Annotated in this window: 40 protein-coding genes (1 of these 40 running past the window's edge); 26 read left to right on the forward strand and 14 right to left on the reverse strand. The window is 48.4% G+C overall.

Annotation, left to right across the window (positions count from 1 at the left end):
• Positions 1 to 1,631, reverse strand: the 5' portion of a protein-coding gene (locus tag ACYVGO_RS30040; protein ID WP_460972474.1) for a TonB-dependent receptor domain-containing protein. It extends 757 nt beyond the left edge of the window; only the first 1,631 of its 2,388 coding nucleotides appear in the window; its start codon is at positions 1,629 to 1,631; its stop codon lies beyond the left edge, outside the window.
• A 108-nt stretch (positions 1,632 to 1,739) separates the two neighbouring features.
• A complete protein-coding gene (locus ACYVGO_RS30045) occupies positions 1,740 to 2,375 on the reverse strand; it encodes a dioxygenase family protein (protein WP_460972475.1) in 636 nt (211 codons plus the stop codon).
• Between the two features lie 282 nt (positions 2,376 to 2,657).
• Here ACYVGO_RS30045 and ACYVGO_RS30050 point away from each other — a divergent pair, with 282 nt between their 5' ends.
• Both ACYVGO_RS30050 and ACYVGO_RS30055 read left to right on the forward strand, forming a co-directional pair.
• On the forward strand, positions 2,658 to 3,734 hold the full coding sequence (locus ACYVGO_RS30050) for a sensor histidine kinase (protein WP_460972476.1): 1,077 nt from the start codon (positions 2,658 to 2,660) through the stop codon (positions 3,732 to 3,734).
• A gap of 65 nt (positions 3,735 to 3,799) precedes the next feature.
• Positions 3,800 to 4,534, forward strand: coding sequence for a LytR/AlgR family response regulator transcription factor (locus ACYVGO_RS30055; RefSeq protein WP_460972477.1), 735 nt, complete (start codon positions 3,800 to 3,802; stop codon positions 4,532 to 4,534).
• A gap of 22 nt (positions 4,535 to 4,556) precedes the next feature.
• Here ACYVGO_RS30055 and ACYVGO_RS30060 read toward each other — a convergent pair whose 3' ends face one another.
• A complete protein-coding gene (locus ACYVGO_RS30060; RefSeq protein ID WP_460972478.1) occupies positions 4,557 to 8,246 on the reverse strand; it encodes a sialate O-acetylesterase in 3,690 nt (1,229 codons plus the stop codon).
• 677 nt (positions 8,247 to 8,923) lie between these two features.
• Here ACYVGO_RS30060 and ACYVGO_RS30065 point away from each other — a divergent pair.
• Positions 8,924 to 9,964, forward strand: coding sequence for a sialidase family protein (locus tag ACYVGO_RS30065; protein ID WP_460972479.1), 1,041 nt, complete (start codon positions 8,924 to 8,926; stop codon positions 9,962 to 9,964).
• A 95-nt stretch (positions 9,965 to 10,059) separates the two neighbouring features.
• Here the strand turns inward: ACYVGO_RS30065 and ACYVGO_RS30070 are convergent, their stop codons facing one another.
• Entirely contained in the window at positions 10,060 to 12,927 is a 2,868-nt protein-coding gene (locus ACYVGO_RS30070) for an NHL repeat-containing protein (RefSeq protein ID WP_460972480.1), read from the reverse strand.
• A 286-nt stretch (positions 12,928 to 13,213) separates the two neighbouring features.
• Here ACYVGO_RS30070 and ACYVGO_RS30075 point away from each other — a divergent pair, with 286 nt between their 5' ends.
• Both ACYVGO_RS30075 and ACYVGO_RS30080 read left to right on the forward strand, forming a co-directional pair.
• Positions 13,214 to 14,422, forward strand: a complete 1,209-nt coding sequence (locus tag ACYVGO_RS30075; RefSeq protein ID WP_460972481.1) for a DUF6371 domain-containing protein — start codon at positions 13,214 to 13,216, stop codon at positions 14,420 to 14,422.
• Positions 14,423 to 14,473: 51 nt separating this feature from the next.
• A complete protein-coding gene (locus tag ACYVGO_RS30080; protein WP_142774772.1) occupies positions 14,474 to 14,740 on the forward strand; it encodes a (2Fe-2S) ferredoxin domain-containing protein in 267 nt (88 codons plus the stop codon).
• A 61-nt stretch (positions 14,741 to 14,801) separates the two neighbouring features.
• Here the strand turns inward: ACYVGO_RS30080 and ACYVGO_RS30085 are convergent, their stop codons facing one another.
• Both ACYVGO_RS30085 and ACYVGO_RS30090 read right to left on the reverse strand, forming a co-directional pair.
• Positions 14,802 to 15,323 (reverse strand): ferritin, encoded by a 522-nt coding sequence (locus ACYVGO_RS30085; protein ID WP_142774771.1) that lies wholly within the window; start codon positions 15,321 to 15,323, stop codon positions 14,802 to 14,804.
• A 116-nt stretch (positions 15,324 to 15,439) separates the two neighbouring features.
• Positions 15,440 to 15,787, reverse strand: coding sequence for a hypothetical protein (locus ACYVGO_RS30090; RefSeq protein WP_142774770.1), 348 nt, complete (start codon positions 15,785 to 15,787; stop codon positions 15,440 to 15,442).
• A gap of 262 nt (positions 15,788 to 16,049) precedes the next feature.
• On the opposite strand from ACYVGO_RS30090, the gene ACYVGO_RS30095 reads away from it, so the two are divergent.
• The 5 genes from ACYVGO_RS30095 to ACYVGO_RS30115 all read left to right on the forward strand — a co-directional run bounded on the left by ACYVGO_RS30095 (position 16,050) and on the right by ACYVGO_RS30115 (position 24,846).
• Complete coding sequence (locus tag ACYVGO_RS30095) at positions 16,050 to 17,717, forward strand: tannase/feruloyl esterase family alpha/beta hydrolase (RefSeq protein WP_460972482.1); 1,668 nt, start codon at positions 16,050 to 16,052, stop codon at positions 17,715 to 17,717.
• 344 nt (positions 17,718 to 18,061) lie between these two features.
• Positions 18,062 to 18,664 (forward strand): 3-keto-disaccharide hydrolase, encoded by a 603-nt coding sequence (locus ACYVGO_RS30100; RefSeq protein ID WP_460972483.1) that lies wholly within the window; start codon positions 18,062 to 18,064, stop codon positions 18,662 to 18,664.
• A 95-nt stretch (positions 18,665 to 18,759) separates the two neighbouring features.
• Positions 18,760 to 21,624 carry a PVC-type heme-binding CxxCH protein gene (locus ACYVGO_RS30105; protein WP_460972484.1) on the forward strand — a complete coding sequence of 955 codons (2,865 nt, stop codon included), beginning with the start codon at positions 18,760 to 18,762 and terminating at the stop codon, positions 21,622 to 21,624.
• A gap of 96 nt (positions 21,625 to 21,720) precedes the next feature.
• Entirely contained in the window at positions 21,721 to 22,965 is a 1,245-nt protein-coding gene (locus ACYVGO_RS30110; protein WP_460972485.1) for an FG-GAP repeat domain-containing protein, read from the forward strand.
• Between the two features lie 42 nt (positions 22,966 to 23,007).
• Positions 23,008 to 24,846 (forward strand): hypothetical protein, encoded by a 1,839-nt coding sequence (locus ACYVGO_RS30115; protein ID WP_460972486.1) that lies wholly within the window; start codon positions 23,008 to 23,010, stop codon positions 24,844 to 24,846.
• A 5-nt stretch (positions 24,847 to 24,851) separates the two neighbouring features.
• On the opposite strand, the gene ACYVGO_RS30120 is transcribed toward ACYVGO_RS30115, so the two are convergent.
• Genes ACYVGO_RS30120 through ACYVGO_RS30130 form a run of 3 tightly spaced genes read right to left on the reverse strand, consistent with a single transcriptional unit; the run spans position 24,852 to position 26,417 of the window.
• Positions 24,852 to 25,355: a hypothetical protein gene (locus ACYVGO_RS30120; protein ID WP_460972488.1), complete on the reverse strand. Its 504-nt coding sequence runs from the start codon at positions 25,353 to 25,355 to the stop codon at positions 24,852 to 24,854.
• Between the two features lie 2 nt (positions 25,356 to 25,357).
• Positions 25,358 to 25,840 (reverse strand): hypothetical protein, encoded by a 483-nt coding sequence (locus ACYVGO_RS30125; protein WP_460972489.1) that lies wholly within the window; start codon positions 25,838 to 25,840, stop codon positions 25,358 to 25,360.
• 25 nt (positions 25,841 to 25,865) lie between these two features.
• Complete coding sequence (locus tag ACYVGO_RS30130; RefSeq protein WP_460972490.1) at positions 25,866 to 26,417, reverse strand: DUF4468 domain-containing protein; 552 nt, start codon at positions 26,415 to 26,417, stop codon at positions 25,866 to 25,868.
• A gap of 300 nt (positions 26,418 to 26,717) precedes the next feature.
• Between ACYVGO_RS30130 and ACYVGO_RS30135 the strand changes: the two genes are divergently transcribed.
• The 5 genes from ACYVGO_RS30135 to ACYVGO_RS30155 all read left to right on the forward strand — a co-directional run bounded on the left by ACYVGO_RS30135 (position 26,718) and on the right by ACYVGO_RS30155 (position 31,266).
• Positions 26,718 to 27,368, forward strand: coding sequence for a hypothetical protein (locus ACYVGO_RS30135; protein WP_460972491.1), 651 nt, complete (start codon positions 26,718 to 26,720; stop codon positions 27,366 to 27,368).
• A 222-nt stretch (positions 27,369 to 27,590) separates the two neighbouring features.
• A complete protein-coding gene (locus tag ACYVGO_RS30140) occupies positions 27,591 to 28,496 on the forward strand; it encodes an alpha/beta hydrolase (RefSeq protein WP_460972492.1) in 906 nt (301 codons plus the stop codon).
• A 98-nt stretch (positions 28,497 to 28,594) separates the two neighbouring features.
• Positions 28,595 to 29,194 carry a Crp/Fnr family transcriptional regulator gene (locus ACYVGO_RS30145; protein ID WP_460972493.1) on the forward strand — a complete coding sequence of 200 codons (600 nt, stop codon included), beginning with the start codon at positions 28,595 to 28,597 and terminating at the stop codon, positions 29,192 to 29,194.
• A 159-nt stretch (positions 29,195 to 29,353) separates the two neighbouring features.
• On the forward strand, positions 29,354 to 30,142 hold the full coding sequence (locus tag ACYVGO_RS30150) for an alpha/beta hydrolase (RefSeq protein ID WP_460972494.1): 789 nt from the start codon (positions 29,354 to 29,356) through the stop codon (positions 30,140 to 30,142).
• Positions 30,143 to 30,318: 176 nt separating this feature from the next.
• The gene (locus ACYVGO_RS30155) at positions 30,319 to 31,266 is read left to right on the forward strand and encodes an SMP-30/gluconolactonase/LRE family protein (protein WP_460972495.1); all 948 of its coding nucleotides are present in this window, start codon (positions 30,319 to 30,321) and stop codon (positions 31,264 to 31,266) included.
• Positions 31,267 to 31,412: 146 nt separating this feature from the next.
• Here ACYVGO_RS30155 and ACYVGO_RS30160 read toward each other — a convergent pair whose 3' ends face one another.
• Complete coding sequence (locus ACYVGO_RS30160) at positions 31,413 to 32,180, reverse strand: cupin domain-containing protein (protein WP_460972496.1); 768 nt, start codon at positions 32,178 to 32,180, stop codon at positions 31,413 to 31,415.
• Between the two features lie 178 nt (positions 32,181 to 32,358).
• On the opposite strand from ACYVGO_RS30160, the gene ACYVGO_RS30165 reads away from it, so the two are divergent.
• The 8 genes from ACYVGO_RS30165 (at position 32,359) to ACYVGO_RS30200 (ending at position 42,561) form a co-directional block, all read left to right on the forward strand.
• Positions 32,359 to 33,435 (forward strand): winged helix DNA-binding domain-containing protein, encoded by a 1,077-nt coding sequence (locus ACYVGO_RS30165; RefSeq protein WP_460972497.1) that lies wholly within the window; start codon positions 32,359 to 32,361, stop codon positions 33,433 to 33,435.
• Positions 33,436 to 33,865: 430 nt separating this feature from the next.
• Positions 33,866 to 35,458 (forward strand): hybrid sensor histidine kinase/response regulator, encoded by a 1,593-nt coding sequence (locus ACYVGO_RS30170; protein WP_460972498.1) that lies wholly within the window; start codon positions 33,866 to 33,868, stop codon positions 35,456 to 35,458.
• Positions 35,459 to 35,478: 20 nt separating this feature from the next.
• On the forward strand, positions 35,479 to 39,093 hold the full coding sequence (locus ACYVGO_RS30175; RefSeq protein WP_460972499.1) for a response regulator: 3,615 nt from the start codon (positions 35,479 to 35,481) through the stop codon (positions 39,091 to 39,093).
• A gap of 88 nt (positions 39,094 to 39,181) precedes the next feature.
• Positions 39,182 to 39,547 (forward strand): response regulator, encoded by a 366-nt coding sequence (locus ACYVGO_RS30180; RefSeq protein WP_460972500.1) that lies wholly within the window; start codon positions 39,182 to 39,184, stop codon positions 39,545 to 39,547.
• Positions 39,548 to 39,656: 109 nt separating this feature from the next.
• Positions 39,657 to 40,466 (forward strand): CheR family methyltransferase, encoded by an 810-nt coding sequence (locus ACYVGO_RS30185; protein ID WP_460972501.1) that lies wholly within the window; start codon positions 39,657 to 39,659, stop codon positions 40,464 to 40,466.
• A complete protein-coding gene (locus ACYVGO_RS30190; RefSeq protein ID WP_460972502.1) occupies positions 40,448 to 41,044 on the forward strand; it encodes a chemotaxis protein CheB in 597 nt (198 codons plus the stop codon). The genes ACYVGO_RS30185 and ACYVGO_RS30190 overlap by 19 nt, the downstream gene beginning before the upstream one ends.
• A gap of 84 nt (positions 41,045 to 41,128) precedes the next feature.
• Positions 41,129 to 42,160 carry an SDR family NAD(P)-dependent oxidoreductase gene (locus tag ACYVGO_RS30195; protein WP_460972503.1) on the forward strand — a complete coding sequence of 344 codons (1,032 nt, stop codon included), beginning with the start codon at positions 41,129 to 41,131 and terminating at the stop codon, positions 42,158 to 42,160.
• A 116-nt stretch (positions 42,161 to 42,276) separates the two neighbouring features.
• Entirely contained in the window at positions 42,277 to 42,561 is a 285-nt protein-coding gene (locus ACYVGO_RS30200; protein ID WP_142774750.1) for a hypothetical protein, read from the forward strand.
• A 132-nt stretch (positions 42,562 to 42,693) separates the two neighbouring features.
• On the opposite strand, the gene ACYVGO_RS30205 is transcribed toward ACYVGO_RS30200, so the two are convergent.
• Both ACYVGO_RS30205 and ACYVGO_RS30210 read right to left on the reverse strand, forming a co-directional pair.
• Positions 42,694 to 42,762, reverse strand: a complete 69-nt coding sequence (locus tag ACYVGO_RS30205) for a hypothetical protein (RefSeq protein WP_371732054.1) — start codon at positions 42,760 to 42,762, stop codon at positions 42,694 to 42,696.
• A 37-nt stretch (positions 42,763 to 42,799) separates the two neighbouring features.
• Positions 42,800 to 42,982 (reverse strand): DUF6582 domain-containing protein, encoded by a 183-nt coding sequence (locus ACYVGO_RS30210; RefSeq protein WP_246859240.1) that lies wholly within the window; start codon positions 42,980 to 42,982, stop codon positions 42,800 to 42,802.
• 173 nt (positions 42,983 to 43,155) lie between these two features.
• Between ACYVGO_RS30210 and namA the strand changes: the two genes are divergently transcribed.
• The 3 genes from namA (at position 43,156) to ACYVGO_RS30225 (ending at position 45,986) form a co-directional block, all read left to right on the forward strand.
• Positions 43,156 to 44,226: an NADPH dehydrogenase NamA gene (gene namA / locus ACYVGO_RS30215; RefSeq protein WP_460972504.1), complete on the forward strand. Its 1,071-nt coding sequence runs from the start codon at positions 43,156 to 43,158 to the stop codon at positions 44,224 to 44,226.
• A 104-nt stretch (positions 44,227 to 44,330) separates the two neighbouring features.
• The gene (ypfJ, locus tag ACYVGO_RS30220; protein ID WP_142774748.1) at positions 44,331 to 45,188 is read left to right on the forward strand and encodes a KPN_02809 family neutral zinc metallopeptidase; all 858 of its coding nucleotides are present in this window, start codon (positions 44,331 to 44,333) and stop codon (positions 45,186 to 45,188) included.
• 237 nt (positions 45,189 to 45,425) lie between these two features.
• Positions 45,426 to 45,986: a collagen-like protein gene (locus ACYVGO_RS30225; RefSeq protein WP_460972505.1), complete on the forward strand. Its 561-nt coding sequence runs from the start codon at positions 45,426 to 45,428 to the stop codon at positions 45,984 to 45,986.
• Positions 45,987 to 46,077: 91 nt separating this feature from the next.
• Here the strand turns inward: ACYVGO_RS30225 and ACYVGO_RS30230 are convergent, their stop codons facing one another.
• Positions 46,078 to 48,168 (reverse strand): reprolysin-like metallopeptidase, encoded by a 2,091-nt coding sequence (locus tag ACYVGO_RS30230; protein ID WP_460972506.1) that lies wholly within the window; start codon positions 48,166 to 48,168, stop codon positions 46,078 to 46,080.
• A 582-nt stretch (positions 48,169 to 48,750) separates the two neighbouring features.
• A partial coding sequence (locus ACYVGO_RS30235; protein ID WP_460972507.1) for a PAS domain S-box protein occupies positions 48,751 to 52,429 on the reverse strand: 3,679 nt, incomplete at its 5' end.

Genomic DNA, 52,429 nt, shown 5'->3' on the forward strand with positions numbered 1-52,429 from the left:
GTACTTTTCTGGTTCAGATTTCTACTAATCAGCAAGTTGGGGGCAAGGTTCTGAAAAGAAGGCAGCTCTAGTAGATTGTCTTTAAAGGAGGCCGCCAAGTTTGTTTTTTCATAACGTAGTCCGGCCATCAATTGCCAGGTTTTTAGCTGGAAACTCAAATTGGCATACAGCGCATAAATCGAGCTCTGGTACGAAAACCCGTTTGACCGGATCACGTCGTTCGCGAAGTCCTGATTGGCAAAATCATAAATCCCAAACCGACTGTCGCTTTTCAGGTTTTTACGTGTGAGTTTACCGCCGGTTTCCCATTTTAATTTATCCGTAAATAATTGAGTATAATCTGCCTGAATAAGCAGGTCGTGGTTCAGGGTTTTCCCATAGAAGTTTTCTTTATAAGGAGTCTGGGCTACCTGCTCCATATCGTAGCGATTGGTACCATTGAACAGATAATACATTCCCAATAGCGAGAATTCGCGTTTCGGTGATCCGTTTTGCTTATCTGCTGAATTTCTGGTGTAGCCTGCCGAAAACGTGCTGCCGTTGTTGCTAAAGGGGCTTTCGATTCTTCGTTGAAACGTAGGCGTAATCTGCTCATTAGCTATTGTGTAATTAGCTGAAAGCAGGTGCGTCTGATAAGGCGACCTGCGCAGTCGATAGCCCATAGTAAGCGTGTTTAACGTATCGAGGCTATATAACAGACTGGCTCCACCATAGACGTAGTTGCCGGATTGCCGGGATTCGTTTTTCTGGATGATGCGGAACGGGCCTGTTTCGCGTTCCAGCACGGAGCCATTACGGTTCCAGTAGGGTTGGTAGTATCCATCCAGTTTCGCCAGCCATTTTCCGTACTTACTTTGTATGTTCCCCATCAGGATTTCGCTTCGGTTCCCCAAAACAGCACTTATAGTGCCATTTGTGGCATTATCACGGTTTTTTCGGGTGATGATGTTTACCACGCCATCCGTACCTTCTGTATCGTATCGGGCAGACGGGTGCGTGATGAGTTCAACCTTGACAATACTTTCACCGGAGATCGACTTTAACGCATCGGCCACCGACGAAGCATACAGGTCGGACGGTTTGCCATCAATGAAGACTCGAATATTGGAACTCCCTCGCATGGAAAGTCCACCGGTTGCATCGACCGAAAGCAGCGGCACCTTGCGCAACACATCCGATGCATCGCTTCCCGCAATAGAAGGCAGACTCTCCGCATTGAATGTAATGCCGTCGACCTGCTGTTCAATCAGCGGTTTTTGCCCTCTAACCGTTATTGCCTGTAGGTTTGTTACATCCTGATGGACGGCAATAATACCTAAATTCTGGGTAGGGTGTTGAGTCTGTATCGTCCATACATTCGTTTGGGTTGGCCGATACCCTACAGCACTAAACGCAAGAGAATACGTGCCCAATGGAAGGTTGTTAAATACAAAATGGCCCAGGCTGTCGGTTAGCGTACCATCGACCAATTTAGTTTGCTGAAACAGCGAAATGGTTGCCAACGGAATGGCCTTTCTTGTGATAGAATCAGCAAAAGTACCTGTTACAGATCCCAGACTATCAACGAATTGCGCCTTCAACGCTTGCGTACCAGATGAGTATAGAAGTAGAATGAAAACGATGCGCTTCATAAGTAGGTAGTTTATTAGGAATCACGCAACGGTATTATAATCAGGGCAATAGTTGGCCAGCCCTATCTACTGAAAGGGGGCCAAGGCGACTAAATCAGGTCCTATGATTTACTGATTCGCTGGGTAGTTCGGGATATTCCTGCCGAGGTAGATATGCCGTTCGGCTTTATACATGTTGCCTACATCCTTGAGTTTCAGTATGCCACTTCCACCCCGATTCTCCAGTTTCTGCCGGGCCGAAGTCGTTAGCAGCGGGTCATCATCGAACAAGTATTCATCAATGTAATATTCGTTGAGCCCCGGCTCTTTCACCGTGATGTGAATATGGGCTGGATCGGTACGGCCAGGGTAGGACGCTGGCCGAAGTGTAACAAATTTGTATTCTCCTTTTTCGTTAGTACGCATCCAGCCACGGATGTACCCATGCCGCTTTGCCCAGCCTTTTTCATCACCTTTTTTTGGATAATGGCCCGTTTCATCGGTATGGTAGATGTATAGCATAACGCCCGACGCGGGTGTTTTTCCATCGGCCTTATAAACGATTCCATTTATCCCAAGAGGCTTCTTCCCATCCCATGATGCATCCGGCATTTTTAGGAAGCTATCCAGTTTGTCGAAGGGAACCGGACTCTCCAGAATGGCTTCACACCCTTCGCAGGGGCCGCCAACTTTATTATCCTGTCCTAGTACGTTCAGCGTAATAGATAGCATGGCGAGAAGCAGAATTAACCAGTGATTTTTCATTGTATGAGCTGTTGAAATGGTTCAGGTTATCAGCACGTTGGCCGATACGCCAGTAAAGCAACGGCAAGCGTTCTTCATCCCAAAAAATAATAGACCAACGATCAGAAAAATAGACGAGTTGCGGACGTCAATTCCCTTTCTCTACTTTTTTGGTCGTTGGTCGATATAATTTTCAGGGTGTTTTTCTTTTGCGTTCATTTACAGTGTAGTAGCCTGGACGGCCACATCCGGGTTTGACATACATAGTATTCTCCCGGACGTGGCCGTCCAGGCTAGCAGTTTATGGACTTTCTGGACAGACGAGTGAAAATTCCACTCTCAAACCGAACCATCCCGGTTAAATATGCGCTGGTGCATACGGCCTATTGGGTATTGATTACGGGCTTTTTTCTGTACGAGAAACGATACCTGATTTACAAGGCCGGGTTGCCTTATTTTGCGGCTTGTGTACTTGTTCGGGTTGGGTTGCTAATTGGGATTGCGTACCTTAATCTGCATTATTTTTTACCCCGTTATCTATTGACAGGGCGTTATCTTCGCTATTTCTCACTCGTACTTTTGTCTATACTCTGCTATCTGTTAGTACAGAGTTTTTACGATTTTATCATTTACGGATTCGTTATTGCCCCAACCCGTAACCGCGACTGGATCGAAACACTATCCTATAATTTCTTTAGCACCCTTTGGTATCTGGGGCTGATGGTCCCGCTGAAACTAAGTATCGACTGGTACGAGCAGCAGCGTATAATTCAGAAGATTACGGTTGAGAAACTGCAGGCCGAACTGAATTTCCTTCGGTCGCAGGTGAACCCTCATTTTTTGTTCAATATCCTGAATAATCTCTATGCGCTGACGCTCAAAAAATCTGATCTGGCCCCGGATATGGTCCTGAAGTTATCCGAAATGATGGAGTATATGCTCTATGATAGCGATGATGTTCGGGTACCCCTCGAAAAGGAGATTGGCTATTTGCAGAATTACATCGAGCTGGAAAAAATCCGTTGTGGAGACCATTCAGACATTGCGCTCACTATCACCGGAAACCCAAACGGGCGTGAAATTGCGCCACTTTTACTGCTGCCTTTAGTTGAAAATGCGTTTAAGCACGGAGTTGGTAAACAGGTAGGGAAATCTTGGCTACATGGCACACTGACGCTCAAACCAACGGCAATGGAAATAACGATAGAAAACAACAAGCCAGCTGTCGGCCCAAACGGAAAGAAAGGGGGAATTGGTCTTGTCAATCTTCGGAAACGCCTGGAATTACTCTATCCCGGACGCTATACACTTCAAACAGAAGATGGGTTTGATACGTACAAGGCCGCTTTATGTATCTCATTTGCTGACAATAAACTTTAAAAATATAAACGCAAAGTGCACGCAAATTACTTCTCTGCGCTCTTTGCGTTTACTCCTTTTTTACCATGTTAAACTGCATACTCATTGATGATGAGGCACTGGCTCGTGACGTGCTGGAAGGCTATCTCAGCCGATTGGATTTTATTGGGCCTGTGCACCAGTTCGGCAATGCGTACGATGCGCTTTTGTATCTGGAAAATCACGAAGCTGATATACTATTTCTGGACATTGAGATGCCCGGCATGAACGGCCTTGATTTTCTGAAAATACTGCCTCATCCGCCCATTACAGTTTTTACAACAGCTTACCGCGATTACGCATTTGAAGGGTTTGAGTTAGGCGTTATCGACTTTTTACTAAAACCCATTTCGTATCCACGGTTTGTCCAGACCATCCATAAAATTCGTGATTTTTTATCCCTGAAAGAACAAAACGCCCGACTGGAAGACAACCCTGCCAGTGATTTGTCGACGTCCATATTTGTGAAAAGTGGTGTGCAACGGATCAAATTGACTGTTGATGACGTGGTGTATATTCAGGGGCTGAAAGATTATGCTATTATCTATACAACAACCGGCAAAATTGTTCTAAAAGGCTCCATTAAAGCCATGCATGACATTTTTCCCCGGGAACAGTTTATTCGCGTCCACAAATCCTTCATAGTAGCAGTTGCGCGAATCACCCGGATCGAACGCAACCGATTGGTGTTGACCGGTTCGTCGAAAGATAGCAGTCCAATTCCGATTGGCCGGAATTATAAGGAAGACGTTGAAAAAGCATTGACCAACCCCCGATCGTAAATGGATCACGCCCTAAACAAGTTTAGGGTGTGATCCCACCCACTCGGATGGTTAGTGTGGCCATATCATCTTCGCCATTTGTAAACCCGTTATTGGGTGTAGAGTCTGGGTCCAGCGGAGTAGCCGCTTCGATTTGAGCCTGAAGGACTTTGTTCCCGGCTGCTGTAGACGTAATGGTAAAGGTGAGTACGGATACCCCGCCCGCAGGAATACTGGCTATCGTACCGCGAACCGTGTTGCTAACCAAACTCATGTTCGGGCTGCTGACAAATGATATACCAGCTGGTAAGAGGCAGCCAATCTGTACGTTTTGCGCTGTCAGAGCTCCCGTATTCTTTACAATCAGGCTTATGGAAACAGGTACATTCGACAGGCTTGCCAGACTGTTTGTCATTAATCGTAAACTCAGGTCAGCTTTGTTAGGATCAGCAAAGGGTTGTGCACTGACAACCGCAGGTAACACCGGCGCATTTGGGGAGGTGGCAACCGTAAATACTGATGCTGTACTTTCGGGTGTACGGAAGTCTACCCAGGCTGCATCGTCTTCGCCATCACTAATACTGGTATTTGGTCGCGAGTCCTGATCCAACTGATCAGCCCGAACGATTTCGCTGGCTACCTGATAAGAGCCGGGCAACTGGGGCCGGGCTGTAAAAGATAACGTAGTTCGTTGACCAGTAGCCAGACTAGGAATGGAGGCCAGTAGGCTACCCTGAACGAGAGACATTGATGAACTCCCCGTAAATTGAAGATGATCAGGTAAAAAGCTACGTACCTTTACATTTGTGGCAGTTGCTTTACCTTCATTCACAACGGTTACTGTAAAAGGAATATCCTGGTTTACTGCGTTTACCCGAGTAGCTGCCTGAGCTATCAGACTAAGATCACTTACGGTTGGTGGCTGGGCTGCCAGGCTTGTCATTGCCCAGACTGCACTTGTCAGGGCTGTATCCCAGGCCTTGGATAGGCGGGTAAGACCAGCTCCCTGAAAATAAGTGCCGCCGGGCCTGGGTATCTGGATTGTATCGGTAATGGGGCCCGCCAGCACTTGTGCCGTTGTTTGTATAACCTCATTTTGACGGTTTGTGACGGGTTCGTAACTTCCGGATGGGTATAAAAGGCTTGTCGTATTATCAACCGAAGCTCGGGCAACTATCCATGGAAGTTGGGCAAAACCGGCATCAGACCGACTTCGATTGATCATAGCTTTTAAATCGGTTGCATAATTTGTTGCCTGTGGGTTGCTTGAGTAGTATTCGCTTTCACCCTGTTGCCATAATATGGCTCGTAAACCTGTCAGGGGAATATAATCCTTCAGGACTCGTTTAAGATTACTATAGGGCATACCTGCTGGCATGGGGGTTCCATCAAGGCTATTCGTATTCCCCTGTTCCATGCTTTCCCGCCAGTTACGAACGGTTGTGCCTGCCCAGGCTGTGTTGTAAAACAGAACGGGCACATTTAGCCGAGTGGTCAATAAATCCCCTAATTCACTCCAGCACCAGGCTGTATTACCGTGTGGACCAATCGGTTTATCGGCGGCCAGCGTGCTGAACAGGGGAGGTAGCGGAAGCCGGGTTGTGTCGGTATAATTGACATGAGGAACACAACTTACGCGGTCGTCGGTCGTGGATACAACGGACCGGATCGGATTAATCCCCTGTGCATTAGCCTCCCCTGCAATAACAAACACTTCCCCTACGCCAACAGGGGTTACCCGGATGTGGCTGATCACCTTATTTTGGACAATGGCCTGTATGTCCAGATTATACCAGCCACCAGTTGCCGTAACAGAGCCAGAGAACGTACCATTAGCAGGTTGATTGTCCAATACGACAAATGCATCGCTGTTTTGTCCATAACCCGATACTACTGGCGAAACCCTGATCTCAACACGTTCGGTTTGGGCTGGACATAATCCCTTTATATTGATTTGGCCGGTGTTGGCATTGTTTCTCTGAAATACAGCCCGAGGACTTGGGAAAACGACTTTGAGCGACGTCCCCGATGTGGTCACTGGCGTTGTAGATGGATAGAGCCGATCTTTTGGAATATAAACCGCCTGTGTGGTACCTGGTACAATCCATTGCAATCGGAGCTGGGCATTGTACCAGTACTGTAACAAATCAACCCGAATGTCGTACCGCTGATTTGCCTGCAAGCTGATTTGCCCTTTTATGTAGAAAGGCCATGCGTGAGCCGCTATATCGTCAATTACGAGCTGCCCATTTATCCAGACACGGATGGCGTCGTCGTAGCTGGTTTTAATCGTATACGTACCCGTAACCGGAGCTTCTACCTGACCGGTCCAGCTGGTGATCCAGTCACGGATTGGCATATAGGGGGTAGGGCCTGTATCAAACCACGTCATATCCAGCGGCCCATCCACTTGCGTAAATAAGGCCGTGCCATTGGGATCTGAACCACTCATATAGCGCCCGGTTAGCCCTGTGCCCGTTTTTTTGGGATAAGTTGGTGCAAAAACTGTAATCGGTGGGCTAAGTGTAGACGATGTTGCCGATGACACAATCCGGGTTTGGTAGGTTCCTGCCGTCAGATTATCCGGGAGCGTAACACGTAAAGGCTGGGTATTTCCCACGCCCAGATTGGTGACAAACTGACCACTCGAAGAAACTAACTGAGCTGTATAGGTAACCCCTGATTCGGGGCCATCCGGCGCTTCGTCAAGAAAAGGTATAACCAAATGGCCACCCTGATATTGGTAGGCTGGCTGGGGCAGGCCAACCGTGATCCGGGGCGCATCCTGAGGTAATGTGTAAGGGGGAGACTGCTGGAAGAAACTGGTGGTGAGAGCCTGATTCCAGAGTTCGGCCAGTTGCGGATAAAAGGAAGTCAGGAAGTGAGTACCTTCCTGCCGGTAGCTGTTATCATACAGATCCGTATTAGGCCCTGCATAGCAATACGGAACCTGAGAAATCAGTTGATTCTGTGCCTGAACTATAGCAGGGTCAGGGCTACCGTCAATCCAGGAAGCCCGCGCAATGACCCAGGGCACCGTTGAAACGCCTATGTCCTGACGACTGACCTCGATGAGTTTTTGGATGTTGCTGATATAATCTGAAGCGGGCTTGCCTTTGTCGGATTCTCCCTGATGCCAAAGAATAGCCCGAAGGCCCGTTCTGCGCACGTAATGATTCAAGGTTGCCTTAATTGCCCGATAAGGTCGTAAATCTTCAGCTCCGTCCCACTGGTTACTCTCTGGAATAATAAGTCCCTCTGCCGATTGTCGCCATTGAAGGGAGGAAGTACCTGCCAAAGCGGCTCCATACAGTAAAACAGGCACGCCTAGTTTCTGCACAAGTTTATCCCCCAGCATGCCATAGAAATAAAGAGAATTAGTTGGACCTGGACGAGTGAAGCTGGATAATTGGCTAAACGCTAGCGGAAAACGATATTCGGTAATCTGACCATCATAATAATTAAGACAGGAAACCCGATCATCAGAAGCACCAACTGTATAGGGTCCCCCTTGTGCATTTGATTGGCCCGAGGCAAGTAGAACTTCGCCTACACCTACCCGTTGAATTCGTTTGATACCAAGGCTTGTTGTGCCGTTAAATGCTTCGGCTTCCAGGTCATACCAGCCTCCCTGAACCGAAAGAATTTTACCTGAAATGGCCCCATTTGCAGGCGTAAAGGTCGACCATCCCGTAGTTGTTCCACCCTGGCGTACAATTAATCGTACTTTCATCTGAGTGACAGATGAAGTTACAACCGCATGAAATGGAACCGCTGCCTGATTCGAATTGTCTCGCTGGAAAACGATTCTGGATACCGGGAAATTAAGCTGGAATTGGCCAGAAACAAGGGTGGGAATGAGCAAGAAAAGCCATAGAAATAAGCGTACTCCAGAGGCCTTATTTACGTCTTTGTAATTGTTAATCATATGAGTCTATTTTAGTGTGGAAAGCAATTTTTAGATTCACTGAAAACGGTGAAAAATGGGCTAATGTCGGTTTTCCCTTCTAGGGGTTTAATGGATTTGGCATGATATTTGGCAACATGCTTATGTCAGCTTACACTGTTTTTTTTCTTTGTCAGCTGAGGATTAGTCAGAAATTCCAGCTGATTTGACTATGGACAATGGTTAAATAAATAGTAATAGCTAGATTTTTGTATAAATTAATTGTATTCACTATACTCTTATGGGTATATTTAATGGGTATTATTCTTGTGGTATAAGCCTGTTAGTTTTGAAGGGTTAGTTGGCTCATATCTATAGTATTACAAGAAATGTGCCGATGGCAATGAATGCATTGGATGACAATTGTCATCCATTATTCCTACCAACTCCATTTGCTGCACTCATCTGCAATGAAGTTTGTAAAGCGACTAGCTAATTTGTTTAGCTTATCGTATTGTTGGGGTATGAAAACCTTATCCTTCTCTCTTATTATTCCCTTTTTCCTGATTGCACACCATGTTTTAGCGCAATCGGGCAACCCGGCGATTCTTCGCAGCGAATTGATCTATGAACAGGCTCCTTTCCCAGAATGTCATGCCTCCACCCTGGCGGAAACGCCTAAAGGCCTGGTAGCGGCCTGGTTTGGGGGCACACACGAACGCCATCCTGATGTGGGTATTTGGGTGAGTAGCCAAACGGGAACGAACTGGACAACACCCATTGAGGTAGCAACGGGTGTTCAACCCGACGGCAAGCGTTTGCCTTGCTGGAATCCGGTTTTGTTTCAGGTACCGGGTGCCGAATTAATTTTATTCTACAAAGTTGGTCCCAGTCCCTCAACCTGGTGGGGCTTGCTGAAACGGTCAACAGATGGAGGGAAAACGTGGTCGGCTGCGGAGCGGTTGCCCGATGGTATTTTAGGCCCCATTAAAAACAAGCCGGTTTTACTGGCTTCGGGCGCTTTACTCTGTCCAACAAGCTCGGAAGATCATAATTGGCGGGTGCATTTCGAGCGAACCAGCGATTGGGGAAAAACCTGGCAGAAAACAGCCCCGATCAACGATGGGGTAGACGATGGGGCAATTCAGCCAAGTATTCTGTTTCACCCCAATGGGCAATTACAGGCTCTTTGCCGTAGCCAGAGAAGTGGATTTATTTTGGAAACCTGGTCGAAGGACGATGGTAAAACCTGGTCTCCTTTGCAGAAAACGACCCTTCCTAACCCTAACTCAGGTACGGATGCTGTGACCCTGAAAGATGGTAGGCAGGTATTGGTTTATAACCCAACATCGCCTGTTATGGGTAAGAGCGGGCCACGTACACCCCTCGATATAGCCATTTCCAACGATGGTAAAACCTGGAAAACCCTGGCTGTTCTCGAAAACGAACCGGGTGAATATTCGTATCCAGCCGTGATTCAAACCGCCGATGGTCTTGTTCACGTAACCTATACCTGGAAACGCCAGCGCATTAAACACGTTGTGCTGGACCCGAAAAAAGGATAGTAAGTGATGTTTACGAGCGTTCGTAAAAGAGGATACAATCAGTGGGGGTCAGCCTCCGTAATCAAGTTCGATTACGGAGGCTGACACCCACTGATTTACAGGGCGTTAATTACTCGGGAGTAGGTATTATTTAACAAGTTGCCATCATAGGTTAGTGAAGCATCATCATTAACATTCACCTGGATATTGCATAAGCTGCCCGAATTCGCCGTTGTACGAGTCATACTGAAACCTAATACGGCCTTACCACCCGCCGAAATAAATCCACCATTGGCCATGGTTAGTGTGAGTTGGCGGTCAGACACGGTATTTGTTACGGACCAGTTTGGGTTATCTACAGGTACAGGGTTTTCACTACCTCCCGATACATCGATACTCGTGAGTCCATTGGTAAATGAGACGGTATACCCTGGAGGGGCCGTCACTGTAATCGTCACATTGTTCATGGAGGTAGGTAGCCCATTTACTTCAAAAATATTCACCAGGAAGTTGCCTACGCTACCCGTTGTGGGGAAATTAGCCTGGGGTAAAATCAGGATAGGCGTTAAATCTGTACCTGTAAGCGAAACACTAGCGATATTGGTGCAACCAGCACTATTAGTAACGGTTACCGAGTAGATTCCTGACGCATTGACCAGTGCTGTGCCGGATACGCTGTTCTGACTTACCAGGCCTGGTCCACCAAACGTGTAAGAACTGCCTCCGCTCGCCGTTAGTGTCGCGCTGGTCATGCTAGCATTCAGGGGGCCACTGCTTGTCAAGCTGGCCACAGGTAAGGCATTGACCAATAGTGTGACACTCGCTGCTGCAGTCTGCGTACCATCGGTGGCGGTAACTGTTAGTGTATAAGTCGTTGGGTTGGCCACAGAAGGGGCTGTAAACGTGGGCGTTGCTCCACTGGCCGTTAGTCCGCTGGGTTGGCTGCTCCAGGAATACGAAGCGGGAGTGAAGCCAAGTGCAGTGGCCGTAAGGCTGAAATTGCTGCCAGCGCAAACGGCTGTTGGATTGGCTGGGCTTACACTCACGCTGGCTGGCGCACTAACCTTACGGATACGATTATTCGCCTGATCGGCAATGAACAGATTGCCAGTGCCATCGACCGCTACGCCAAATGGAGCATTTAGCTGGGCACTGGTGGCCGCACCGTTATCTCCACTAAACCCTTGAGAGCCAGTGCCAGCTATGGTAGTAATGGTGCCATCGGGGGTTACCTTACGAATGCGGTGGTTAAATGTATCATCAATGAATAAATTGCCATTGCCATCTATCGCTACTCCTGAAGGTGTATTTAGTTGAGCGCTGGTGGCCGGGCCATTATCTCCATCAAATCCGTTGGTGCCTGTACCGGCAACCGTAGTAATGGTGCCACCGGTAGTTACTTTACGAATGCGGTGGTTAGTCTGATCGGCAATGAACAGAGTTCCCATTCCGTCCACCGCCACGCCCGTTGGGTTAGTCAAGGCCGCATCGGTGGCTGAACCATTATCCCCACTAAAGCCATTGGTGCCGTTTCCGGCTACGGTAGTAATGGTTCCATTGGTAGCTACCTTGCGGATACGGTGATTGCCCGCATCAGCAATGAATAGATTGCCACTGCCGTCCACCGCCACACCCGTTGGATTCGCCAAATCTGCGCTGATTGCTGCCGCATTATCCCCGCTAAAACCATAGGTGCCTGTACCCGCCACGGTAGTGATGGTGCCATTGGTAGCTACCTTGCGGATTCGATTGTTTGTGCGGTCGGCAATGAACAGATTCCCTGTGCCATCTATAGCTACACCAGATGGGCTATTCAGGGCTGCATCGATAGCTGGTCCGTTATCCCCACTAAAGTCGGTTGTGCCATTGCCCGCCACCGTGGTAAGGGTACCGTCGGTGGCTACCTTACGGATTCGGTTATTTGTCTGATCGGCAAAAAAAAGGATTCCTGTGCCATCCACTGCTATACCAGATGGACTGCTCAGATTGGCGCTGGTAGCGGGACCATTATCTCCACTAAACCCCTGAGTACCGTTTCCGGCTACGGTGGTGATGGTGCCATCGGTCGCTACTTTACGAATGCGATTATTTGACTGGTCGGCAATAAACAGATTCCCCCCGTTGAGAACCACGCCCGTGGGGCCGGCCAATTCTGCACTGGTAGCTGGGCCATTATCCCCACTAAAATTAAAACTGCCAGTTCCTGCCACGGTGGTAATAGTCTCATCGGTGGCTACTTTACGGATACGATTATTTCCCAGGTCGGCAATAAACAGATTCCCAGCACCATCTACTACCACACTCGCAGGAGTACTCAGATTGGCACTGACAGCTGGGCCGGTATCGCCACTATAGCCTTGGGTGCCCGTTCCGGCTACAGTGGTGATGGTGCCGTCGGTAGCTACTTTACGGATGCGGTGGTTTGCCTGATCGGCAATAAACAGATTGCCGCTACCATCCACCGCAATCCCATAGGGACTATTCAGATTGGCACTGGTAGCTGGGCCATTATCTCCGCTAAACCCCTGAGTACCGTTTCCGGCTACGGTGGTGATGGTGCCATCGGTGGCTACTTTGCGAACGGTATGGGTACTCTGATCGGCGATAAACAGATTGCCCGTTCCATCCACCGCTACCCCCGAAGGATTACCCAGGTTGGCATTAATTGCGGGGCCGTTATCGCCACTGTAGCCATAGGAGCCTGTACCGGCTACGGTAGTAATGGTACCGTCGGTGGCTACTTTACGGATGCGGTGATTCGTTTGATCAGCAATAAACAGATTCCCACTGCCATCGACGGCTACACCTGCAGGATTATTCAGGGCTGCACTGGTGGCCGGACCACCGTCTCCTTTCAGTATAGAGCCAGCTACCGTAGTGATAGTTTGAGCGGATAGTCGTAGGGTTACTAAAACAAGGAGGGTACTTAGAGTGGCCTGTATAGCCAATCTGACTGAGTTGTAGACTAGGAGATGTTTTCTCATGGGTTAGGAGGTAACAGTAAATAAACAGATGAAAATTAAATGGATATTCAGAATAATCAATGATAAACGTAGGGAGAACGCTTAATTGCTGCTCTAAAATCGTATTTAAATCGCTCATTGTTAATATATTGACTGAATTAATTTTTAGGGATTCCTAAGCCTGACGCTGAACTGTCGATTAACTAAAGATTATGAATAACTGCAATATGCTGGTATAATGGTACTGTTTGTTGCGTAAATTCGGTTATTCCATAACTTGAATGCTTCTTATTTCAGACAGTGTCTCATGCCTGAAACTACATTTCGATATCAGTTACCAAAAAAAGCAATCAAAACGGACTGTCCGAATTGTGGGCCTAAACATCGCAGGACATTAAGCCGCTATGTAGATACGCAAACCGGTGAACCGTTACCTGATCAGTATGGCCGGTGTGATCGGGAAAGTAATTGTGGCTATCACCTCAATCCGTATCAGAAAGGTCCATCTGGCCTGTCGTATGCTGATGAAGTGAAAGCGCGTTACACAAGCAAACCTATACCTCGGGCCTGGTTTTCCAGCGCGGCTAAGCAGAAACATAAAGGGGTATCGAAACAAAGCATCATTACGAATCTGATTCACACGGAGAGCGCCACCCTCGAACAAGCCGAACGGGTTGCTGCTTTTTTGTTTGACCAGCCCGAAGCCCGCCCTGGTGGAAACGGGCTGCCTGTTGAACAGAGCCCGGTTTTTGCAATTCCTGAAGATGTTTTTAACCAGTCGCTGGGCCACTATCACCTCAATCAGTTTGCTTTCCTGTTGCGTCGCCATTTCGGGGTGCCGGTTGCCGATACGCTACTGAAGCGATTTGCTATTGGTACGTCGGGCCGTTGGCCGGGGGCTTGTGTTTTCTGGTACATCGACGAACTGGAGCGCATACGGGGAGGCCAGATCAAACTATTTGACGATACATTCCATACGGTCAAATACGTAGTAAAGGATGGTGAACGGAGAAGTAGAACCTCCTGGGTGCATTCAGCCTATGCCCGGCGGTGCGATGCGTTGAACCAGCCTTACCCAGCCTGGCTGGCGGCTTACCTCGATGAGCGTAATGATGTTCAAAAGTCGCCTTGTTTATTTGGGTTGCCACAGTTGCTGACCGCCCCGGCCGATCAGCCGGTGGCTATTGTCGAAGCACCCAAAACGGCGGTTATCAGCACTCCTTATTTCCCTGGTTTTATCTGGCTGGCTGTTGGGGCCTTATCTTACTTAAACGCAGAGCGACTGGCTCCGTTACGCGGGCGAAAAATAGAACTCTTTCCAGACCTCTCGAAAGATGGGAGTGCCTTTGATCGCTGGAACCGGGTGGCTGGGGATCTACTCGCGCAGGGGTTTCAGATTACGGTATCGACCTATCTGGAAGATAATGCCACCCAAGAGGAAAAAGACGCTGGATTAGACCTGGCGGATTTTTTACTGGACCAGTGGATTGAGTACTCACCCGAATGGGACAGCTAAATTCACCCTATATTTGTAGGGTAATCACTGGGTGTAGAGCAGGTATAGAACGTGAGTCATAAACTAAATTTTCCCGAAAAATCCATTTTTGTGTGCGATGGCAGCAAATGCGGCAAACACAAAGAAGTGCGTAAACAACTGAAAGAGTCGATTCGAGATCATGGCTTAAAAGATACCGTCGAGCTGATTAAAATAGACTGCACAGACCGATGTAAGGAAGCCCCTATTGTTTGTTTCCAGCCCCAAAATCGTTGGTTCAGCAACGTCTCGGTATGGCAGGTGCAGTCGCTTTTCAACGAGTTGATTCTCGAAAAGTAAAAAATCCAGCACCTCAGTCAGGTGCTGGATTTTTTACTAAGATAGGTTTGACGAACCTTTATTACTCACCACCGATTTTAGCGATCTCTTTATCAAGGACAAACTTACCGGTTCCTGTTTCTTCAATGAGTTCAATTAATTCGAGGGCACGCCGGGCGTTGCGTTCTTCTTCACGCTGCTCCTTCACAAACCACATCATAAACTCTTCTGTGGCGTAGTCTTCTGCCTGACGACATTTGCTCACGATCCGATTAATAGCATAGGTAACGGCTATTTCGCTCTGTAAAGCTAGTTCGAAAACACTTCTGAAGGTGGCGTATTCCTGTTGCACTTCGCCAACCGTAGGGGTTATGGCGATGCCACCTACTTCTGTAATATAACGGAATATTTTCAGGCAATGCCCACGCTCTTCGTCCGACTGTTTGTAGAAATAATTAGCCGACTTTTCGTAGCCATTTTGCTCTAACCAGGCGGCCATAGCCAGGTATTTCTGAGAAGCTTCAGCTTCCATTTTTACCTGAGCGTTCAGCGCAATCTCAATTTCCTCTTTCAACGAGGTGCGCATACGGAGCAAATCCTTCATAGCTATATAGTTTTAGGCGGTTCTTAATTTATAAGACGCAAAATAGACCTTTGTTGTTTGAACAAGAAGAATTTGCCGAAAATTTAGAATCAGTCTAACAAAAAAACTACTGATACTTAAGCTACCAGTTCGCCCAATGTTTCCTGAAGCATTGATCTGAGATCCAGAGCGAACTTTGTGCCGTTGAGCAGGTCACGAAGTTGAATGATCTCACAAAGCGTAAGGCGATGTGCCAGTTGGTTGGCTGGCGATTCCAGGACTTTAAAATCGCCCGCATCCGACAGATCGAACAACATTGCCTTGATATCTATGGTATTGACTTTCCGCCGAAACGCAGCAAAATCCTGCACTCTAAACTGAATCTCAAGATCGATAAACTCAACAATGACCCGATTCGTAAGATCACACTGATAAGTTGCCCCTTTCTCGTTACGATATAATTCAGCCGTGTACTTTACTTGCATAGTTTTGAGTATTCCACTTCTAGTTGACACAAATATACAAGCAGATAGTCTATCAAAGTACATCTATTTGAAATCTTTCTAAATTAATTGAGAATGAAGTCGGTCAAGCCTCCTGGTCACCTCTTTCCTGTTTAGCTTCTTTAGGGGCAGGACGTAAGTAAGGACTAAGGTTATTCGGGTTTAGAAGAGAGGACGTATTGGGTACGAATACACCCTAAACGCTACAGTACTCAATTCCTGAACCGATTCACTGGTAATCAACATGGTTTATAAAAACTATCTGTTCGCCGTTGCGCTTCTTTTTCTGCTGAATACGCCTGGCCTGCATGCCCAGACCCAACGTACACCGAATACGACGGGTAGTTCATCAACTACGGCTGAGTGCGCCTGCCAACGACTTGCGGCTATGACATTTCCGGGAGCTACCATTACCACGGCTGACTGTGTACCGGCGGGGTCGTTCACACCACCGGGTAGTAGTCAGGCCATTGCTGATCTACCTGCTTTTTGCCGGGTGGCGGCTACGCTAAAGCCCACGCCGGAATCAACCATTCGGATTGAAGTGTGGCTTCCGCAGACCAATTGGAATGAGCGATTTCTGGGTACGGGTACCGGCGGAGGGGCGGGGGGTATTTCGTATTCAGCACTGGCTAATGGGTTAAAACGTGGCTTTGCAACGACCAATACCGATATGGGAACGTCGCCCAACGCCAACGAAGCCGTTGGCCACCCTGAACGATGGGTGGATTTTGGGTACCGAGCTACGCACGAAATGACCATGACTGCCAAGGCCGTTACCCAGGCGTATTACAAAAAGCCATTCCACCATGCCTATTTCGCAGGTTGCTCAACGGGTGGGCAACAAGCGTTAATGGAAGCACAGCGGTATCCCGATGATTACAACGGAATTCTGGCTGGAGCCCCCGCCAATAACCGGACTCACTTACATACGGGTTTTGTCTGGAATTATAAGGTGACGAATCAGGTACCGGGCAGCGCGCTTCTGCCAAAGGAAAAGATAGCCCTACTCACCAGTGCTGTAATCAACGCCTGTGCCGGTAAAGATGGGGGCGCGCCCGGCGATAACTTCCTGACCGATCCCCGTGCCTGCCAGTTCGATCCGGAAACGCTTCCCAAATGCCCCAATGGTACCGACGATGGTACTTGCTTCACCAGCGCTCAAGTGACGGCTCTGAAAAAAATCTACGCTGGCCCAACCAATCCCCGGACGGGCGAGCGAATTTATACGCCGATACCTTTGGGGAGCGAAAATTCAGGAGCCGGGTTGGAGTATCAACAAAATCCCAAACAGTCTCCCCCTTCACTTTTTTACCAGTACAAATGGGTGTTTGGCAGCAACTTCGACTATTCGACCTTTGACTTTGATCAGGACCAGGACAAGATGGATTCACTGCTAGCGCCGATCTTAAACGCGAACAATCCTGATTTAGAGCCCCTGAAAAAGCGGGGCGGAAAGCTAATCATGTATTCGGGGACGGCCGATCCCCTCGTTCCTTTTCAGGATGCCGTTACGTATTATGAGCGGGTAATTGAAGCGCAGGGAGGACTAAACCGAACGACGGATTTCTTTCGCTTCTACCTGATTCCAGGAATGGCTCATTGTAGTGGCGGACCGGGACTAAACGATTGTGGGCAGACTCTGGCCCTCAATGTTCCTCAGGATAGCGAGCATGATATAGTAACGGCTCTTATAAATTGGGTCGAAAAGGGTATTACACCCGATAAACTGATTGCGACAGCTTTTACGGGTGGAGTGCCTGCTAATGGCGTTCGATTCCTACGACCTGTCTATCCCTACCCGAAGCTTCCCAGCTATACTCGTGGAGATCCTAACTCACCCGCCAGTTATCAGGGTGTCGATTATCCACGTGGCAACGTATTGGCTCCCGCCAAGCGATACCTGAAGTGAGCATTACCAGATAAATTAACTGATTTAAAGGGTAGCCTGAGGGGTTCGGCCACGTATAATTCGGCTGATTATCGGCACAGGTGGTTCCTCCTTGTAGACAGGATTATGTGATCAACAGGGTTGTCAGGGGATAAAAAACCTGTTAATCCTGTAATCCTGTCTAAAAAATAAATACACCCTAACCTAATGAGTAATAAGGGGGATTGCTGCCACTTTATAGAGACACAAGCAGGACAGTATCCGAAATTAGGAAAAGGATGAGATCATATTGGAATTGTTTTTTTTCTGGGTCAGGCTATTCAGGCCGATTTCTAGCCTTACACCTTATTGTATTCTGTCAAATCGTGGGTGGAGTACCGGTTTTTGCCCAATCACCGGGGAAAACAGTATCCTTATTTGATGGAAAAACCCTGACTGGCTGGAAAACCGTCGATCCGGCACAGGCAGCCTTATGGTCTGTAGCCGACAGCATGATTAAAAGCGGTGACGGTGTTAAAAAGATTCCGGAAAACACCTATCTGCATACCCTAAAAGAATACGGCGATTTTGAATTTCGCTGCCTGTTTCGACTGCATGGCGATCCGGCTACGGGCATGATCAATAGTGGCATTCAATACCGATCTATCCTTGAGGGTACTAAAATCATTGGCTACCAGGCCGACATTGGCAATGGTTACTGGGGTGACCTATATGATGAACATCGACGGGAGAAATTAGTAAGCGGAGACTTGAGCATTCTGAAGCGTGTCCTGAAAGAAGACGGCTGGAATAGCTACATTATCCGCTGTAAAGGCAACCATCATGAGTTATACATCAATGGCGTGAAAACCTGCGACTACATTGAAAAAGATAGCAAAATCCCTCAAAAAGGAGTCATTGCCGTTCAGATCCATAGCGGAGGGGTCGCCCAGGTTGAATTCCGAGACCTGACAATATCTGAGTTGTAAATACCCAACTAGCCGCTGGCCAAATAGAATGCGCTTACTCACCCATTTGAAAATTAGTAACTTGCCTAATGTTGAACAATTTACGACTTATTCCTATGCCTAAATTTCGTTTGTTCATCCTCTTTTTTTCTGTCATTCTTCTGCCCAGTACGTACAGCACGGCACAGTCTGCCAAACCGAAGCCTGCTCAGAAAACCGAGAAGGTTGACCGGGAGTATGCATTGGAAGCATCTATGCTGGGCTACTTTGCCAAGGACGGAACCCGTAATCCGACGTTAAAGGCCAATAAAGGCGACCGGGTCCGCATTACCATTACGGATACCGAGCTAATGACGCACGATATCGCTCTGGAAAAACTGGGTCTCAAAAGCAAGACCATTCAGGAGAAGGGAGCGAGCACCAGTATCACATTTACTGCCGATAAAAGCGATACCTATTACTGTACCGTTCCGGGCCACCGGGCTGCGGGTATGGTTGGAAGTTTTGAGGTAGTAGAAGGGACCATCTCAACAGCAACCATTGCCGGACAGGTGCCCATGAAAAACGGCCAACCCCTAAATCTGAATTTCGAGACGGGTACGCTGAAAGACTGGACCGCTACCGGCGATGCGTTTACCAGCCCGATTTTCGATCAGGACCCATCTCCTGTTCATGAAAAAGACATGACGATTGGTTTTGCAGGAACGTATTTCCTGAGCAGCGGAGGCACCACAAACTATAAGCAGATCGGTACCTTAACATCGGTACCGTTTACGGTCACACAGCCCTTTGCTGCGTTTCGGGTGTCGGGTGGGGCGTTGCAGGATACGCGGGTAGAACTTGTTCAGGCCAGTACGGATAAGGTTATCTTTCACAGTACAGGGCAGGGGAGGGCAACCCTTCAGCCGGTTGTGGTTGATTTACAACCGTATCTGAATCAGGATATCTTCATTCGGATTGTCGACAACGAGACCGGTATTTCGCAGATTCCTTACATCCCGAATGATAAATGGGCGCATATCAATTTTGATGAGTTTCTGTTTTATCCCACCCGCCCGAACTTCCCGAATGAGCTGAAACAAAAAGACATTATCATACTACCCCCCTTAGATCCCGTCCTGAATGCGGGCCTTTCTGGTCTCAAAGCGGCTCAGGCCATGACGCCCCCCAACGGGTTTACCATCAAACTGGCAGCCGCCGAACCGGATATTGTCAAACCAATCTGTTTTACGCTCGACCCCCGTGGCCGACTTTGGGTAGTTGAATCACACACCTATCCCGTTCCGGCTCCCGAAGGTCAGGGCCGAGACCGCATCCTTATTTTTGAAGATACGAATGGCGATGGAACACTAGACAAGAAGAAGGTCTTTACCGAAGGACTGAACCTGGTTAGTGGTATTGAAGTGGGTATGGGGGGCGTATGGATTGGGGCCGCACCGTATCTATTGTTCATTCCGGCAGATTTTAAAAACGACAAACCAACCGGACCACCTCAAAAGCTGCTCGATGGCTGGGGTACTCAGGATACTCACGAAACGCTGAACAGTCTGCGTTGGGGACCCGATGGCTGGCTGTACGGCACCCACGGCGTATTTACCCACTCGAATGTTGGTAAGCCAGGTGCTCCTGATTCGGAACGAACGAAATTGAACGCGGGTGTGTGGCGGTATCATCCAACCACCCACCAGTTCGAACTCTTCGCCGAAGGAACCAGCAATCCCTGGGGACTTGATTTCAACGACTACGGGCATGCATTCATCACGGCCTGTGTTATTCCGCACATGTATCACATGATCCAGGGCGGACGGTACCAGCGTCAGGGTGGCAAGCATTTTAACCCCTATACCTACGACGACATTAAAACCCACGCCGACCACGTACACTGGCTGGGCGAACGGGGACCGCATGCCGGTAACTTCCGGTCGGCTTCGGCGGGTGGTGGTCATGCCCATTCCGGAGCTATGATCTACCTCGGCGGTAGCTGGCCCCAGGACTACCGCAATGATATTTTTATGAATAATATCAACGGAGCCCGGTTTAATCAGGATCATCCAACGCGTACGGGTTCAGGCTATGTGGTTACCCACAAACCTGATTTCATGGCCATGAACGATTCCTGGTCGCAGTGGCTGAATTTCAAGTACGATGCGAGTGGATCGGTTTGGGCCATTGACTGGTACGATAAAAACCAATGTCACAGCCCTAATCCAGATGTACACGACAAAACCATGGGCCGTATTTTCAGAATCTCCCATGAAAACGATAAATGGGTACAGGTGGATCTGACCAAGGCATCGGACATGGAGTTGGTTGCTGCCCAGCTAAATCCAAACGAATGGTATGTGCGTCAGGCTCGAACCATTTTGCAGGAGCGTGGCCCGAATAAGAAGGTGCATAAAGCTCTGAAAGAAATTCTCGCTAAAAACCCCGATGCTACCCGTAAACTTCGCGCGCTCTGGGCCCTTCACGTGACCAAAGGTCTGACCGAAAAGGAACTGGCTGATTTGCTGAGCAATGAAAATGAATACGTCAGAAGCTGGGCCATACAACTTTTGGCCGAAAACAAAGCCGTTTCTACAGAAACGCTGAAACGGTTAGCCGCTCTGGCGCAATCAGATAACTCGGCGCTGGTACGACTTTATCTGACTTCGGCTATGCTTCGGCTGGAGCCGAGCCAGCGTTGGGAGGTGCTGGAGGCATTGGTTCAGAAATCGGAGGATAAAGACGATCATAACCTGCCGTTACTGCTTTGGTATGCGTCTGAACCACTGGCGGCCATCGACATGAAACGGGCGCTGGAAATGGCCCAAAAATCAAAAATGCCCAAGCAACTGCCCTACACCATTCAGCGGATCGCGGCCATCGGTACAGACGATGCCAGGAAAGTGCTGAAAGACCTGAACGACCGGGTGGGTAAACTGGATCATTCGCACGAAACTCATGAACTCCAGGCGTTGATTGCCAAGGTGCTAGAGGAGTAAGATTCGGAGTCGCCATGTAAAAGTCCATTACTTCATAACCCTGAAGGGTTACATAGTCTAACTGGGGGCGAAGCCCTCAGATTACGAACCTACACTATGAATAAACAGCTAAGTCTAAGCACTATCCTCCTTTCCTGCTTGCTTACGAGCGCCTATGGCCAGCAGGAAAAAACCTTGTTCAAGGTACGTCAGCAGCAGGCAGGTAATACGGATGCCCGAGCAACCAGTACGGTTGTTCCTGCGGGCAACTTTAAGAAAACCACCCTCACCCGCGATTTTATTTCGGAAGGGGTTGCCGTGGCCGATCTGAATAAAGACGGCAAAATGGATATCGTGGCTGGTTATTATTGGTTCGAAGCCCCTAACTGGACCCGTCATGAGATGGCTCCGTCCCGCGTATACGATCCGCGAAAGGAGTATAGCGATTCATTCCTGAATCTGGGCATGGATGTCAATCAGGATGGCTGGGACGATGTCGTTATCATCGACTTTCCTGGTAAACCTGCTTTCTGGTTTGAAAACCCGAAGAACAAGCCCGGTGAGTGGAGCAAGCATATTATTGCCGATTCCGTGGGTATTGCCAACGAATCGCCGGGGTTTATTGATATCGATGGCGATGGGCGACTCGATATTCTGTGTGGCGATAAGGCGAAGAAACAGATTGTCTGGTTAAAGCCACCCGTAAAACCCGGCGAAACGGAATGGAGACGATTCGCTCTGAGTGCCGAAAATGTGCCCGGAACTGAGATTTTTTCTCATGGCATCGGCTATGGTGATGTGAATAAAGATGGCAGTAAGGATGTCGTGATTCGGGAAGGCTGGTTTGAAGGAACCGCCGATACTAAATCCGGTAACTGGGTGTTTCATCCGGCCGATCTGGGTGAGCCTTGCTCACATATGCAGGTTCTGGATGTAAATGGGGATGGGAAAAACGACGTAGTCAGTGCATCGGCGCACAAGCTTGGCGTCTGGTGGCATGAGCAGGTGATGGACGAACAGGGTAAAATCAATTTCAAAACCCACCTGATGAGCAACACCACCGCTCAGACGCATTCGTCTATTATGGCTGATCTGAACGGCGATGGCCGAAAGGATTATATTACCGGAAAGCGATTTCTGGCCCACCACGGTCGGGACCCTGGCGACAGTGATCCGGGTATCCTGATGTGGTTTGAGTTTACGCCCGGCAAGGAGCCTTACTACAAAGAGCATATCGTTGATAATGACTCAGGTGCAGGCCTTAACATTGTGGCGCAGGATATGAATGGCGACAAGAAACCCGATATCGTTATTGCCAACAAGAATGGGGTTTTCCTGTTTGAGAATAAAATCAGGAAATGAGGCTTTAAGGGTTGTGCTTTAGATTCAATTCGCCAATTATACATGACCACGAACCAAACAGTATACGAAGCCGAAACGCCACTGCCTCCACTCACCGAACTGCGGATGGGGCCGTTGACAGTCGGCTACGAAAATGGATTTTTTCGGTATTTCCGTTGGGCGGATCATGAGATTCTGCGAATGGTCTACTTCGCGATTCGGGATGAAAATTGGGGTACGTGGCCTCCCATTCTCTCGAATGAACAATGGACAGTTGATCCTGACCGATTTCGCGTAAGTTACACCTGCCACTATGAGCAGGATGGCACAACGTTTTTTGTCTGGGATGTCGTAGCCGAAGGGACAGCCTCGGGTGAGTTTTCGATGACTATCGATGGAGTTGCGCACCAGCCATTCCTGAAAAACCGGGCGGGTTTCTGCATCCTGCACCCTATTTTGGGTACGGCTGGCCAGCCGTGTGAGTTGATTCATCCCGATGGTAAGGTCGAGGTAAGCCATTTTCCGCAGATCATCGACCCGGAGAACCCATTTAAACTACTAGCCGGCATGCGCTGGCTCCACGCGGGCGGGTATTGGTTTAAGCTGGAAATGAGTGGCGATATCTTTGAAACGGAAGACCAGCGTAACTGGACCGATGCGTCGTTCAAGACGTTCTGTACGCCACATAATCTTCCCGTTCCGGTTTTGCTTCAGAAAGGCGAAGAGGTTCACCAGCGAATTCTGTTTCGCCCTGAACAACCGTTGCCAAGCCGTCCTGAAAGTAATTTCAACGACATTGTTATCCAGGTGGTTGACGAACAACGAACAGCCTTGCCTGCGCTCGGTGTAAGTGCCTCAACCGAAACCAATACGCTTTCGGAGCCAGTTGTTCAGGCAGTACAGTCCTGCTCGTTCGACCACTATCGAATCGACGTATCGCCCCGTCAGGCAGACTGGGAGACTACGTTTTTGCTGAACGTTGCTACTGCACAAACGCTGGGCTGGCCGTTGTTGGTAGCCCTTCAGCTATCGGCCAATTATACGGCTGAACTGCGGGCGTTTCTGAATACAGTTCAGCAAAGCCAGCTAGTTGTGTCCGACTTATTGGTGCTCTCAGCCGATGAGGTTGTCTCCAATGCTGACATGCTTCGTCTGGCACTCAATACGGTACGACATGAACTACCGCATACGCGTGTCGGGGCAGGAACAAACTACAACTTTACAGAGCTGAACCGTAACCGGATTTCAACAGAGGGTCTGGACTTTATCAGTTATGCCGTTCACCCGCAGGCACACGCCTTCGATAAACGATCGATTGTAGAAACGGTTGATGGACAGGGCAATACGGTACAGACAGCGAGGTCATTCTCTGGGGCTTCGGCTGTGTATGTATCGTCTGTTACGCTACGTCAGCGGCTCAACCCCGATGCGCGTGATCCAGCCAATCGTATCCTGAGCAATGCCCAGAAAACGGATGCCCGCCAACCCTTACGCTGGCTAGCTGGCTGGACCCTGGGTAGCATTAAGTATCTGGCCGAAGCAGGGGCAGGAGCCATAACGTATTACCAGACCGTTGGCCAGCAGGGAATTGTTTCCGAAGCGGCTGAACGGTATCCGATTGCTGTGTTATTGGCTGAAATACTGGTATTTCGGGGAGGGCAGGTGATGCATACAAAAACGAACAATCCGCTGGCGTGCAGTACTTTACTGCTTGTTCAGGGAGAGCGTCGGCGTTGGTTGATTACGAATCACACCGACCATCCTTTGCCGGTCCAACTGCCTGAACCTTTTCAGAAAGGCTATCGAATTACGCCTGTCCCTTCGGAAAAACTACCACTGGACTTAGCGCATGGAGATAAACACTGGATAGAGCCCTTCGGAACGTGGATTCTGGATTGCTAGCGCAATCAGGACCCTTTAGTAGCACCGAATGAGGCTAACCAGCCGATGAGAAGTCCGAGGATGGTTAACCCGCCGATAGTGATCAACAGCCATTTAAAGACAGTCAGGAAAGGCCATTTGACCAAAAAGCAGAGAGCGGCTAAAAAGCTCATCGCGAATAGAACCATCCAGCCTAACCCAATAAAGGCCATAAACGCCGAGCCGATTCCTGAGTCGCGACTGTCGCCGTAGCGGGCAGCTTCACATAAAAAATTAACAACAAAGTAACTGCCAATTAGGCTGGCAATGCCAATCCGGGTTAACCACCACCAGTGACTACCCGCTGCCCAGAAGAAGGTTGTAAAAGCGAAGATAACGCCCAGTGCTGGCAGGAACCAGCCGATGTTGAGCAATTTGTCATGATCATTGGCCGGAAGTGGCTGGCTAAGCTTACTAATCAGTCCGGTGATGGCCAGCATGCCCAGCCAAACCAGTTCGGGGCCGAGCAAATAGGTAAGGGTACGGTTCATAATTACATAAGTTCCCACGAGATTCTCAGTGCAATAAGTCCTAGGGACAGCAGCATTAATATCCATTTCAACACCGGCAGAAATGGCCAGTGGGCCATCAGGAAAAACAGAACGGTTGACCCTACTCCTAACAATATTGTCCAGCCAATCCCAACGAATAAAAGAGATCCCATGATAACGCCTACATCCCGAATGTCATCGTAACTGGCTGATTTAGATAAATAACCGACCAGCAAACCAACGCCTATCAGGCCAGAGATAATCGTTCGAGCCAGCCACCACCATTGATTACCCTGTGCCCAAAACAAGGGTATGAAGGCGAGGATAACCCCAACTGTAGGCAAGTACCAATTCATCCATATCAGTTTGAAATGGCCCCCGCTAACAATCGGTTGGTTAAACGCAACGATACTGGCGGCAACCGTGAGCATTAAAAGCCAGATCAATTCAGGCCCTATTAAATAGGCAACTGTTGTACGATTCATTCGATGAGGGACTGTGATTCAGTTGTCAAAACGCTTTGTAGTTCTTGACGTTTTCCTGAAGGGTTACCAGCGTAGTTTTAAGGTGTTTATCGAGTTCTGAATAGATACCCTGAAGATCTTTCTCGTTCTTCTCGCAGTAGGTTTCAATAGCTATTGGGCGAGCGTTTCCGGGATTCTCCAGCGTAATCTGCGTAAGAGTTGCCCGGTATTTGCGGTTACTACACTCCACAATAAAGCTGTACCGAAATGTATAAACGCCCCCTGCCGAACTCTCGGATCGGGGGAGGCTCACCACTTGCGTAACACGCCCGACTAAATCCCCCGTTTCTTTGTCGTTCAGTGAAAAGGTATCGGTAGGTGAATGGAAAGACTGAGTGAGCCACAGGCGGGCCCGCCGGAATAGATCGGCCTGCGAAACCGTACCACAATCGACTACTTCTGTATAGGTAACGGTTTGGTTAACAACCGGCAGGATGCCGTGGAGCTTCCCATTGGTGAGGACAGGTGGACAATCGGCCCGGACAGCACCGACGATAAACAGACTGGCTGTCAATGCCGCTAGAAATACACTATGCATGATTGGTTAACTTGATTAAGGCGTTAAAAAAAAGAGAGTGGTCTATTGTAAACCGTCTCAAAAGTAGGGCGCTAAGTGAGGTCTATCCAGCCGGAGTTGACAGCGGGTGGAATTGGGTCGATAAGTAGTGGGAAAAGCACAATATATCGTTTAGCGTATTAAGTCAATACGCTCCTTTTACTAGCTCATACGCTCACTTCGTCCGTTCACAAGGCTTATTCTACGGTTCATGCAGAATGCTGTTCGGTATGGTAGCCAGGCTAATTAGTTTCGCCATTGTTTATGTATGTAAGGCCATTTATGAGAACTATATTGATTGCCGCTGCCCTACTAACCACTACGTTTTGCTGGGCACAGTATAACCCGGTTGGTGCCATTACGATGTGGAGCGAAGGCTACGTGGTTACGCTCCAGAACGATACCATCCGTGGCCAGATAAGGGTCGGTTCACTCCTGAACGATTCTCCCGCGAGTGTCGTCATTCGCACTAATGATGGGAGTAAGATCAAACAAAAAGGGTCTGAACTACAGCTACTTGCTCAACGGATACCCGATTTTGCGTACGCAACCGGCTACATTCCGAGAGAACGGGAAGTGGTAATTTTTGAACGCGTCCCTAATCCCCGACGTAGTGATAAGCCTATGCTACTGGAGCGCCTAACCCCGCCAGGTGGGGGAGTGGCCCTGTATTTTGATGCAGCTGGCTGGAAGAAAACATCTGAGTACACGTTCGGAAATTTTACGTTCGAGACCAACCGGCAGGATCTTAGCTATATTGTCCTGAAAAATGGTCGGGATGCACAAGTAGCCAAACGGGGCGACATGGAAGCCGTACATGAAAAGCTATTTGGCGATTGCCCGGCCTTTATCAGGCACTATCCGATGGCCAGTCGACGCAACTGGAACCAATTTGGGGAGATGGTGCTGGCATATAATCAGCTCTGTCAGTAATTGTCAGTAAGTACTGGTTATTAAGTAATGAGGTTATTCGTCATTGGCTAAGCCTTGATAGTCAGTAAATAACCAATAACTCAATAACTTTTTATGAGCTACGTACCCTTTGTGTTTATCAACCCTTTATTTATTCGTACCAATCCAGAACTTTATTTTTGTGGTATGTATTGACGTACTATACGTCTATCTGCGGGAATTCGCAGTGTCTAATTCCTTCTGATGAGGTCCCCCAAAATGGTTCTTTTGCGATTACTCTGGCAAGTTCCAGTCGCCCTGATTTTACTGGTTGTATTCCTGTTTTCAATGAGTGGATACGCTATTTCGGTGAACAGCCGACGTACCAAAGATGTGCCCTATGTATCGCCAACAGCTCCTGACTTCAGCGCCGAACGTCATGTGCTGGATATCTACACTCCACGCGGAAAATCGGCTACGGGGCGGCCCGTGGTTGTGTTCATTCATGGCGGGGCCTGGAATAGCGGGAACAAAAATATTTACTGGTTTATTGGTCGGCGTCTGGCCAAACAGGGGGTGGTTACCGTAATTATCAATTACCGGCTTTCGCCTAACGTTCAGGTGCCCGCTATGGCCGATGATTGCGCCAGGGCCGTTCAGTGGGTTACGCAGCACATTGGGGGCTATGGGGGTGATCCGAACCGAATTTTCGTAATGGGCCACTCGGCGGGTGGAGGACTAGCGGCTTTGCTAGCTACCGATACACAGTTGTTTGCCAGATTAGGAATGACTAAAAATCCAGTGAAAGGGGCTATTCTCGATGATGCAGCAGGCTTAGATATGTTTGGGTACCTGACCAAAATGGAGTATCCCGGCGACGAGTCTTACCTGGTGGCTTATGGGAAAGTACCCGCCGTTTGGCGTACGGTATCGCCCATCTATTTCGTAGGAGCGAGTAGCCCGCCTATGCTGGTATACGTAGGTGAGAATACCTATCCCAGCATTCTCGACAGCTCAAAGCGGTTCCGTCAGCGACTTCAGGAATTCGGTATCAAGCATGAATTTGCCACGTTGCCCGGTAAGAAGCACATTCCCATGGCCACACAACTATTCTGGAAGAATAATATCATCTACCGTGATTTGCTGAAATTCGTCGGCGCAACATCGTGATTTTTTAACGCAAAGGCGCAAGGTATTTCGCAAAGGGCGCAATGGATATAAATCTTTGCGTTCTTTGCGAAACACCTTGCGCCTTTGCGTTAAAAACTGTGCATCCAGACATGGCCGATATCGACTTACTGAGACACGCCTTACGGGCTTTTGCGGATATTGACGAAGACGCGTTTTCACTATCGATACCCTATTGGCAAAGGAAACAGTATAAAAAAGGGGAGTTCTACAACGAGTACAAAAATGTTTGCAAGCACCTTGGCTTTATTCTTGATGGTGTTTTCAGGGCTTATCATGTAAAAGAAGAGACGGGCGAAGAAAAGAATGTGTTTTTCTTTTCTAAACACCAGATGGTTGTTTCTTACAAGAGCTTCATTGAGCAGACTCCCTGCAATTACTTTACCGAGTCGATGGTTAATTCGACAATTTTATACATTCATATCAACCACCTGACTCAGCTTTACCGGCAATCGCATCAGTGGGAGCGTTTTGGGCGCTTAGTGGCCGAACGAGCCTTTACAGTTGCCATGAGTCGGGCTGAAGGCTTTCTGTTTCAATCCCCTGAACAACGATATCTGGAATTAATGGAGCAGCATCCGGATATTTATAATGCCATCCCACTCTATCATATCTCGTCCTATCTGGGTATTCAGGGACCATCCTTGAGCCGTATCCGAAAAAGAATGGCGAGTCGTTAATACGGCTCGACGATTTTAACCTGGGTTAATAATTGTGTACCATCATCTGCTGACTTTTGTCCTGTTCAACGCACAAGGGGAACAGGCGATAGGCGCTTTGGCTCGTGCTGATACTGAACGGTTTGTATTCCTTTTTATAAACTATAAAACAGCGTAATCATGAAAACGAGTAAAACAAAAAATGTGGTGTTTGTTACAGGAGCCTTTGTTAGTAATAGTGGCTGGGATGAGTGGAAAGCGTATTTTGAAAGCAAAGGATATACGACAGTAGCCCCCGCCTGGCCGTTTAAGGATGGTACTGCCGCTGAGTTACGGGCCAGACAGCCGAACGATACCGATTTGGCCAATTTATCATTGGCTGAGCTGGTTGATCATTATGCGAACATTGTGAAATCGTTTCCCGAAAAGCCAATCGTGATCGGACATTCATTAGGTGGACTCGTTACCCAGATCATCGTGAATCGGGATCTGGCTGCGGCTGGCGTTGCCATTCACTCGGTGCCACCACAAGGTGTATTTCCCTATGAGTTCTCATTTTTAAAAGCGGGCTGGAAAGCACTTGGCCTGTTTACTGACCTTGAAGAAACTTACCTGATGTCATTCGAAGACTGGCAGTATGCCTTCGTTAACGACATGCCTTTGGCCGAGCAAAAAGCAGCTTATGAGGCTAACACAATTCCAGAGTCGAAAAAAGTGGCCAGAGGGGGATTAACCAGCGCTGCTCATGTGGATTTTGACAAACCACACGCTCCACTGCTGCTTACATCGGGCAGTCTTGATAACATCATACCCGCTCACCTCAACCATCGGAATTTTGAGGCTTATAAATCCAATGGTTCCGTTCTGGAATACAAAGAGTTCGAAGGCCGTAATCACTTTGTGCTAGGGCAACCTACCTGGAAAGAAGATGCCGATTATATTCTGGACTGGCTGGATAAACATGCGTAAGCTATACGAATAAAACGGTGCTAGCCTTTGTGGAAAAATGCGTCATCTTTACTGAACTGTCGAGATGACGCCTTCCTATGAACACGTTCCTACGCTCAAGATTCGCTGCATTTACAGCACGTTTTCCTACTTCTTATTGCCTGGTATTTGCCGCTTTGCAAGTAGGTTTTTCGTCTATGAACTACGCGCAGAGTCAACCTTCAGACGCCAATGCCCATCGGAGTAAAGTTGCCTTTCAGTTACCAGAAACAGGTCTGATTACGGAAGGAATTGCCTACGATTCGCAGACCGAAACCTTCTACATTAGCAGTGTTCACGAGCGGAAACTAATCAGCTATTCGGTTAAAAAAGGCGCTACCGATTTCTCGCAACCTGTCGATAGCTTGTGGGGGATGTTCGGCTTGAAAGTAGATCCGGCAAGGCGCTTACTATGGGGCTGTAGCTCGGCGCTAGCACAAGCCAAAGGCATTACGGCTACCAGCGATGGACATACCGCACTCGTTGCCTACGATCTGAAAACCAGGCAACTACTGCACAATTACCCAGTGCCCGATGATGGAAAGCCTCACTTGTTAGGCGATTTAACGGTATCAAGAAGTGGAACGGTGTATGCCACCGATAGCCGCTCCCCCTGGATTTATCGCCTTGACGTCGGCGCAAAAGCTGTAACTCCTTTTCTGACTGATACCTTGTTCCGTTCCCTACAGGGATTAGCCTTATCCGACGATGAGAAAACTCTGTATGTCGCCGATTACCGGCGCGGACTGTTATCCGTTACTTTATCAACAAAACGAGTAACCTGCCTTTCCTGCGCGCAAACAGCCGATCTGAGTGGAATCGATGGGCTCTATTATTACCAGAATAGCCTGATTGCCATTCAAAATCGGAAGAAACCCTACAAGGTCATCCGGGTTTATCTGGACAAAACGACATCAGCAATCGAGCGGGTAGAGCCCTTGGACGTAGATCATCCACTCAGTACTGAGCCTACCCTGGGTGTTGTAGTAGGTAAGCAGTTATACTACATCGCCAATAGCCAGTGGGAGGCTTTTGATGATGCCGGCAAACCCGTTCCTAACTTTTCAGCAGCAAAACCGACCATTCTTGTGCTACCGCTGAATTAACGTGAATAGTGGGTTGTTTTCTTTGATTATCAAGTTGTTAAGTACCGTAGGTACGATATGTTTGTAGCAAAAGGTCCTTTTGCTACAAACATCAAACCGCTATGCGGCTATTATTCACGCTGGATTAGATGTAGTATAGACAGGAGCTATTCAAACTGAAAGGCAAAGTACATGCAACTACCCTGGCTCGTATTTTGCAGCGCATGTGGTACGTTAGATTCCAGAAAAATCAGGTCACCTACTGTAGCGGAATAGAGTTTCCCATTGATACTTTCCTGTGATGAATTGGTAACCATCAATAGGAATTCAGCCGCTCGGTGCGTGTGAGGTGGATGGCTCCACAAGCCTTGGTTAAGGGTGGTCACATGCATTTCAAACCGTTTCGTCATGGCCGTAGCCCGGTCGAACATCCGCCGAATTCCTCCTTTATCGTGTGGCTGAAATGGTACCTCGTTCCAGTCTATCCAAAACGAGCCACCTGCTTTTCTGCCTCGGTCCAGGTCTGTAGGTTCTTTGGATTCATACCGCATTACATAGTAGGTGGCCGGCGTATCTTCCTTATTTTCAAAGCCGTGCTCATCGCCCGGCATCAGTAAGGCCACGCTTCCGGCACCTAGTGTTTTTGTTTTTCCCTCGATGGTTACCGTAAGCTTGCCTTCTTTAATAATGATCAACTCTTCGTCGTCGTGTTTATGGGCCGGGTGCGGAGCCCGATGAGGCATGAGCGTAGTTGCATGCACCTTCAAATGGCGAAAGTCGGTGGTGGTGCCTTCCAGAATCGTTCTCTGTTCAGAAACCTCTTTTTTGGTTACCGGTGCGTCGGCCCACACATACGTTTTGGAATCAATCGACTGGCCGAATGCCAGTTGAGCACTCAGGCTGAAAAGAACAAAGAACGTAGCGCGGGACACCATGACAAAATGGGAAAATTTGGTATCATAAGACAACTGGCCGAAATGACTACTCCTGGGCCGTTGAAAAGGAAGAGCGTGCACTGAATTTGCGGAAATTTACGAACGGGAATTTGCTGCTGACATAGAGCTGTCAGGGGTGATACATTACTTTGTACGACAAACCGTATAGGCGGTTTTTATGAAATGGCTACTTATGTCGGACCCCATACTCGTCGAGAATCGACTTATTCATCAGCAGCTGGTTCAGCCCCTGTTTACCAGGCCATCCGATGTGGTGGGCTGGTTTGGCGCTATGCAGGCTCAGGATTATGCCGCAGCCAAGTGGGCTGTTGGCCTTCGGCTACCCAGGGTAACCGATGCTGCCATTGAGCAGGCCATTGCCGACAAATCGATCATTCGTACCTGGGCTTTACGGGGTACATTACACTTCGTAGCCGCTGAGGATATTCGCTGGGTATTGGCATTGGTAAGACACCGGCTCCGCTTAATTTGTGGAACTCACTATCGTAAACTCAATCTGGACGATAATGTGCTGGAGAAAAGCAAGGAGGTTATAGCGCTGGCGTTAGCAGGTGGCCAGCAACTAACCCGCCCCGAATTGAAACTGGCACTCGACCGGGCGGGTATTCTCACCCACGACTTACGCCTGAATTTTTTGTTAGGTAATGCCGCTTTCGATGGGCTCATCTGTTTCGGTAACCGACGGGAAAAAGAGTTTACATTCACCCTACTGGACGAATGGGCACCCGGCACGAAGGCGCTGGAACGTGATGAAGCAGTAGCTACACTCACTAGGCGCTATTTCACGAGCCACGGCCCGGCTACGCTGTCGGATTTTGTGTGGTGGTCGGGGCTGACAAGTACAGAAGCTAAAGAAGGCCTGCAACTGGCAAAAGCGGCACTCGTATCTGAAACAATACATGGGCAGACGTACTGGATGGCGTCGGCTACTTCTTCTTTGCAGAACCTCTCCCCACTGGTTCATCTGTTGCCTTCATTTGATGAGTACCTGGTGGCGTATAAAGACCGGTCGGCCGCGTTAGGAACCCTGGAGTTTAGCCAGATTGTAAGCGCCGGGAATGGTATATTTAGTCCAGTCGTAGTCGTTGACGGACAGGTAGCAGGCACCTGGAAACGAACCCTGAAAAAAGATACCGTTTCTATTGAAACGAGTTTATTCTTCCCGCTGTCGGAGGAGGAGCTTCAGGCTGTTTCAGTCGCAGGTAGCCAATACCGTGCCTTTCTGGGGTTTTAGTAAGTAACTGAAAATTCCTGCCCTCATAGTTACTGTGAGGGCACAACGTAAACCAGTGCCAGTAAGTAATACTTCCCCTTCGTGAGTCATGCCCCGCCTGGTCGATTAGGCTCCGTGAAATTCTTCATAATCAGGACTGTAAGACTATATTCGCCTTAGTTAAGTACAGGGTTCTATTTTTAGCCAAGTGCTATAGAACTGGGGAATATCCACTCAACTCACTAATTTTATGTTTCTTTAATTGATTAGTTGCTTATTTACTTGCTCCATAATCAGGGAATAGGGCTAACTATCAGTTTATTTTGTGTCCTGGGTAAGTTTTGGGAGCGTTAAGGTGATAAAAAGTAAAATATGGTATATATATTTTGCTGTAACTCGCTCTTCAAGAGTCCCCTGACTTTTTATTCAACGTTCTAATTAACAGCCTGACATGATTCTAATTGTTGATGACAGACAGGAGAATATTCTTCCTCTAAAGAAGATTCTTGAACTGCATCGATTTTCAGTGGATACTGCCGAATCTGGGGAAGAAGCCTTGAAGAAAATCCTTAAAACGGACTATGCAGTTATCATTCTTGATGTACAAATGCCAGGTATGGATGGCTTTGAAGTAGCCAATGCTATTTCTGGATTCAGCAAAGCCCGCGATACATCCATTATATTCCTATCGGCAGTCAATACCGAAAAAAAATTCATTACCCAGGGCTATACCTCTGGCGGAGTTGATTACCTGACCAAGCCTGTTGATCCGGATATTCTGGTCTTAAAAGTGAAAACACTGCACAGGCTTTACGAGCAGCAACAGGAACTGCGAGCCACGCAGGATTCACTCCGGAAAGAAGTTGACGTTCGAAAGCAGGCGCAGGAAGAATTAGCGGCCCGTTTTCAGGAGTTACAGGCCGTTCTGGCCTCGCTGCCCCAAATGGCCTTCACGGTGGCATCGGATGGCCAGATCGAATATGTGAATCAACATTGGTATCGCTATTCTACCAATTCAAAGTCGTTTCCCGAAACTCACCCGCAGGATGACGTTTGTCATGAGTGGGAAATGGCACTGGAGCAGGGAATGGAGTTTACCCGTGAGGTGCGCCTGAAGGATTTACTGACAGGTGAATACCGCTATCATCTGTTACGTATACTCCCCATCCGGCAGCAGGATGTATTAACACGCTGGATTGGAACCTTTACGGATATCCATCCGCAAAAACTGGCTGCCGAACTGCTGGAACAGCAAGTCGAGTTACGAACCAATGAACTCCTGCTAAAAAACGTAGAACTGGAGCGGGCCAACCATGAATTACAGCAATTCACCTGGGTGGTATCGCACGATTTAAAAGAGCCCCTCCGAAAGATTCAACTGCTCAACGATACGATAAAACAAAAGTACCTCAAAGACAATGAGGAAGCCGTTGCCTACCTCGACCGATCCATCCGATCGTCGGCCCGGATGTCGTCACTGATCAATGATTTACTGGCCTATTCCCGGCTCTCGAATCCCGAGTCGTTCCAACCCACTGACCTGAATGTCTTATTGGACGAACTGCTACTGGATTTTGACGAAGCGATTAGTAGAACAAAGGCTACGATTACGATTGATAAACTGCCCGTTATTGAAACAATGCCGAGCCGGATGCGGCAAATTTTTCAAAATCTGATTAGCAATGCACTCAAATTTTACAAGGATGGTGTACCTCCTGTCATTCAGATTAGTGCCGAGCTAATTGATACGAAAGATGTTGAGGGTAGTCCGTCGTCAGAAGGTGCGTATTGCCGGATTATAGTGCAGGACAATGGGATTGGATTTGACGAAAAGTTTCTGGATCGCATATTCGTAATTTTCCAGCGTCTGCATAATCGAACTACCTACGAAGGTACCGGAATTGGCCTGGCAATTGCTAAAAAGAATGTTGATAAGCACCACGGCCTAATCTGGGCTCAGAGTCGCGTTGATGAAGGTACTCGGTTTATTCTCGTTTTACCCGTACAACAAGCCAGTCAACTGGTTGTTAACGAACCTATTTAAGCTACCCCTGCCACACACTCATGCCCAAATATTCAACGTCGAATTCGGTTATCCGCCAATTACAAATCGTCTTTACGATATCAACCCTTTTATTGTTGATTAGCCTTGTTGCGTCATTTTACAGCATCCAGAAATTGATCAGCAATTCCAAACTGGTTAATCATACCAATCAGGTACTTATTGAAGCGGAGAACATTATCTCGTTCATGAAAGATGCCGAAACGGGCCAGCGCGGTTATTTGGTTACGCTCGATCCCCTCTTTCTGCAACCCTACAACGGCAGTTTTGGAAAAGTACAGGGCAGCTATGACCGACTCAGTCAATTAACCATTGATAATCCAGATCAACAAAAGAACCTCGCCGAGGCAAAAGAACTTTACGACGCCAAATTTGCGCAGATGCAGCGGGTTATTGGTCTGGTCAGGCGAAATAGGGGATTCCTTCGCGATACCATTGAGCGGCATCGAGAAATGCTGAAGGGTAAGCTCGTCATGGATAACCTTCGGATCATTATCAGCAAGATGAAAGCTGAGGAAGAAAACTTACTTAAATCCCGGACAGAACAGCAACAGATTTATATCACCTATACACCCTTCCTGCTTGTCATTGCCGCCATAGTCTCCATGTTGATTACGGCCTTTACGTACTTTCGAATCAAAAAGGACCTGGATGACCGGATTGCCCGGCAGAAGCTGGACGAGGAGAAATACATTGAAACGGCTGGCCGGATTGCCGTCATGGAAGACATCACCCAGGAAATTGCGGGAGGTGACTATTCCGTACGAAGCACAGACGAACGGGACGATGAGCTAGGTCGTATATCGAAGGCGCTGAACCAGATGGCGTCCTCACTCGAGCAGACATTCAAAGACTTAAACGATAAAAACTGGCTACAGGCTGGTTCGGTCGCGCTGAGCGATTCAATCCGGGGTGAGAAAGATTTGAAAAAGTTGGGCACCCAGTTAATCGATACCATCGCCAACTATGTGAACGCACCACTGGGAACGGTTTACCTGGTTGATAGCGACGCGAGTTTTAAGCTGGCCGGTAGTTATGCTACCCGAGAAGTGTCCACCATGGTCAGAACCGGCGAAGGGCTGCTTGGACAGGTGATTGAACGTAAAAAAACAATTATTGTCGAAGATGTACCTCAGGATTATAGCCGGATTTCGTCTTCCCTGGGCGATACACATCCGACCTCTTTAGTAATTGCCCCACTGGTGTATGCCGATACCTGCGTTGGTGCCCTTGAACTGGGTTTCCTGCGCAAACCTGATCCGTTAGCCATCAACTTTATCGAACGTAATCTGGAAGCAATAGCCATTGGGGTTAATGCTGCTCTGGATTATAGTAAGCTGCAAAATTTTCTGGAAGAAACGCAGGCGCAGTCGGAGGAACTACAGGCCCAGCACAATGAACTGGAAAATCTGAATGCAGAGCTGGAGATGCAGGCGCAGAAGCTCCAGGCCTCGGAAGAAGAACTGCGGGTACAGCAGGAGGAACTCCAGCAAACCAATACAGAACTCGAAGAACGAGGCCTTCTGCTGGAAGAGAAAACCAATGAGATCCAGAAAAAGGCCGATGAGCTGGAACTGGCAACCCGGTATAAATCGGAGTTCCTGGCCAACATGTCGCACGAACTTCGGACCCCGCTCAACTCCATTCTGTTATTGAGCCGATTGCTGGCCGAAAATACGGAGGAGAACCTGAACGATGACCAGGTCGAATACGCCAAGGTGATTCAGTCGTCGGGTAACGGGCTGCTTGGTCTCATTGACGAAATTCTCGATCTGTCCAAGATTGAAGCCGGACAGATGAAACTGGATTATCAGCAGGTGGCTATTCCTGAAGTGACCGATGAGTTGCAGTCTCTGTTTGGCCTGCTGGCTAAAGAGAAAGGGTTGGACTTTTCCATTCTCGTTGAGCCTGATGTGCCGAAGATTATTGAAACGGATAAAATGCGGTTGGGGCAGATTCTTAAGAATTTACTGTCAAACGCCATCAAGTTCACATCAACTGGGAGTGTCACCTTAACGATCCAGAAAAACAAAGCACAAAACCGAAGCAGCGAACAAACACTCTGTTTTGTGGTCAAGGATACGGGTATTGGCATACCTGTTCAAAAACAGCCGCTTGTATTCGAAGCGTTCCAGCAGGCGGATGGCTCAACCAAACGTAAATATGGCGGAACAGGCTTAGGCTTATCCATTAGCCGTGAACTGGCTAAACTGTTAGGTGGAGAAATTCAGCTCAAGAGCCAAGTAAACGAGGGAAGCGAATTTACGGTACTCCTGCCCGTATCTGGGGCCGATATAGAAACACCCGCCGAAAAAACGATAAAGCCAGCAACCCTGGAGCTGCCAGTACCCGTTGAAACCAGGATTCCTGATAAATACATCAGCGCCACCATTCCGGCCGACATCCCCGATGATCGAAACACAATTGCGGAAGGAGACAAAACCATCCTGATTATTGAAGACGACTCGAATTTTGCGAAATCGTTGCTGGACTATGCCCGCAAAAAGGGCTATAAAGGCGTTGTATCGGTGCGGGGTGATGAAGGGCTGAAACTGGCCGCTATCTATAAACCAATTGGTATTCTGCTGGATATTCAGTTGCCCATCATGAGTGGATGGGAGGTGATGGACGCCCTGAAAGCGGACCCTCGAACCCGGCCAATTCCCGTGCACATCATGTCGTCGCACAAACTCAAGAATGAAAGCTTGCTGAAAGGGGCCATCGACTTCGTGGATAAGCCAATGGCGTTTGAGCAAATGCAGGATGTATTCAAAAAGCTGGAGTATGTCCTGGATCGGAATCATAAAAAAGTCCTGATCATTGAAGATAACCCCAAGCATGCCAAAGCGTTGGCTTACTTTCTGGAAACGTTCAACATTACGTCGGAACTGAAAAGTAACATTGCGGAGGGGGTTAATGCCCTGAAACGAAAAGAAGTAGATTGCGTGATTCTGGACATGGGTATTCCAGATCATAAAGCCTACGAAACGCTTGAAGAAGCCAAGAAAAACCCCGGACTGGAAAACCTGCCTATCATCATTTTTACGGGCAAAAGTTTGTCGATGGCCGAGGAACTGAAGATCAAAAAATACGCCGACTCGATTATTGTCAAGACGGCTCATTCGTATCAGCGAATGCTCGATGAGGTGTCGCTCTTTTTGCATTTGGTGGAGGAGAACAAACAGCAGAGTAGCAGCAACGGTGGGTCGAAGCAGATGCGGGGACTAAGTCAGGTGCTTACCAATAAAACGGTGCTGGTTGCCGATGATGATGTACGGAATATTTTCTCCCTCTCAAAGGCACTGGAGCAATATAACATGACCGTTGTTGCCGCTTTGGATGGAAAAGAAGCCTTACAAAAGCTAGATGAAAATCCGGCCGTTGATATCGTATTGCTGGATATGATGATGCCTCAGATGGACGGGTACGAAACGGCCCGGAAAATTCGGGAGCATTACAAGTGGAAGCACCTGCCCGTTATTGCCGTTACAGCCAAGGCCATGACCGGCGACCGGGAAAAGTGCATTCAGGCGGGCGCATCCGATTATATTACTAAACCCGTTGATATTGACCAGCTTGTGTCCTTACTGCGCGTCTGGTTGTATGATCGATCGTAACAGTTTGACGTCTGACGTTTGATGTTGACTGCTACCGGAGGAACCTCAGACCTCAAACGACAAACCTCAAACCAAACATTCCAACACTATGCCTAAAAAACGAGTCTTGATAATCGATGATGATTCAAGGAACATTTTTGCGCTGACGGCTACGCTGAAGGCCAAGTCGTTTGAGTGTCTGTCTTGCCTGAACGCTCGGGATGCCCTGGACATACTTAGAACCGATGCGGTAATCGACGCGATCCTGATTGACATGATGATGCCTGATATGGACGGATACGAAGCGATTCCGCGCATCAAAAACCTGGAAAACCGAAAAGACACGCCTATTTTTTCGGTTACAGCACAGGCCATGGTTGGTGATCGGGAAAAGTGTTTGCGGGCCGGAGCAACGGATTACATTGCAAAACCTATTGATGTAGACCGCCTGTTACAACTGCTATCCGGCGTTTAAGGAAATGTATGACCCGCTGGGGCCACATAAAAAATATAGCTCAGTTTAACTTCGCTTAAGTAAGAAATCGACGTTAGATTGTATGAAATCATCTATCAATTAATTAGTTATGATTGATGAAAAAGAGGTTGATCTATTGCTGAATGATTTGCTTGAGGTGCATGGGTACGACTTTACCCATTACGCCAGAGCGTCGTTGAAGCGTCGGATTAACCGGCTCTGGTCCTTAGATAAGTTCCCGAGTTTTGCCGAGATGCGTTACCGGATACGGTCGGATACGGATTACCTGAAGCGATTTATTGAAGAACTGACGGTGAATGTAACGGAGATGTTCCGTGACCCGATCTTCTATAAAACCCTCCGAACAGAGGTGCTCAGTACATTGGCTGCCAAGCCGTTTATCCGAATCTGGCATGCGGGTTGTTCAACGGGAGAGGAGGTGTTTTCCATGGCTATTCTGCTTAAAGAAGCCAATCTGCTGCACAAATCGCTACTGTACGCCACAGACCTCAACTCGGAAGTACTGGAAGCGGCCCGAAAAGGTATTTTTGCGTTGGCACCCATGAAACAGTATTCCGAAAACTATATTCTCTCGGGCGGCAAAAAGGATTTTTCAACCTACTACACGGCGCAATATGGCCACGTTAAATTCAAAGAAGAGCTGGCTGAGAAAATGGTCTTCTCTACCCATAACTTAGTATCAGATCGCTCATTCAATGAGTTTGATCTGATTCTATGCCGTAACGTGCTGATTTATTTCGACAAAGCCTTACAGGAACGCGTCTTAACGCTGTTCAACGAAAGTCTGGGGCCTCTTAGCTACCTGGCACTCGGCGCTAAAGAAACCCTGAAGTTTTCCAGCATACAGCCTAAATTCAAGCAAGTTGAGAACGAAAAGATATGGCGGAAAGTAAACTAATGTCGACCTGTAACGTGGTGCTCATTGGTGGGTCTACGGGTAGTATCGACGTTTTGCTGAAACTGCTACCGGCCCTAAAGCCCAGTTTGTCGTTTGCCCTGATTATTATTCTTCACCGAAAAAATACCGCTGATTCTACATTGGCGAATCTCTTTTCGCTTAAAACCAGCCTTCCGCTTAAAGAGGTAGATGATAAAGATGTTATTGAGCCGGGCGCAATTTACCTGGCCCCCGCCGACTACCATTTACTGATCGAACAGGATGGCACCTTCTCCCTGGACGACTCTGAAAAGGTGAACTATAGTCGCCCTTCAATTGACGTCACGTTTGAGTCGGCTGCCGATGTTTATGGCCCTTCTCTGGTGGGCATCTTATTATCAGGTGCTAATGCCGACGGCACCAACGGGCTGAATGCTATTAAACGAGCAGGGGGTATGAGTGTGGTTCAACAACCCGAAACGGCCCAGGTGGCCTTCATGCCGCAACAGGCCATCCTGAGTGCTCCTGTTGATTATGTGCTTGACATTGAGGGACTCATTTCATTTGTCAACGCGCTGAATCAGGTACCACACCAGTGATCTTCTCAGTAGAACCTAAATTCGAGGCAGATAACCTTTCAGTTAATCAGCAGTTATGTGAGTTCAACGATATGACTGCTGCATATGACTGTTTCAATTCAAACAAAGGCTATTCTGTGGGGATTAGCGGGTATGGGTGCCTGGGTGGCACTCAAGGCTGGTTTGGCTCAGAGACGCAAACTGGATTTCCAGCGTAAAACCGTACTTATTACGGGCGGTTCACGCGGACTGGGACTTGAACTGGCCCGGTTGCTGGCGAAAGAAGGCGCAAACCTTGCCCTGTGTGCCCGTGACCAGGACGAACTCAACAAAGCCCGGACGGAATTGCTTAGCTACGGTGTAGCTGTTTATACGCAAACCTGCAACCTTACCGATAAGACCCAACTTGAGGACTTTGTCGAAAACGCTCGGCAAGCACTTGGCCCGGTTGATGTGCTGATCAACAATGCCGGAATTATTCTGGTATCGCCCTATGAAAATACGACCGAGGCTGATTTTCGGGAGTCGATGGATACGAACTTCTGGGCAGCTTACCACATGATCAATGCAGTACTACCTCAGATGCGGCTACGCAAACAAGGTCGTATTGTCAATATTGCTTCATTGGGAGGCAAAATAGCGGTACCGCACCTATTGACGTACTCAACCAGCAAGTTCGCACTGGTGGGTTACTCTGAGGGGCTCCGTACCGAAGTGCAAAAAGACGGCGTGTATGTAACGACCATCTGCCCAGGCCTGATGCGAACGGGTAGCCCGCGAAATGCCCTCTTCAAAGGCCAGAACGAGAAAGAATATGCCGCGTTTAAAATCAGTGACTCAATACCGTTACTAACAATAAACTCAACCGAAGCGGCCCGTGAAATTATTGATGCCTGCCGGTATGGAGAAGCCGAACGAGTTATTACACTTCCTGCTAAAGTGGGGATATCCGTTCAGGGGGTTGCGCCGAATCTGGTCGCGGAAGTAATGACGCTAGTGGCCCGAATGTTACCTGGTCCTGGTGGCATAGGTGAACAACGTGCCCTGGGAAAAAACAGTGAAACTGCTTTGTCAGAATCGGTACTGACGACCCTCACTGACCAGGCCGCTCAGCAAAACAATGAAATTCGACGTTGAGCTCCGACCGGATTTTAAACAAGATTACTTAGTTCGTGTTAAGTATATATCGTGCTTCGGTCATTCTGATGGTCGTACGAATAAATCACTCACTAACGGGCTTGCCCAAAAATGTTATGAAAAAAGTACTTGTTGTTGTTGCAGCGCTTGCGTTCTCGTTGAGCATGGCTCAGGCCCAGGATAGTAAACTGAAGAAAAAAGCGGATGTTGTGGAAGCGAAAGCGGAAGTAGCAGGCGATAAGGCCGCTCTGAAAGCTAACAAAGCCGCACGGGAAACCGCTAAAATGACGGGCGATAAAGCCGCACTCAAAGAACATCGGAAGGAGCGTGTGAAAATGGAAGGCGAATTAGTAAAAGACCGCGCTAAGAAAGACGTTAAGGTTGTAAAAGAAAAGCTGTAGGCCTGACTTACCGTACTGCATAAACAAAACGCCCGACTTTTAAGCCGGGCGTTTTGTTGTAATGCCGACCGGGACGGTCGGGTGTGTGTATATGAGTGTTTCTCGCCCGACCGGGACGGTCGGCACTACAATCTACGCGTCCTCAATAGCTACATCGTGCTTCTTGGCAGCTTTTTTGATGCGCTCTTTAATGGTAGTCACTTCATCAGAATCATATTTAGCTGCGTTGTCCTTATGGTTAATCGGGGCCGCCCGCGCGGTAGCTCCACGCAGCCCGAACGTGCTCGGGTGTATCGATCGGGTATTTTTTGTTGGTTCGATCGGCGAATTCAACGTCGCCGTACTTGTGTTCTCCTTCGGTTGGTGTGACTGGTCCGCCGTTGCGGTCATCGCGCCGATCAATTTTAGGGTCATTTGCCATGGTCGTTGAGTTGTTTGAGTAGATTTAATCAACGATAATCAGGAATTGAATGTTTACAAATTAATGGACAATGAATAATGGCTAATGAATAATGTTAACATGCTATTAATCAGGACGTTTACCCATCCTGCGTTGTCCATTGTTCATTCTACATTATCCATTTACTTAGCCCTATGTCAGCACTTTTTTCTCCGTTATCCATCCGGAGCATTCAGCTTAAAAATCGTATTGTTGTCTCGCCTATGTGCCAGTATTCCAGCGAGGATGGTTTCTCCAACGACTGGCATCTTGTGCATCTCGGTAGCCGGGCGGTTGGGGGCGCAGGCCTTATTTTTACCGAAGCAACCGCCATTTCTCCCGAAGGTCGAATATCTCCCGATGACTTAGGCATTTGGAAAGAGGATCACATCGACGGTTTGAAACGCATTACCAAATTTATCAAACAGAACGGTGCCGTGGCGGGTATTCAGCTAGCCCACGCTGGTCGTAAAGCAAGCCACCGTCGACCCTGGGAAGGTGGCAACATGATCTCCCCAACCGAAGAGCGGGGCTGGCAAACCGTAGCCCCCAGCACTATTCCGTTTCAGGGAACCGAACATGCCCCACTGGCCTTGACAATCGAAGGCCTTGACAAGGTGCTGGCGGATTTTCAGACGGCGGCTCAACGGGCACTTACCGCAGGTTTTCAGGTTGCCGAAATCCATGCCGCCCACGGCTATTTACTCCATCAGTTCCTGTCGCCCTTGAGTAACCATCGAACGGACGAGTATGGAGGTTCTTTCGATAATCGGATTCGGCTGTTACTGGAGGTGATCGAGCGCGTCCAAACCGTATGGCCACACGAACTACCACTTTTTGTGCGAATCTCGGCTACCGACTGGACCGAGGGCGGCTGGACAATCGACGACTCAGTTCAGTTGGCGGGTATTCTTAAAACGAAAGGGGTTGATGTTGTGGATTGTTCAACAGGGGGTAATGTGGCAACGGCTAAAATTCCGGTCAAACCCGGCTATCAGGTTCCGTTTTCAGAGCGTATTAAACAGGAAACGGGTATCATGACAGCTGCGGTGGGGTTGATTACATCGCCCAAACAGGCCGATACAATTCTGGCCTCGGGCCAGGCTGATCTGGTACTGCTGGCCCGCGAGTTTTTGCGAGACCCGTATTTCCCACTTCATGCCGCTCAGGCAATGGACAATGCCATCAGCTGGCCAGTCCAGTACGAACGAGCCCGGCCCCGATGAATAATTGCGGTAGAACTAAACATTTTAGCGCTAGAAACAGTAATCTTGCCAGCAGGAAGTAAAGAACCATTTTTATAATCACCATTTATTAACCAGGAAAATTTATGCGTTGGTTAGGAGGACGAGAAAGCGATAATGTAGATGACCGCCGGGGAAGCGGTGGGGGAGGACTACTCGTTGGCGGTGGAATTGGCTCCGTCGTGATAGCCATTATTGTTATGTTGCTGGGTGGCAATCCGTCAGATATTCTGAACCAGAGTTCACCTGATCAGGCAACTTCACAAGCCCCGTCTGGCCCACAGGCCGACGATGATGCAGCTCACTTTACGAAAAAAGTGCTGGCCAGTACGGAAGATGTCTGGACGAAATTATTTTCAGAACAGGGTGCCCAGTATCGGAAACCAGTTTTGGTGATGTTTCGGGGAGCAACGTCGTCGGGTTGCGGAACGGCGCAGCAGGCAATGGGTCCGTTCTACTGCCCTGAAGATCAGAAGGTATATATTGATTTGTCGTTCTATGATGAACTCGCTCAGCGTTTCCAGGCTCCCGGCGACTTTGCCATGGCCTATGTAGTGGCGCACGAAATTGGGCACCATGTGCAGAAGCAACTGGGTATTATGGACAAAACAGACCAGTTGCGCCAGCGATTGAGCGAACGTGACTACAATAAAGTATCGGTTCGCCTGGAGCTACAGGCCGATTTTTTTGCGGGCGTATGGGCGCATCATGCCCAGGGACAAAGTATTGCGCTTGACGAAAATGACGTCGAGGCTGCTCTGACGGCGGCCAATGCCATTGGCGACGATAAGATTCAGGAGCAGACCCAGGGGCGCGTTGTACCCGATGCGTTTACACATGGCAGTTCTGCCCAACGCGTGTACTGGTTCAAGAAAGGACTCAAAACAGGTGATATCAACCAGGGCGATACCTTCAACAGCCGTGAAGACGCAAACTTGCAGTAGGGTTGCTTCCCAGCCCAAAGACCGGAGCCAGCCAGCTCCGGTTTTTTTGTGCGTTGACACAGTTACAATAGCTGTACTTATGAATGGATATTGAGTTAACGGTAGTAGTTGAATGAGTCTTTGTCCTGATAGTGAACGTATTACTACGTGATTTGAGGTTGTTTTTTAGTGGGTTGATAAAATGGTTTAGACATTCGCCTAGTCAAGAGAATGTTAAACTACTAATCAACTCGCACCATGAAACGTTTACATGTATTTGCCGTTGCTTCTGTTTTGTTTTTTGCTGCATTTAGTTTTCAACGCTGTCAGCCCAAAGCGGGTGATCCTGGTCCTAAAGGTGATACGGGGGCAACCGGAGCACCAGGAGCCCCAGGTGCTGCCGGGCCGGCTGGTCCAACGGGGGCTACAGGTGCTACCGGAGCTACCGGAACCGCTAATGTGCAGTACTCGCCCTGGATTAGTACTACGTTTACGGGAAGCGGGAGTAGCTATACTGGTAACATAACAGCTACGCCCATTACTCAGGAAGTACTGGACAAAGCCGATATCCGGGTGTACTGGAGTGAAGGTGGGCGAGTTCTCAGCCTACCCTATGCCGAGACCATTGGCAGTACTACATACACAGTTCACCAACGTATTTATGTAGGACGCGTTGAACTGAAAGCTTCCTATGCACTGGGTACGCAGCAATTCCGATATGTGATTATACCCGGTGCTGTGGCTGTGGGCGGGCGTAAAGCAGCCATTGACTACAGCGATTATACTGCCGTTAAAAAAGCCTTCAATATTCCTGATTAATCAGGTTTCCAGATACCATTTCCTAACCCATAAAAAGAAGGTTGGAAAAGAGCTCTTTTCCAACCTTCGCTAACGTGACATCGACTGGTTTCTACTTTGCTGAGATTACCGTGACGGTTATGGGTGGACACTGGCAGATCACCGCCTGAGGAGCCACAATGGAAAAGTCGGTATTTGAAATGTCGAAGAAAATGTTGTTGCTGCTCTGCACTTTGATGCGGGCAGCACTGGTCAGAACCGCCGGAAGCGTAATGGTTTCACTGCCATCATTGGGCGTGTTGGCAACCAGCGTGGTCGGAAAGGTTAACCCACCATCGGTCGACAATAAAATAGCTACGCTCGTACAACTAACCGGGGCCGCTGTTGTATTGGCTACATCCCAGGTGATCGTCCTTGTTGAATTGCCGGGGTAAGATCCCGCTAAATTGGTCGTTTCTAAAAACGGCCCAGAATTGTCGGCAATCGTTACCGTTACGTCACCATACGTAACACCACCGGCATTGTCGCGTACCGTGAGTCGGTGAGTTGTGGTAATACCTACCGATGGAAGTTTATCTCCTTTTGCCGAATTCGTGCCATCTAAGATGCTGGTTAAGCGAGGGAATGAGCGAGTTCCGGAAGCTACCGGCTCATAGCTCCTGAAAAAAGGAGGCTGAGCCGTATTGGCTAGTGTTGTTACATCAGGATTAATCAGGCCCGTATTGGTTCCTTCCCAGGAGTAACTCAGCACATTGCCCGCATCCGAATCGGTAGCCGTACCGGTCAAGGCGAATGGGGTGGATTTGGGAATGGTTGTATTGGCAGGAAGTAACGAAATGACCGGAATCGAGTTATTCGTTGCTGTAGCGGTGAAACAGGTTAATGTACTGATGTACGCCTGGGCCTGATCGTAATTGATCGTATGGAAATTCAAAAATGGTTGATACGTAGCTTCATAATCATCATTTCCGGTGGCATCACTACAGGTAAATCCATAACTCATGATGGTTGTGCCAGAACCAGGCTCAACGGACGTTTCGGGCGTACGAGTTGTGCAAACAGGTACATTGCTATTGTAGCTGTGGCTCATGCCAAACTGATGCCCCATTTCATGTGCGATTAACTGATCGTCAAAAACGGGGGCGTACGAACCGTCGCCTACGCCGGATACGCCTTGCCCTTTGTATGGGTCGTCGCATACCGATGGACTGCTGGCAATACCTCCGCCAGATCCACCTGTATACCCCAACACATGACCTACATCATAATTGGCGTTTCCAATCACGGCGTTCAGATTGGCTTGGTTTTCATCCAGCATTGTAATCTGATCATCATTCGAGTAGGGGTCAGTGGCAGTGTTGGCATACACCAGGTTTACATCACTAACCAGGGTAAAGGCAACACTCAGCTCTGTCCTATAGATGGCATTGATCCGGTTAACATAACCAACCAAACCGGCAAATGCGAGATTGACATTTCCCCCCGAAACCCCGTTTCCGCCATAAGCAACCTGATTCGTAAACTCAGCATCGGCAGCTACGGCTAACCGGAACGTGCGAAGCATATCGCCCGAACCAGCCGCACTTTTTCGGGCTCCTTTGGTATCTTTATCCGGGAATTTCAGGCGATTTTTTGCGTCTGGGCTTCCACATTTACTGGATTGCCCAAACGTTTTTGTCAATGGTTGTTTTTCGGCATCACTGGCGAAATAAACCCGGTATAAAGGATCCGATTTGTCTTTCGATACTTTATCGTAATAAACTGCATCGTGGTTTGGGCCTAACATTATAGCATTAAAGCCTAAGGCTGTGAAGCTTATTCGAATAATATAGCTTGAGTTGGTTTTACCCTTACCTGTATACGTTTTGATCTCGGGATGTTTGGCAGCTACTGTTTCGGAAAGTATTGGCGACTCCTGCATCGCAAATGTTTCCAGCATACCGTTTGGTAACGGGACCTCCAGGGGTAGTGGCGTGCCATTATTTCTGAATTCAAGGGGTGCTTTGGCTAAATAGCTTCGTAATTGATCTTCTTTGAGTAAATAAAACGATAGCTTTTTTATGTTTCTGGTCATGGAAACATCCATTTTCATCCGACCTGTTGGGGCTGATGTAAAATAGGTTTGCTGGGCTTTGACAATGAAAGTCCCCATGACGAACATGATAGAAAAGGCAATCTTGCTTAGGTAAAACCTTGGCTGCATGTAGGAGTTGGTTAAGTAAAGTCGATGTCACAGATGCTTGTTTATAACACGAATCAGTAGGCCCATAGATCAGTAACTCATAGTGCCAAATGTGATCGTATGACTCTTTTTAGTATAGCCAATTGAGCACGCGATACCTTAACTGATTAGTGAGGTATTCAGGAAAGTATGGACAAAGGCCTCAATAGCCTGGTTTGTTCAACTTCTCTGTCCAGTGATTATAAATAAGTAACCTAGTGAATGGCAATTTTAAAGCCAAGTATATACTCACCGGTCAAATTCGGGTAACTACTGGTAATCTACTGACTGTTTTGGGAGATGATGAAACGAATCCGGGGAAAAATCGCTCCTATAAATGATTGAGAACTCCTTGGTTGATGCAGGTATACAAGATTCATGCCATGCGCAAATTGGCCACTATGGAGGGTTAATCACGTTATTCTGGAGGCTCTCAACCGAGTGACGGATTGCTCAGGAATTCGATGTCCAAGCCTACGCGAGTTTGGCGGATGACTAACTAAAATACCCGGCAATGGACTGGTATTTTCCATTGCCGGGTATATAAAAGTCGTCTGTACGTACTTACTTCTTCCACTCCGCCAAAAACTCCTCGAATGCCTGCTCGAGTGCCTGTAATGCTTCGGCCAACCCACTGGTATCGTTGAGTTTCAATTTACCTTCGGCGGTACGCGCAATATCAGCTACGCGGGATACTCCGATGGTACCAGCACTGCCTTTCAAGGTATGCAGATGGCTCTTAACGGTTGGAATATCACCCAACGAGTAAGCCGATAGTGAGCCATTGACCAGGTCACTGGCTTCTGTCACGAACTCTTCCATGATGCTGTCTACCAGATCCTGTCCGCCTATGTCGCGAAGTTGCCCAACAATCTCTTCGTCAATAATGGGCAAAGCGGGTTCGGCAACCTTCATGATGGGTTTGGCTACGGGTGCCACCGGAAGCTCAGGAGCATGTTTGGCACGGTTTGCATCCGTCAGCTCTTTGACCTTGGCAACCAGACTCTGCGCACGGATTGGCTTGGCAATATAGTCGTCCAGACCCTGACTGATGAAGCGTTCCCGATCTTCCTTCATCGAATAGGCCGTCATGGCTACAATGGTCGGTAGGCGTTTGCCAAACTGTTCGCGCAGTCGGCGAGTGGCTTCAACACCGTCCATATCCGGCATCTGTATGTCCATAAAAATGACATCAAACCCCGCGTATTCGCCGGTAGTAGCGCCTGCTTCTCTGGATTCTACTTCCCGAATAGCGGCCGGGCCACTGTCGGCGGTAGTGACAATGCAGCCTGACTTTCGAAGGATTTCGCTCGCTACTTTGCGGTTCACCGCATTATCATCGACCAATAATACATTCGGATGGTAGGTGCTGAAGAAGTTGGCCAGGGCAATCTCGGCCACTTCGGTCGCCTGTTGCGTTGGGCTTATGGCGGTTTCTTTCAGTTCAATCGTGAACCAGAAGGTGCTACCCATGCCAACCGTTGATTCCACGCCCACTTCACCTTTCATCAGGTGAGCCAGTTCTTTCGAAATGGCCAGCCCAAGTCCCGTACCACCGAATGATTTCCGGGAGGACGTATCTACCTGACTGAACGAGTTGAACAGCAGGTTAATATTCTGGGGAGAAATACCGATCCCTGAATCCTTGACCGCCACCCGAATCCGGTTGAATTTACCCCGCTTGCTAATCAGCGAAGCCTCAACCCGGATGGAACCGTGCTCAGTGAATTTGATGGCATTGCTGGTTAGATTCGACAGAATTTGCAGTAACCGGGTCTGGTCGGCAATGACAAACGTGGGCAGGTCTGGCCCAAGATGATACGTTAGATCATTGTTTTTAGAATTGGCCTGCTGACCAAAGAGCGCAATCAGTTTCTCAAAAATCTCCTTAAACGCTACCGGCGACTCGTGAAGAACCATCTTCCCGGCCTCAATTTTGGAGAGGTCCAGAATGTCGTTCAAAATGTTCAGCAGCGTTTCCGACGAGCGTTTAACGGTTCTTACATAGCTGCGCTGTTCCTCGTCCAACTGCGTATCGTTCAGCAGATCAATCATGCCGATAACCCCGTTCATGGGCGTTCGGATTTCGTGACTCATGTTGGCCAGAAACTGCTCTTTTACTTTCAATGACCGTTCGGCTTCGTCTTTTGCTTTTACCAACTCGGCCGATTGTTTTTTCAGCTCGGTGATATCGCGGGCTAGTACAGCTACTACCGAGTTACTGCCCGGTTCATCGTTCAACATCAGCATGTTAAACATGTACTGGCGTTCGCTGCCATCTTTCCGACGCATACTCGCTTCGAAATTACGTAGGCTCCGATTTCGGCCCAGTTTGAACATGGCATGCCGAATCGCATTTTCGTCGATAAAGAACTTGGTTATCTCCTGGCCCAGCACTTCGTCCGGCGTGTACCCCATTCGTTTAAAGATGGATGGGCTTATCATCGTAACGCGCCCTTTTCGATCTACCCGGGCATAAATGTCCTGTAGATTTTCGAAGATACCCCGGAATTTTTCTTCACTCTGCCGGGTGGCAATTTCAGCCCGTCGGCGGTTGGTGATGTTCCGGGCAATCCCCGATACTTCGTCAATAACACCACCCGCCAGTAAAATTGGGTTGAGGTGAAACTCATAATACGTTTCACCGCTTTGGGTCATAAAATGGAGTTCAAAATTCTGAGCATGCCCCCGGAAAGCTTTCCGGTAATGTTCTTCGAGCCGTTGTCGATTGTCATCACCAATCATGCGCCAGCCAAGTTCGGGCGCGCTGGCCTTGATGGCTGGTGTTTCATGGACTTGATATTCAATCAGACGGGCGTAGTTTTTGTTGAACGAGGTGAGTTGCAGCGCTTTATTCACCGACCAGATCAAATACGTACTACTGTCGAAAATGGCGTTCAGCCGGGCGTTCTGCTTATCCAGGCGTGCCTCCGACTGCTTTCGGGCAATGGCCAGCGCCACCTGTCCCGAAATAAACTCCAGCAACTCCAGATCGCGGGGTCCATAGGTCTGCGCATCGTCGTACGATTTTACGCCGATGATCCCCGTAATCTCGTCGCCAATTCGAAGGGGGGCCGTTAGCATTACCTGCGGCTGGCGTTGCCCATACAGATCAATGTTATGATGCTCTTCCAGTTGACGAATGTCCCGCTCGTACAGAAATAAAGGCTTGTTGGCCAGAATGGTGTATTCAATAATGCCATTCCCTAATTTCCGTTTAGTAAATCGCATATTACTCCCGAAGTACTCATCAACATAGTACGGGAAGGATAAAAACGTTTTGGTGGAGTCATAGAGCGCAATGAAGAAATTACGTGCGTCGATAATGTTGCCTAGTTCTTCATGAATTTTATGATATAGTTCGCCAAGGTTGGGCGTATTAATTGTCCAGTTGGCAATACTGTAATAGAGCTTTTGCGATTTTTCGGCCCGGATTTTGCCTGTTGTATCGTGCAGAATACAGCGGAAGGCCGTAGGACGACCGTTATCGAACCGGCAGTTGACGCTGCCGGATAGAAACAGGGTTTTGCCGGTTTTACTCCGAAAAACGGTTTCAACATAAGGGAGTTTATCGCCTTCCTGAATGCGTCTGAGCAGACCGAGTGTGCTGGTGGCATAATCGGGGTGAAGAACATCCCGCAGGTTCAGTGCCGAAATCTCTTCGGAGCTATATCCAAGCGCTTCGCGCCAGGCACGGTTCACGAAGATAAATTTGCCATCGAGCGTTAGTAACTGAATCAGATCGGACGTGTTATCGACCAAATCCTGAAGCTGCGCGTTGGTATTGGATAGGGCAGAAGCAACCCGACGTTTGTTTGTTACGTCTTCGCCAATAACGGTAAACGACGACACATGGCCATCATCGCCATTGATAATAACAGAGTTGAGTTGCACATTGCGCAAAGCACCCGAGCGGGCAAGGAGGGTAATTTCTTTTTGTTCGGGAAATCCTCCTTTCACTAAAGCGTCTTCGAATTCGATTTCGAGTCGGGCACGGTCGGTAGGAGGAATGAAGATTTCGAAAAAGTTTTTGCCGATAATATCCTCGGGTTGCCAGGCTGTAACGCGGTACGTATACGGATTGGCATAGCTAAGGGTTCCGTCGCGCTCAATAGTGAGACCAACTAAATTGAGTTGGTCAACGGTTTGGCGAACGTTGAATATAGGCTGAGCGTCAGACAAGGTGAGTCCGTCGCGTTCGTGGTGTAGTCGTTGAATTTCGGCCACTAATTCATCTTTGGTT

The sequence above is a fragment of the Spirosoma migulaei genome (genome assembly GCF_054776855.1).

Bases quoted from the DNA above. Each gene is read 5' to 3' on its own strand.
- ACYVGO_RS30045 (WP_460972475.1), bottom strand. From the start codon at position 2,375: ATGAAAAATCACTGGTTAATTCTGCTTCTCGCCATGCTATCTATTACG.
- ACYVGO_RS30050 (WP_460972476.1), top strand. From the start codon at position 2,658: ATGGACTTTCTGGACAGACGAGTGAAAATTCCACTCTCAAACCGAACC.
- ACYVGO_RS30055 (WP_460972477.1), top strand. From the start codon at position 3,800: ATGTTAAACTGCATACTCATTGATGATGAGGCACTGGCTCGTGACGTG.
- ACYVGO_RS30060 (WP_460972478.1), bottom strand. From the start codon at position 8,246: ATGAAAGTACGATTAATTGTACGCCAGGGTGGAACAACTACGGGATGG.
- ACYVGO_RS30065 (WP_460972479.1), top strand. From the start codon at position 8,924: ATGAAAACCTTATCCTTCTCTCTTATTATTCCCTTTTTCCTGATTGCA.
- ACYVGO_RS30070 (WP_460972480.1), bottom strand. From the start codon at position 12,927: ATGAGAAAACATCTCCTAGTCTACAACTCAGTCAGATTGGCTATACAG.
- ACYVGO_RS30075 (WP_460972481.1), top strand. From the start codon at position 13,214: ATGCCTGAAACTACATTTCGATATCAGTTACCAAAAAAAGCAATCAAA.
- ACYVGO_RS30085 (WP_142774771.1), bottom strand. From the start codon at position 15,323: ATGAAGGATTTGCTCCGTATGCGCACCTCGTTGAAAGAGGAAATTGAG.
- ACYVGO_RS30090 (WP_142774770.1), bottom strand. From the start codon at position 15,787: ATGCAAGTAAAGTACACGGCTGAATTATATCGTAACGAGAAAGGGGCA.
- ACYVGO_RS30095 (WP_460972482.1), top strand. From the start codon at position 16,050: ATGGTTTATAAAAACTATCTGTTCGCCGTTGCGCTTCTTTTTCTGCTG.
- ACYVGO_RS30105 (WP_460972484.1), top strand. From the start codon at position 18,760: ATGCCTAAATTTCGTTTGTTCATCCTCTTTTTTTCTGTCATTCTTCTG.
- ACYVGO_RS30110 (WP_460972485.1), top strand. From the start codon at position 21,721: ATGAATAAACAGCTAAGTCTAAGCACTATCCTCCTTTCCTGCTTGCTT.
- ACYVGO_RS30115 (WP_460972486.1), top strand. From the start codon at position 23,008: ATGACCACGAACCAAACAGTATACGAAGCCGAAACGCCACTGCCTCCA.
- ACYVGO_RS30120 (WP_460972488.1), bottom strand. From the start codon at position 25,355: ATGAACCGTACCCTTACCTATTTGCTCGGCCCCGAACTGGTTTGGCTG.
- ACYVGO_RS30125 (WP_460972489.1), bottom strand. From the start codon at position 25,840: ATGAATCGTACAACAGTTGCCTATTTAATAGGGCCTGAATTGATCTGG.
- ACYVGO_RS30130 (WP_460972490.1), bottom strand. From the start codon at position 26,417: ATGCATAGTGTATTTCTAGCGGCATTGACAGCCAGTCTGTTTATCGTC.
- ACYVGO_RS30135 (WP_460972491.1), top strand. From the start codon at position 26,718: ATGAGAACTATATTGATTGCCGCTGCCCTACTAACCACTACGTTTTGC.
- ACYVGO_RS30140 (WP_460972492.1), top strand. From the start codon at position 27,591: ATGAGGTCCCCCAAAATGGTTCTTTTGCGATTACTCTGGCAAGTTCCA.
- ACYVGO_RS30150 (WP_460972494.1), top strand. From the start codon at position 29,354: ATGAAAACGAGTAAAACAAAAAATGTGGTGTTTGTTACAGGAGCCTTT.
- ACYVGO_RS30155 (WP_460972495.1), top strand. From the start codon at position 30,319: ATGAACTACGCGCAGAGTCAACCTTCAGACGCCAATGCCCATCGGAGT.
- ACYVGO_RS30160 (WP_460972496.1), bottom strand. From the start codon at position 32,180: ATGGTGTCCCGCGCTACGTTCTTTGTTCTTTTCAGCCTGAGTGCTCAA.
- ACYVGO_RS30165 (WP_460972497.1), top strand. From the start codon at position 32,359: ATGAAATGGCTACTTATGTCGGACCCCATACTCGTCGAGAATCGACTT.
- ACYVGO_RS30170 (WP_460972498.1), top strand. From the start codon at position 33,866: ATGATTCTAATTGTTGATGACAGACAGGAGAATATTCTTCCTCTAAAG.
- ACYVGO_RS30175 (WP_460972499.1), top strand. From the start codon at position 35,479: ATGCCCAAATATTCAACGTCGAATTCGGTTATCCGCCAATTACAAATC.
- ACYVGO_RS30180 (WP_460972500.1), top strand. From the start codon at position 39,182: ATGCCTAAAAAACGAGTCTTGATAATCGATGATGATTCAAGGAACATT.
- ACYVGO_RS30185 (WP_460972501.1), top strand. From the start codon at position 39,657: ATGATTGATGAAAAAGAGGTTGATCTATTGCTGAATGATTTGCTTGAG.
- ACYVGO_RS30190 (WP_460972502.1), top strand. From the start codon at position 40,448: ATGGCGGAAAGTAAACTAATGTCGACCTGTAACGTGGTGCTCATTGGT.
- ACYVGO_RS30195 (WP_460972503.1), top strand. From the start codon at position 41,129: ATGACTGTTTCAATTCAAACAAAGGCTATTCTGTGGGGATTAGCGGGT.
- ACYVGO_RS30200 (WP_142774750.1), top strand. From the start codon at position 42,277: ATGAAAAAAGTACTTGTTGTTGTTGCAGCGCTTGCGTTCTCGTTGAGC.
- ACYVGO_RS30210 (WP_246859240.1), bottom strand. From the start codon at position 42,982: ATGGCAAATGACCCTAAAATTGATCGGCGCGATGACCGCAACGGCGGA.
- namA (WP_460972504.1), top strand. From the start codon at position 43,156: ATGTCAGCACTTTTTTCTCCGTTATCCATCCGGAGCATTCAGCTTAAA.
- ypfJ (WP_142774748.1), top strand. From the start codon at position 44,331: ATGCGTTGGTTAGGAGGACGAGAAAGCGATAATGTAGATGACCGCCGG.
- ACYVGO_RS30225 (WP_460972505.1), top strand. From the start codon at position 45,426: ATGAAACGTTTACATGTATTTGCCGTTGCTTCTGTTTTGTTTTTTGCT.
- ACYVGO_RS30230 (WP_460972506.1), bottom strand. From the start codon at position 48,168: ATGCAGCCAAGGTTTTACCTAAGCAAGATTGCCTTTTCTATCATGTTC.